The sequence below is a fragment of the Arthrobacter globiformis genome (genome assembly GCF_003261175.1).
Lineage (GTDB): Bacteria > Actinomycetota > Actinomycetes > Actinomycetales > Micrococcaceae > Arthrobacter > Arthrobacter globiformis_A.
Genome location: NZ_QLNP01000064.1, coordinates 57672 through 113468 on the forward strand (window position 1 = coordinate 57672; position 55797 = coordinate 113468).

Below are 55797 nucleotides of genomic sequence, written 5' to 3' on the forward strand. Positions count from 1 at the left end.
ACGGGTGCCGGCGCAACTGTGGCAGACCCTCATCGCACCGGTGCTCGCATCGTTGCTGCTGGCATGGGTCCTCTACGTGGTGGTCAGCAACTTCACCTCCCTCATCGGCGGCAGCGCCGAAACAGCCCTCGGGCTGCTGGTTGCCGTCCCCGTGATGTTCGTGGCCGGGTTGCTGGCGGAAATCGTAGTGGAGAAGCGGGCGGGGACCTTAGCGCCGGAGCTCGCCGGGTAAGGGGCGTCCGACGGCGGCAGCACCCGTTCCGCTGCGGCGGACTCGCCTCGCGAGGCCGCCCGCCAGCAGCAGAAGTGCGGCGAGGCTGGCCCCTGCGGCCGCGGCCGCCGCTATGGCGGCCGGCCACTGCCCGGTAATCCCCAGGAACGCGGGCACCGTTGCCGAGGCCTGGCTGGTGAGCACAAGGGACCAGCCGATCAGTGGTGCCATCCGCTGAAAGCCCAACGCCATATTAAGGAAGAACAGCAGCCACAGGTAGGTCCAGCAGAGCCACAGGACGGCAAGCAGCGGATCCTCCCCGGACCACGCCGCCGCGAGCAGGATGCCGCAGACGGCCACCATCCCGCAGAACCAGCCGAGCCCTTTGGAGCCGAGCCCCAGCAGGAAGTCCAGCCCCACGTAGACATACGTCAGCCCGAACAGGAACATCCCGGCGGCCCCCAGCAAGGACTGCGTCCCGCCTCCCGCGGTGACAGCCAGGTGGGCAACACCCAGTATCAGCTGGGCGTTCCCGATGACCAGACTGAAGACGGCAGCATCCCGACGGGGGACCCGGTCCAAGGCGGCCAGCCCGTTGATCAACAGTGCGGCTCCGGAGAGGAGCAGGCAAACATACGTCATCAGAAGCCTTTTCCGGCCCGCGGCGTTGTGGATTCAGTTCTCGTTTCGTGGAATTTTTCTGTCACAATATGGAGAATAAGCGATTCCAGTGCAGCCGCCTACCAAGCTGCGGTCTTAATCGGTAAGGTTGAAAGGTCAACCATAGGCGGCTGAAAATATCCTTTTCGCCGTTGCCCGCGGAATTAAGGACAAATTCATGGATGCACGGCTGGAAGCCGTCAGGGATACGGTACTGGCGCGGAACCCCGGTGAGTCCGAGTTCCACCAGGCGGTGGTCGAGGTGTTCGAAAGCCTGGGCCCCGTCCATGACCGGCACCCCGAGTTCCTGGAAGCCGCCATCCTGGAACGACTCTGCGAGCCCGAGCGGCAGATCATCTTCCGGGTGCCGTGGACCGACGATTCCGGCCGGGTGCAGATCAACCGCGGCTTCCGTGTGGAGTTCAATTCCGCGCTCGGCCCCTACAAGGGCGGGCTTCGGTTCCACCCCTCCGTTTACCTCGGGATCGTGAAATTCCTCGGCTTCGAGCAGATCTTCAAGAACGCGCTGACCGGCATGCCCATCGGCGGCGGCAAAGGCGGTTCCGACTTCGATCCCCGCGGCCGCAGCGACGCCGAAGTCATGCGCTTCTGCCAGTCGTTCATGACCGAGCTCTACCGCCACATTGGCGAGTACACCGACGTCCCGGCCGGCGACATCGGCGTGGGCGGCCGCGAAATCGGCTACCTGTTCGGCCAGTACAAACGAATCACCAACCGCTACGAGTCAGGCGTCCTGACCGGCAAGGGCATCTCCTGGGGAGGTTCCCTGGTCCGGCCCGAAGCCACCGGTTTCGGCACGGTTATCTTTACCGAGGAGATGCTCAAGACGCGGGGCTCATCTTTCGACGGGCAGCGCGTGGTGGTTTCCGGCTCCGGCAACGTGGCCATCAATGCCATCGCCAAGGCCCAGGCGCTCGGCGCCAGCGTGGTGGCCTGTTCCGACTCCTCCGGGTACGTCGTGGACGAGGCGGGGATCGACGTCGGGCTGCTCCGCCAGGTCAAGGAAGTGGAACGCGGACGCCTCAAGGACTACGTTCTGCGCCGTTCCGGCGTTTCCTACGTGGAGGCCGGCTCCGTCTGGGACGTCGACGCCACTGTCGCCCTGCCGTGCGCCACGCAGAACGAGCTCGACGGCGGTGCTGCCGCCCGGCTGGTCCGCAACGGACTGCTGGCCGTCGGTGAAGGCGCCAACATGCCGTGCACCCCGGACGCCGTAGCAGTCTTCCAGGAGGCGGGCGTGCTGTTCGGGCCCGGCAAGGCCGCCAACGCAGGCGGCGTGGCCACCTCGGCGCTGGAGATGCAGCAGAACGCGAGCCGCGATTCCTGGTCCTTCGAGCACACGGAACAGCGCCTGACGGACATCATGGTGGGAATCCACCACCGCTGCGCCTCCACCGCGGACGAGTACGGTGACCCCGGCAACTACGTGCTGGGCGCGAACATTGGCGGCTTCGTCAAAGTGGCGGACGCGATGCTCGCCCAGGGTCTGATTTAGGCACGGTCTGATTTGGGCGCCGGCTACCTAGGCGCCGGCTACTTAAGCGCCGCGCCGCCAGTCGCTGGGGGACTCGCCAAAGGCCTCGCGGAACGTACGGCTGAAATGCGCCGCGTCCAGGAAGCCCCACCGCGCTGCCACGGCTCCGACGGAGGTGCCCGAGTGCAGCGGATCCCTGAGGTCCCGGCGGACCCGTTCCAGCCGGCGGCTGCGGATCCAGCTGGCAACAGTGCTGCCGGACTCGTGGAAGACGTTGTGCAGATGGCGGGTCGAAATGAAATGCGCTGCGGCAATGCTGGCCGGCGAAAGCTGCGGATCGGCGAGGTTTGCCTCAATGTATTCACGGACCGACGTCGCCAGCACCACCTGGGGCTTCATGCGGTCCGCAGCCAGATCCAGTTCCGAATGAAGCATGGTGGAGACGAGGTCCAGGGTGTTGGCCGCGAGCCGGGAGCCGCTGGGCCCGCTGAGTGCCTCCAGGTTGCCGGCGAGCTGCGTGATGAATGGCCCCACAATGCCCGCCAGGCTGGACTCGCCGGCCAGCCGGACGGCTGACAGCTGCCCCACATAGTCCGGCGGCAGCGACAGGGAGTCGTGCGGGAACATGACCACGACCACGCGGGCCTGCTCTTCGAACGCCAGTGTGTACGGGCGGTTGGTGTCATAGATGGCAAGGTCGCCGGGGCGGAGCACGGCCTCGCGGCTGTCCTGGATGAGGAGCCCGGTGCCCTCGAGTTGGAGGTTGAGCTTGAAATAACGCTGGTCGGACTGCGCCAGGAGTGCCGGTGTGCGGTGGACACTGTGGCCCGAAGCCGACACTTCCACGATGCACGTGCGGTCCAGCACCCTCGAGCGCATGCGGCCGCGGAACTGATCGGGCCGGGCCGTTTCGGCGGCCAGCGGAACAAAGGACTGCGCTACGAGGTGCCTCCAGTGGTCAAAGGAGGTGGCCTCGCTGGAGGTGAGGGTCTGCTCCGCGGGGCGGGCCGTGGTTGCTGGCATGAACGTTCCTGACGCCGGTTTGGGCTGTCTGTTTGGGGTCCCCAACACTGTGTCCTGGGACACAGTCATTTCAGGTTAGCGGCGAAATCCTGCCCTGTCATCTTTTTTCAACACATGGCGAAAAAAGATGTTGTGAACAGGAGCGGCCGGATCCTTACTTGTTTTTGCCCCGGGCTGCCACGGCCCAGCGGTCCAGGAGTTCGCCGCCGCGCACTACTGCGACGTCGTCCACCAGGTTCATCGCGAGGCATACGTGGTTGGGGATAATGCGCAACCTATCGCCGATGGCCGGCAGGGTCCTGCGCTCGGGCCATTCGACGGTTGCGTGGTGCTCCGACAGTGCGGTGATCCGGGCGTCCGGATAGTCCATCAGCCGTCCAAAGCCGCTTGCCCATGCGGGCCGGTCGCTGCCGAGGACCTTGCTGCCGGCGTCGATGATGAAACGTCCAGGCCCGTCCGCCTGGGTCGCATGGTGGCTGACGACAGTGGCCGCCACTGTCAGCGCGATGTCCTCGGCGGCGCACCGTCCCAGCTCCAGCTGCTGGGCATCGCCAAAGACGTAAACGCCAGGGCGAACCTCGGTGGCAGCCGAATTCCCGGTCAGCATCGCCGTCGGGGTGGAGCCGCCGCTGCGGCAGGTGACGTCGAATCCTGCCGCAGCCAGAACCTCGGACGCCCGGGTCAGGGCCCGCTCCTCCTGCCTGGCTGCTTCGACCGGCATGCCCGGTGCGTAGCTGTGTCCCGGGAAGGTGAACACACCCGCGATCGTCAGCCCGGCCCGCGCCGCTGCTTCGGCGATGGATGCGACGGATTCCGGGTGGACGCCGCTCCGGTGGTGGCCGCTGTCGACTTCCACGAGGGCGCTGATGCTCCCTGCGGCATTGCCCAGGCCGGATCCCAGCGCCGCCGCTCCCTCCGCGGAGTCGACGCCGACCGCGATCTGCGCGGTTTGCGACAGGCGCCGAAGCCGCTCGGCCTTCTGCGGTGAAATCCAGAGGGGGTAGGCGATGAAGAGGTTGTCGACTCCCGCAGCCGCGAACACTTCGGCTTCGCCGATGGTGGCGACTGTCAGCCCGGAGGCTCCGGCTGCGATCTGGCGGGCGGCGATTTCGGGAATCTTGTGGGTTTTGGCATGCGGGCGCAGGTTCAGGCCCCGAGCCCGGACGGCTGATGCCATCCGCTCGATGTTCCGGTCGAGGATGTCGACGTCGATCATGATTTCCGGAGTATCGATTTCGTGCGGGATGGTCACTGCCGGCGTCTCCTGGTAGTTGTTCTGGCTCAATGCTGGCCCGTCAGCAGGGCAAGAAAGCCCTCAAGCTGCCCCTCCAGGCCGAGTTCCGTCTCGCCCTCCGGAAGCAGCGCGGCCGCGATCTGGGCGCCCAGCAGCATGTTGAGCAGCTGCCCGGCCAGGCTGTCGTCGTCGACGGCGGTACTCACATCGCCGCTGTCCCGGGCCTCACCTAGATAGCGCCGGATGGCATCCCGCCACTGCTGCATCGATTCCCGGTGGATCTGCGCCTTGCCGGGGTCGTTGATGGCCTTCTGCCAGAAGGGGATGACGATCCGGGCTTCGTTGATCCGTTCCTCGTCCAACGGGAGCACTTCGACACAGAAGGCCCGCAGGGCCGCCAGCCCCGAAAGCCCCGCGGTCACCTCGGCGATGCGTTCGTTGGTCCGGTTGAAGACGTGGCCGAAGGCGAAGGTCAGCAGCGTGTCCTTGGTGGGAAAGTATGGTTTGAGGGCGCCGTTGGCGAAACCTGCCTCGGTGGCGATTTCCCGCATCGTGGCGCTCTCAATGCCCATCCGGGCGATGATCCGCCAGGTCGCATCCACCAGTTCCAGGCGGCGCTCGTCGTGGTCAACAATCTTTGGCACGCGGCCGCTCCCCAGAAAACATTTTCGTCCAAACTCTTGTGAGCCATCTTACGTTCGCTTATTCTCTACAACTATAGAAAATAAACCATCCGACCCGTCAGGGTCATGGACAAAGGCCGCTATGACGCTCTCCACCACAGAAACAGCCAGCCCGTTCCGCCTTGCCTCAGCCGCGGAAATCAGCGAGGTGCAGGGCATTCTTCGCTCTGGGGGCCTCCTTGGTCCGGAGAAGCGCATCGCCTACCTGGGCCTCCTTGACCCTGCCCGCGGAACCGGAACCGGAACCGGAACCGGAACCGGAACCGGTTCCGGAACGGACACGGATCGCCGTTTCCGGGTCTTCATCCACGATGTTTCGGGCGGCCGGCCCCAGGACATTACTGTCTCGGTCACCAGCGGCACGGTGACCTCCGCCGTCGAACTCGACACCGCTGCCACCGGCGAACTGCCGGTCCTCGAAGAGGAGTTCGAGGTGGTGGAGCAGCTGCTGGCCACGGACGGGCGGTGGCTGAAGGCCCTTGCCGCACGGAACCTGGACGTCAGCAGGGTGCGGGTCGCCCCGCTGTCCGCCGGCGTCTTCGAGTACGCGGAGGAGAAGGGCCGCCGGATCCTGCGCGGGCTCGCCTTCGTGCAGGAGTTTCCGGAGGACAGCGCCTGGGCCCACCCGGTTGACGGGCTCGTGGCCTACGTGGATGTGGTCAGCAAGGAAGTCACCCAGGTGATCGACACCGGCATCTTCCCCATCCCGGCAGAGCATGGCAACTACACCGATCCCGAGCTCACGGGACCGCTCCGCACTACCCAGAAGCCCATCAGCATCACCCAGCCCGAGGGTCCCAGCTTCACGCTGACCGGCGGTAACCACATCGAGTGGGAGAAATGGAGCCTGGATGTTGGATTCGACGTCCGCGAGGGCGTGGTGCTGCACAACATCGGCTTCCGGGACGGGGACCGGCTCCGGCCCATCATCAACCGCGCGTCGATCGCCGAGATGGTGGTCCCGTACGGTGATCCGTCCCCGATCAGGTCCTGGCAGAACTACTTCGACACGGGGGAGTACCTCGTGGGCCAGTTCGCCAACTCCCTCGAACTGGGCTGCGACTGCCTCGGCGACATCACCTACCTCAGCCCCGTCATCAGCGACGCCTTCGGCAACCCCCGCGAAATCCGCAACGGCATCTGCATGCACGAGGAGGACTGGGGCATCCTGGCCAAGCACAGCGACCTCTGGTCAGGCATCAACTACACCCGCCGGAACCGCCGCCTGGTGATCTCCTTCTTCACCACCATCGGCAACTACGACTACGGCTTTTACTGGTACCTCTACCTCGACGGCACCATCGAATTCGAAGCCAAGGCCACCGGCATCGTCTTCACGTCCGCATTCCCGGAAGGCGGCTCGGACAACATCTCGCAGCTCGCACCGGGGCTCGGGGCCCCGTTCCACCAGCACATCTTCAGCGCCCGTCTGGACATGGCCATCGACGGCTTCACGAACCGCGTGGAGGAAGAGGACGTGGTCCGGCAGGCCATGGGCCCGGGCAACGAGCGCGGCAACGCCTTCTCCCGGAAGCGCACCCTGCTGACCCGCGAGTCCGAGGCAGTCCGGGAGGGCGATGCCCGGACCGGCCGGACGTGGATCATCTCCAACCCCGGATCGCGGAACCGCCTGGGCGAGCCGGTGGGCTACAAGCTGCACTCCTCCAACCAGCCCACGCTGATGGCCGACCCAGAATCCTCCATTGCCCGGCGGGCCGCGTTTGCCACCAAGGACCTGTGGGTCACCCGCTACGCCGAGGACGAGCGCTACCCGACCGGAGACTTCGTCAACCAGCACTCCGGCGGCGCGGGCCTGCCCGCCTACATCGCCCAGGACCGCGACCTCGACGGCCAGGACATCGTAGTGTGGCACACCTTCGGCCTGACCCACTTCCCGCGCGTGGAGGACTGGCCCATCATGCCGGTGGACACCGTCGGCTTCAAGCTCCGCCCCGAAGGCTTCTTCGACCGCAGCCCGGTCCTGGCCGTCCCGGCCAACGCCAGCCAGTCCGGCCCCCACTGCCACGGCTAGTTCCCGCCGTGGCCGCTGTGCAGCTCCACTCCCGCACGGTCTCTGCGGTGACCGCCGCGTCCTGCGTGGTCCACCTGTGGCTTGTGGCCGGAAACCACCACGGCCCGTGGCTAAACATCATGATGCTCGCGATGGTCGGGGTTTGCCTGCCGTGCGCCGTGCACCTGTGGCGCGGTGGCCGGGGGCGTGCCCTGCGCCAGGTGATGGGCTGCGCCCTGGCCATGACTGCCCTGCATGCCGTCTTGTTGCTGGCCGTCCCGGCCTTCGCCGGGGGCGGCGTGTCCGGCCATTCGCATGCAGGAGCGGCAGCGGCGCCTGGCGCGGGTCCGTTTGGACCGGACGCTGCAGGCCTGCTGGCCATCGTCGTCCTGGAAATTACGACGGCGTTCCTGGCCGCGACGCTGCTTGCCCGCCTTCGCACCGTCCCCCGGACGGCCGGGCTGGCGGCTCGCTGAACCGGCAGAATTAAAACAAAAGCAAAGAAAACCCAAGTGAGTAGCAGCACAGGGCGTTCCCAGCGCTGGGAACGCCCTGTGCTGCTACTGAGTTGGGGGCGGAGGCTTAAGGCGCCAGCCGGCGGAACTCCGAGCCAAAATGCACCAGCGGGTCCGCAGACTCGGACGGTTCCGCCCCACTCCCCATCGCCAGCACCTCGCCCACGATTAGCAGGTGGGTGGCCGCAGGGTGGACCGAGACGGTGCGCAGCTCGAAATAGGCGAGGCAGCCGTCAATGATCGCTGATCCCGTGGCCGGGCCGCGCCGGAACGGCACCTGGGCGAGCAGCCCGTGCAGCGGCGTCCCCGGACTCGCCAGCCATGTCGCCGTGCCCTGGTGCTTGCCGGACAGCACACTGAGGGCCCAGGTGCCGGCTTCCTCCACGGCTTCGCCAATGCGGGACTCCGCGTACAGGCTGACCAGCATGGTGGGCGGGTCGTAGGACACCGAGAGGAAGCCGCTGACCGTGGCAGCGTAGTCCCTGTTCCGCAGTCGGGTGGAAACCACTCCGACGCCGGCGGTGATGTCCGAACTCAGCCTGCGGTACAGGTCCACGTCGGAATCCGACGGCGGCCGCTCGCCCAACTGCCGTGCGTCCAGCGGCCCTGAAATTTCCATGACGCCATCGTGCCACGTGGGGCCGATGTTAACCCTGTTGACAATGTGGCGCATCCACTACGACTGTGGCGCAGCTAACGCAATGGCAACCCAGCATCTGTAAGCCAATGGCCCGCCGTCGTTAACCCTCCGTTCACCTCCGACCCCAAAACTTGTTACCTGCGGCCCATACCTTCAGTGAAGGTACAAAAAGTACGAATCTCACGTACGGACGTCTCCGGTCCGCACCGCATCAGAAACCCTGGAAGGGGTACACCCAGTGAAGGCACTCCGCTTCGGCCGCCACGCGGCAATCGCTGTTATCGCCGCTGGCGCACTCGCGCTCACCGCCTGTGGTTCAGACAACGCCACGGGCACCGCCCCGGCAGGCAGCGCCTCCGCCGCCGGCACCAAGGTCACCGGCACGCTCACCGGCATCGGCTCCTCCGCGCAGGGCGCGGCCATGGACGTGTGGAAGACCAACTTCGCCTCCGCGAACCAGGGCGCCACCGTGCAGTACTCCCCGGACGGCTCCGGCGCCGGGCGCAAGGCCATCGTGGACGGTTCGGCTCAGTTCGCCGGTTCCGACGCCTACCTGAAGGACGAGGAACTCGCCGCGGCCAAGAAGGTGTGCGGCCCCGAGGGTGCCATCGAGATCCCCGTCTACATCTCGCCGATCGCCATTGCCTTCAACCTGCCGGACATCACCGAGCTGAAGCTGGACGCCCCCACCGCGGCCAAGATTTTCCGCGGCGAGATCGCGAAGTGGAACGACCCCGCCATCGCAGCACTGAACCCGGACGCCAAGCTCCCGGACCTCGCCGTCACCCCGGTGAGCCGCTCTGACGACTCCGGCACCACCAAGAACTTCACCGAGTACCTCTCCGCCGCGGCTCCCGATATCTGGAAGGACAAGGCCGACGGCATCTGGCCGGCATCCCTCAAGGGAGAGAACGCCAAGGGCACGTCCGGCGTCGTCAAGACCGTCACCGACACCCCGGGCGCCGTGGCCTACGCCGACGACTCCGCCGTTGGCGGAAAGCTGGGCATCGCCCAGATCAAGGTCGGTTCCGAGTTCGTCAAGATCTCCCCGGAAGCTGCTTCCAAGGCAGTCGACGCCGGCAAGCCTGTTGAAGGCCGCGCAGACACCAGCGGCGCCATCAAGCTCGACCGCACCACCACCGAGGCCGGCGCCTACCCCGTAGTCCTGGTTTCCTACCACATCGTCTGCTCCACCTACGACAAGCAGGAAACCGTGGACCTGGTCAAGGCTTTCGAGACCTACGTAGTGTCCGAAGAGGGCCAGAAGGCTGCCGCCGAGTCCGCCAAGTCGGCTCCGATCTCCGCCGCCCTGGCCGAGAAGGCTGTCAAGGCCATTGAAACCATCAAGGTCAAGTCGTAACGACTTATCTGTTCGCCGAGGTTCCCCGCCCAGCCGCCAGGCAGGGCGGGGAACTTAGCCGTGTAAAGCGCGGTTTCAGCACGATCCACATTTCTGCACCACCAACACCGAAGGGCCGGGTATGACCACCACCTCCCTGACCAGTTCCCGAGGCGCCGGCCGCGCCGGGGACAAAGTCTTCTCCGGAGCGGCCTTGACGGCAGGCTGCCTGATCCTTGCCGTTCTTTTCGGCGTGGCGCTCTTCCTTGTCATCCAGGCGATTCCCGCCTTCACCGCCCCCGCCGCGGACATCCAGGGTGGCGAAGGCTTCTTCGCCTACATCTGGCCGATCGTCATCGGCACCCTCATTGCAGCCATCATCGCCCTGGCCATCGCCACGCCGGTGTCCATCGGAGTTGCCCTCTTCATCTCGCACTTCGCCCCCCGCGGCCTCGCGTCCGGCCTCGGCTACGTCATTGACCTGCTCGCCGCGATCCCCTCCGTGGTTTACGGCGCCTGGGGCGCGGCCTTCCTGGCCCCCCAAATTTCGCCCGCGTACGGCTGGCTCGCCGCGAACATGGGCTGGCTGCCCATCTTCCAGGGACCTGCCTCCGCCACCGGCAAAACCATCCTGACCGCCGGCATCGTGCTGTCAGTCATGGTCATCCCCATCATCACGTCGCTGTCCCGCGAGATCTTCCTCCAGACCCCCAAGCTGCACGAGGAAGCAGCCCTCGCACTGGGCGCCACGCGCTGGGAAATGATCAAGATGTCGGTGCTGCCCTTCGCCCGACCGGGCATCATCAGCGCCGTCATGCTGGGTCTCGGCCGCGCCCTCGGCGAAACCATGGCCGTGGCGCTCGTGCTGTCCTCCGGCGCACTCACCGCCAGCCTGATCCAGTCCGGCAACCAGACCATCGCCGCCGAGATCGCCCTGAACTTCCCCGAGGCCAGCGGCCTCAAGGTGAGCACCCTGATCGCCGCGGGCCTGGTCCTGTTCGTGATCACCCTCGCCGTCAACATGATTGCCCGCTGGATCATCAGCCGGCACAAAGAATTCTCGGGAGCCAACTAAATGACCTCCACCCTGACCCCGGTCCGTAAGCGGTCAGCCCTGACCAAGGGCCAGCTGCCCAAGTACGCCCCTTACGTGGTCCTGGGCGTCGCGCTGGTCCTCGGTGCTGCCATCCTTGCCCTGATCGGCTTCAACGCCTTCGGCTGGGGAGTGGTCTCAGCCATCCTGTTCGCCGCAGGACTCGTCGGCTGGAGCGCCGCCGTTGAGGGATCACGCAAGGCCAAGGACAAGCTCGCCACCTGCCTCGTGGTGGGCGCCTTCCTGGTGGCACTGCTCCCGCTGATCTCCGTCATCTGGACCGTCATGGTCAACGGCATCCCGGGCCTGCTCAACCCCGGCTTCCTGGGGACCTCGATGAACGGCGTCACCGGCGTGTTCGACAACCGGGCGGCAGAAGGCACCGGGCCGGTCATCGGCGGTATCTACCACGCCCTCATCGGCACCCTGCAGATCACCCTGCTGGCCACCGTCATCTCCGTTCCGGTGGGCCTCCTGACGGCGATCTACCTAGTGGAATACGGCAACGACCGCCCGCTGGCCCGCGCCATCACGTTCTTCGTGGACGTCATGACCGGCATCCCGTCCATCGTGGCCGGCCTCTTCGCCGCCGCGTTCTTCTTCGCGGTGGTGGGGCCCGGCACCAAGACCGGCGCCGTCGCCGCCGTCGCGCTGTCCGTGCTGATGATCCCGGTGGTGGTCCGCTCCAGCGAGGAAATGCTGAAGATCGTGCCCAACGAGCTCCGGGAGGCCGCCTACGCCCTGGGCGTCCGCAAGTGGCGGACCATCCTCAAGGTAGTCATCCCGACGGCGATCTCCGGCATTGCGTCCGGCGTCACCCTGGCGATCGCCCGGGTCATCGGCGAGACCGCCCCCATCCTGGTGACCGCCGGGTTTGCGACGAGCATCAACAACAACGTGTTCGGCGGGTGGATGGCGTCCCTGCCAACGTTCATCTACACGCAGATCCTGAACCCCACCTCGCCGTCCAATCCGGATCCGTCGTCGCAGCGGGCGTGGGGTGCGGCCCTGGTCCTCATCATCCTGGTGATGCTGCTCAACCTCGGCGCCCGCCTGATTGCCCGGGTCTTCGCCCCGAAGACAGGCCGCCGCTAGGCCGGACGCACCTACCAGGCAGCCCATACCGGCTAGTGCGGCCGGGATCTAGACTTCATTTCATACCAGCAAGTTAAGGAACATCATGTCCAAGCGCATCGACGTCAAAGACCTGAACGTGTACTACGGCAATTTCCTGGCCGTGGAAGACGTCAGCATCAACATCGAGGCCAAGTCCGTCACGGCTTTCATCGGCCCCTCGGGCTGCGGCAAGTCCACCTTCCTGCGCACTCTCAACCGCATGCACGAGGTGCTGCCCGGCGCCCGCGTCGAAGGTGAGGTCCTGCTCGACGGCGACAACCTGTACGGACCCGGCGTGGACCCGGTCACGGTGCGGTCCCAGATCGGCATGGTGTTCCAGCGGCCCAACCCGTTCCCCACCATGTCCATCCGGGACAACGTCCTGGCCGGCGTGAAACTCAACAACCAGAAGATCTCCAAGGGCGAGGCCGATGCCCTGGTGGAACGCTCGCTCCGCGGCGCCAACCTCTGGAACGAGGTCAAGGACCGCCTGGAGAAGCCGGGCTCGGGACTGTCAGGCGGCCAGCAGCAGCGCCTCTGCATCGCCCGCGCAATTGCCGTGGAGCCGCAGGTAATCCTCATGGATGAACCGTGCTCCGCCCTGGACCCGATTTCCACCCTGGCCGTTGAGGACCTCATCAACGAGCTCAAGGACCAGTACACCGTGGTGATCGTGACCCACAACATGCAGCAGGCGGCCCGGGTCTCGGACAGGACGGCGTTCTTCAACATCGCCGGCACCGGCAAGCCGGGCAAGCTCATCGAGTTCGCCGAGACCAGCACCATCTTCAACAACCCGAGCCAGAAAGCCACCGAGGACTACGTCTCCGGCCGCTTCGGGTAGAACCCATACAGCAACGCGGGGTCACTTATCGTCCAATATCCCCTGAGGAATGGGCGCTAAGTGTCCCCACCCGCTCCCTAGCCTCGCAAGCTCGGCCAGGGAACCCTGCGGGCGTGGGCCCCCCGCGTTGCTGTATTAAGCGTTGCTGTATCAGACGCCGATCAGCGGGGAGAGCGCCAGCTCCAGGACGAAGGCGCCCGCGGCGGTGGCTGCCGGCGTCAGGACCCACAGGGACAGGATCCGGGTCACCAGCTTGCGGTGGCTGGTGGCAAACTGCTGGTTTTCCCCCGCGCCGAGCACGGCCGACGTGACCGTGTGCGTGGTGGACAGGGGCCAGTGCAGCCCGATGGCGCCAATAAACAGCAGGAGCGCACTGAAGCCTTGGGCCACCACGCCGCGTAGCGGATCGATCCGGGTGAGCCGGTAGCCGATGGTGTGCGAGATGCGCCAGCCGCCGAACAGCGTGCCCACCGTGATCATCACTGCGGACAGCATCGCCACCCACATTGGAAGCGAGCCGCCGTCGGAATAGCCTGCGGCCAGCAGTGCCAGGATGAGCACTGCGCTGATCCGCTGACCGTCCTGCAGCCCGTGGCCAAAGGCTACGGCACCGGCGGCGATCGACTGTGCCGCCCGGAACCGCTTGTTGACGACGCTCGGCTGGGCGTAGCGCGCAGCCCAGGTGACGGGAAAGACCAGCAGGTAGGCGGCAATGAACGCGACAACAGGCGAGAGGGCCAAGGGGAGGACCACCTGGAAGAGGAGTGACTGGTCCACGCCGCTCACCGAGTTGCCGCCCACCACCGCGCTGGCGGTCCCGGCGCCCGCCAGTCCGCCCACCAAGGCATGCGTGGAGGAGGAGGGAATGCCCCGCCACCACAGGAAAATGCCCCAGGCGCACGCACTGGCGAGGCCGGCGGCAATGATGGTCAGACCGCTGTTCCCGGGAGGGAGGGCCACCCAGTTCTGGCTGATGGCCACCGCCAGTCCGGCACTGAGAAAGGCACCGATGAGGTTGAAAAGGGCGGCCAGCAGGACGGCGATGGTGGGGGTCAAAGCTCGCGTGCGCACAGCCAGGGCTACGGACGTCGACACATCCCGGAAGCCGTTGATGAAGGCGAATGCCGCGCTGAGGAGCACCACCAGGGCGAAGATGAACAGCGTCACTCTCAGGATTCCTTGACGATGATGCTGCCCACCTGGGTGGCGATCCGGCGCATGTCCTTGGTGACCTCGACCAGCTGGTTGGCGATGTCCCGGTTGCGGGCATACTGGGCTGATTTCATTTCCTTGAGCATGTCCGCCACCCAGACACGGTGCGTGCGTTCAGCCCGCTTGGCCAGACGCAGGACCTCGATCCAGTAGTCCTCAAGGTCGTCCAGATTGTTCAGGCGGCGCATTGCATCAGCCGTCAGCTCAGCCTGGCGGCTGATGATTTCCAGCTGGTCGGCCGCGCGCTTCGGCAGCCGGTCCAAATTGTAGAGCGCCACCAGCTCGGCGGCGGCGTCCAGCTTTTCAATGGCTTCGTTCAGGCTCTGCGAGAGAAAATACATGTCCTCCCGGGGGAGCGGATTCACAAAACTGGTGCGCATGTGCGTCAGGAGGGCGAAGTGCAGCTCGGCCGACTTTGCCTCGTGGTTGTGCATGTCCTCCACCAGCCTGTGGTGCTCGGAGGACGGTGCGCCCAGGATTTCCGCCATGGTGGCACTGGCAAAAACGATCTGCCGGGCCAGCTGCGAAAGAAGGTTCAGGCCTGCGGGCTCCTGGGGAAAAAGGCGCAGCTTCATGAGTACCGGTCTCCGGAGGATCGTCAGGGCGGGACGCCGCGGGAGTTCTTGACTTGACGTCCGAGCCGCAGCTAGACAGTACTTTACCGGCACCTGCGTTGGGGCATAAAAATGGTGCCGAACCGGATACGCCTCTCGGCGGTAGGCCGCTCTAGGCGGCTAAATGTTGAAGCCCGGGGGTTTCGCGGTTCGGCACCGATTTCAGTCTTCTACTTTGGCTGGGTCAAGTCAACATTGACAGATTTCGTCTGATGGGTCAGTCAAGCTCACCCAGCCGCCAGGCGTTGGCGGCGTGTTCCAGGTCCTCTGCGGTCTTGACGAGCAGGTGGGAGTTGCGCGTCAGTTTGCGCGCGTGGCTCTCGTTGGAATGCTCCGCGCCGTCCGCTAGCGTGGCCTGGCCGAGTGCCACCACGCGGCAAAAAGCGGCGGAGCGCTCCAGCGCAACGTCGAACTCGCCGTCGAAGGCCCCGGACAGGATCGCGTCCGCCATGGTCTTCATTTCATCGGCGCCCGGCGGCTCAGCCGCGCCGGCCACCACATGGGAGACCTGGGCGGTGTCCTTGCCGGCCTTGAAATAAACGGAGATGCGCTCGGGATCCTGCACCGTTGCCGCACGGAGGGCGTACAGCCGCCACAGCGCGCCGGGCAGTGAGCGGGCCGGGCTTTCCGCCCACATCTCCGCTATCGCCTCAAGGCCCTGCTCGTCGGCCAGCTTGACCAGCCGTTTGGTGATGACGGGATCATCGCTGTCCCGCCCGTGGCGCACCAGAGCCTGGGCGGCCAGATGCGCAGCTTCCGAGACGCGCGCCGGGTCGGCGCCGCCTGCGAAAGGTTCGAAATCAATGGGCGCAAAAGGCTTCGGTTTGTGGTGCCGCTCCGCCCCGCCCGGGCCGCTGGTTCCTGCGTTCTGGCTCATGGTCCCACGCTACTCCTGCAGGGAACCGGAATCGAGCGTCCTTTCAGCGCCTGCATTTCCTGGGAACGGCATCCATCGGGCACCTGCACTCCTTGCTGCCTCCCGGCAAAGACACGTTCGACGACGGCGGCGGGCCGCCGTGCTGAAGTCGCCACCGTCTGGGGTACAGTATTAAACGTTCAGAAATGGACTGGAACTGTTTCGCGTTTGCAGGCTTTTGTGTCCGCATTCCAGCAGGCAGTTTGGGCCTTTAGCTCAGTTGGTAGAGCATCGGACTTTTAATCCGTGGGTCGTGGGTTCGATCCCCACAGGGCCCACTCTTTTAGCGAAGAGTGGAAAATCCCCGGATTCCTGGCAACAGGAATCCGGGGATTTTTTATTGGCGCAGGGTTATCGCAAAAAACGGCGGCTAGCTCGCTGCCGGCAGGGCGTCCTCCGTGGCCACAATGCCTTGACGCTCCCGCGCCGGGCAGCCCTGCGGGCCCCTTTCCGCTTCCGGGTAGGCGCCGTTCACGGCCGTCTGCGCTTCCACACCGGCCGTCACGTCCAACCCGAACAGTGTTTCAAGGGCAGCGGTGTATTCGTCCTGCCGGCCGGCTGCCGCCAGTTCACGCCCCCGCGAGGTTGGCACATGCAGGAGCTGCCGCACTACCCGCCGCAGGGCGAATTCCACCGCTTCCGCCGTGGCCGTGCAGCCGTGCTGGTTCTTCACCCGTGCCACTTCATCAGCCAGTACCGACTGCATGTGTCCGCGCAGCGCTACGATTGCCGGATCCAGAAGCCGCGCCTGCCGGTCCTCCTCGAACCTCAGGGCGGCCCGCCGGACAAGCTCACCGGCCTGGCGGACGACGTCGGTTTGTTCACGCGGCGAAGCCAGCCGCACATGCTCCAGCGTGATGAGGTCAAGCCCCGGCAGTTCGCCTACTTCCGGCTCGAAGTCACGGCTCAGGGCGAGGTCGACGACGACGAGCGGGGCGGCAGCGCCCTGCCGGAAGCTCCGAAAGTCCTCGGAGCCGAGCCTGGGGCCGCGGCCGCTGCAGCCGATCACCACATCCGCTCCGCGGACGGCGGCGGGCAGATCCTCGGCGGTGAGGCCGGTGGCGCCCCGGGCTGCCGCGAAGGCCTCGGCCCGTCCGGACCAGGAAAACACGGACACCGCAGAACACGCCCTTGCTGCGAGGAGCGCCAGGGTAGAGCCGGCGTAGGCGCCGGTGCCGATGACCACCACGGACAGTCCGGCAAGGTCTTGGGGTCCAAGCTTGGATAGGACCAGGTCCAGCGCAACGGACACCATAGAGCGGCCGGCCTCACCCAGGGCCGTCAGCGAGCCGACTTCGCGGGCGGCACGGGAGGCCGCCTGGAAGAGACGGACCAGGGCGCCGCTGGCCGTTCCGTCCTCCTGTGCGGAGGCCAGCGACCGGCGCAGTTGGCCAGCGATTTCGCGTTCGCCCACCACTGCCGAGTCAAGGCCGGCGCCCACCGAGAAGAGATGCTCAGTCATGGCGGTGCCGGTCAGGCAGTCAAGGGCCCGGTCGAGTTCGTAAGGGGAAACGCCTGAACATGTGCTGATGACACGCAGCACGCGCTGCCTGGTGATGTCCGGATCCGCGGCCGGAGCGACATCGCAATAGATTTCGAACCGGTTGCACGTGGCGAGCACGACTGCTCCCGCAACGCCGTCCACGTCCGCAATAATGCCCGAAGTAATACGGACGGGTCCCGAACCGAGCCGGGCCAAGAACTCCAGGCCGGATCCCCGGCCCTCCTCGCCGCCAACCGGTTCGGGACCCCCGTCACCGGACCGGAGAAATGAACCCCGGTCCGGTGTGCGGGCACGATGGGAAACCACAAGAGCAAACTGCCGTTCTGACGGGGGTAATCCTTTTATGGACCCCCCTGCACCCTGCAACAATTCGGCCCCCTTCTGCCGCAACGTTCCCCACCCTGTCCTGCCGCGCCGCTTGGTTGCCGCCCCGGGTGGTGGCCACCGCGAGGTCACCGTTTGCCGGACCGGTCCCGCCAGTGGCCGCCGCTTAGAGGACACTGCCGGTTTGTCGCTGGGGCCAGGCGCCGTTGCCTGGCCCCAGAGCCAAGAGACCTTGCAGAAAGGGTGGAGTACCCACCTTGGGAAATTCTTGGCGGGCGGGGCGGCCTGCATTCTGCAACGATGTAGCAGAGAGGAATACAGCTGAGAGATATACCCCGGGAAAGTGTGCCGTGAAAGGGGGACTTGCATGGCGGTGACAATGAACGATGTTGCCCGCGCGGCCGGGGTTTCCCTGAAAACCGTGTCGAACGTGCTCAACAACTATGAGTTCATCAGGCCGGCCACCCGGCAGAAAGTGCTGGACGCCATCGCCGAGCTCGGGTATGAGGCCAACCTGACGGCGCGGAGCCTGAGGTCCGGAAAGTCCCGCATGCTGGGCCTGGTGGTGTCCGACCTTTCCGTGCCCTACTACGCAGAGCTCGCTTCCAAGCTCATGAGTGCGGCAGCAGCCCGGGACTACCGCGTCCTGGTTGAGCAGTCGGCCGCGACTCGGGCCAACGAACTTGCTGCCCTGCAGGGATCGCTGAGCCAGCTGACGGACGGGCTCCTGTTCATTCCGCTGGTGCTCGACGCGGACGCTGTGGCCGCTGCCCGGCGCGGTACCAAGCCCCTCGTGATGCTCGGCGAACACATCGACGACCCCCGGTTCGACCAGGTCACCATGAAGAATGTGGGCGCGGCCAGGGCCGTGACAGCCCACCTGCTGGCGGGAGGCCGGCGTCGTATCGCAGTGATCGGTGCTTCCCCCGGGGACCGTGTGGGTTCGTCCGGCCTTCGGCTGGCCGGATACCGGGAGGCGCTTGCCGAGGAGGGAATCGACTTTGACCCGGCCCTGACGGTGCCGGCCGAATGGCGCCGTGACGGGGGCGCGTCCGCGGTGGCCAGGCTGCTCGAGGGCGGCCAGCCATTCGACGCTGTCTTCGGACTCAATGACGCCCTGGCCCTGGGTGCCATGCACGAACTGCTGCTCCGCGGGATAAGGGTGCCCGGGGACGCAGCCGTGGCCGGGTTCGACGACATCGATGAGGCGCGGTTCTCGTCCCCATCCCTGACCACCGTGGCGCCCGGCATGAACGAGATCGCAGAGCGGTCCGTGCAGCTGCTGATCGACCGGATCGAGGGAACCGAGAAGGCCGCCGGGGGCGTGCACGCGGAAGCGGAATTCGAATTGCGAATCCGGGCCTCGGCCCCCTAGGGCGCGGTGGGGTTTCGCAATCCGGGTTTCACAGGGTCCGCGAACGGGTACGTCACCGTCACCGGCACAGTGAAGGAAAGGTGGATCCATGATTGCCCTGCTCGTCATCGACATGCAGAACGCATACTTCGAAGCGCCGGAACTGTCAGCCCAGCGGGAGCGGCTGGTCACCTCCTGCAACAGGCTGCTGGAGGGCTTCACCTCCAGCGGACACAAGGCGCTGCTGGTTGGCACAGAGCATGAGCGCGACAAATCAACGTGGACGCTGAGCATGCTCGACGACGACCAGGGCTTCATTTTCCGCGGCAGCGAGCAGGCGGAGGCCGTGCCCGGCCTCGCCACCGACGGCCTGCCGCAGCTGAGCAAGACGCGGGACAGCGCCTTTATTGGCACCAACCTGCTGTCCCGGCTGCGGAACTGGGGCGCCGACGAGGTGGTGCTGGCCGGGGTCTCCACGCACAACTGCATCGCGCAGACCGGAGCGGACGCTTTCGCCCACAACATCCGGGTTACGTACGCCGAGGACGCCATGGCTTCGGAGGACAGCCAGGATGCCGCGGACATGCTGCGCATCCTGTCCACCACTTACCGCCAGCCGGTCCAGCCGAGCGAGGAGATCCTGGCCCGGCTCAGCGGCGCACACTGAGGGCCGGACCTGACACGTCCGAAACGTGGTGGAAACGAATGGGGCCTAGTCTGGGTCCCACGCCGACCCGCCGGCCGTCGAAGGGATCCCCATGCATCTGCTGCCCCGTGAGCAGGAAAAGCTCATGATCGTGGTCGCCGCCGACCTCGCCCGCAGGCGCCAGGGGCGCGGGCTCAAACTGAACTACCCGGAAGCCGTGGCCATCATCAGCTACGAGCTGATCGAGGGTGCCCGGGACGGCCGCACCGTGGCCGAGCTCATGAGCTACGGCACCTCGCTGCTCACCCGCGCCGACGTCATGGATGGTGTGCCGGAGATGATCCACGATGTCCAGATCGAGGCCACTTTTCCTGATGGCACCAAGCTCGTCACCGTCCACGATCCCATCCGATAGGGGCGCCATGATTCCCGGAGAGTACGTCCTGCGTCCCGAACCGCTGGTGATTAACCCGGGACGGGAGGCTGTCGACGTCGTTGTTCTCAACACCGGTGACCGTCCCGTGCAGGTGGGCTCGCACTACCACTTTGCGGAGGCGAACCCGGCGCTGGAATTCGACCGCGGCGCCGCCTATGGGCGGCGCCTGGACATTCCCGCCGGCACCGCAGCACGGTTCGAACCGGGCGACGGGAAGACTGTCCGGCTGATCAGGCTGGCCGGAAGCCGGGAGGTTTACGGCCTGAGCAATGCGGTGAACGGCAGCCTCGGCGACGGCGCGGGCCGGGGCAGCACTGACAAGGACGGGGGCGTCCGATGAGTTTCGAGTTGTCCCGCAGGCAGTACGCGGACCTCTACGGCCCGACGACGGGAGACGCGATCCGTCTCGCTGACACCGATCTGTTCCTCGAGATCGAAAAGGACCTCACGAACTACGGCGAGGAAGTGGTCTTCGGCGGCGGCAAGGTCATCCGTGACGGAATGGGCCAGAACGGCCAGGCCACCCGGGACGGAGGCCCTGACGGCGGCGTGCCGGACACCGTCATCACCAACGTTGTGGTGCTGGACTACACCGGCATCTACAAGGCCGACGTGGCACTGAAGGACGGCCACATCTTTCGGATCGGCAAGGCGGGAAACCCGCAGATTGCCGACGGCGTGGACATCGTCATCGGCGCCAGCACAGAGATCATCGCGGGGGAGCGCAAGATCCTCACCTCCGGGGGAGTGGACACGCACATCCACTTCATCTCCGCAGACCAGGTCGCCACAGCCCTCTGCAGTGGGGTGACCACCATGGTGGGCGGCGGCACCGGACCGGCCGAAGGCACCAAGGCCACCACAGTCACCCCGGGAAAATGGCACATCCACCGCATGCTGCAGGCCGCCGAGGGGTTTCCCGTCAACATCGGCCTGTTCGGCAAGGGGCATGCTTCCGCCGTCGAGCCGTTGGCCGAGCAGATCCGCGCGGGCGCGGTGGGCCTGAAGGTCCACGAGGACTGGGGTTCCACCACGTCCTCGATCGACACCTCACTGAAGGTGGCGGACGAGTATGACGTCCAGGTGGCCATCCACACGGACACGCTGAACGAGTGTGGCTTCGTGGAGGACACCATCCGGGCCATCGACGGGCGGGTCATCCACACGTTCCACACCGAAGGCGCCGGGGGAGGGCACGCGCCGGACATCATCAGGATCGCCGGCCTGCCGAACGTGCTTCCCGCCTCCACGAACCCCACGCTGCCCTACACACAAAACACCATCGAAGAGCACCTGGACATGCTCATGGTGTGCCACCACCTCAACCCGGACATTCCGGAGGATGTGGCTTTCGCCGATTCCCGTATCCGGGCGGAGACCATCGCGGCGGAGGACGTCCTGCAGGATCTCGGCATCTTCGCCATCACGTCGTCGGATTCCCAGGCCATGGGGCGCGTGGGCGAGGTGATCACCCGAACCTGGCAGGTGGCGGACAAGATGAAGAAGCAGCGCGGCGTCCTGAAGGACCCTGCCGGCGCCGCCCACGGTGCAGCATCTGGCTCCGGTACGGAGAGCGACAACTTCCGGCTGAAGCGCTACGTGGCGAAGTACACCATCAACCCGGCCATCGCCCAGGGCATGGCTGATTCCATCGGCTCCGTCGAGGAGGGCAAGTTCGCCGACCTGGTGCTCTGGGATCCGGCGTTCTTCGGCGTGAAGCCCGAACTGGTTATCAAAGGCGGCCAGATCGCCTACGCCCTGATGGGCGACGCCAACGCTTCCATCCCCACACCCCAGCCGCGCACCCTGCGGCCCATGTTCGCCACCCACGGCAAGGCATTGCAGCAGTCTTCCATCACCTTTCTGTCCCAGGCGGCCATCGACGCAGGCGTGCCCGAGGAGCTGGGCCTGGAGAAGGTCATCCGACCGGTCTCCGGCATCCGGGCCCTGACCAAGGCGGACCTCAAATACAACGACGCCACGCCTGACATCCAGGTGGACCCGGAAACGTACACGGTGACCGTGGACGGGGAAAAGGTCACCTGCGAGCCATCGGACGTACTGCCCATGGCGCAGCGCTACTTCCTCTTCTAGGAGTTCAGATGATCATCGAGAAAGTCCTCGGCAACCTGCACGACCAACCTGCCGAGTCCTATTCCGGCCTGCACCGGGAGAAGGTGGTGCTGCCGAGCACCCAGCTGGTCAAACGGATCCAGCGCGTCACCACCGACCACGGCAACGAGATCGGCATCCGGCTTCCTACCGGATCGGCTGATCTCCGCGACGGCGACGTGCTGCACATCGCCGAAACCAACATGATCGTGGTCTCTGTGCTGCCCACCGACGTCCTGGTGATCGCACCACGGACCATCCACGAGATGGGCGTCGTGGCCCACTCCCTCGGCAACCGGCACCTGCAGGCGCAGTTTTTCGATGCAACGTCCGAGTACGGCGCCGAAGTCATGGTGTGCCAGTACGACCACACCGTCGAGGACTACCTCAAACACGTCGGCGCGCCCTACGACCGCCAGGAACGCGTCATGCCAGAGCCTTTCCGCCATGCTGAACACTCGCACTAGCATCCATCAGCTGGCGCTTAGGCAGCTTACTGATTCCGCCTTGCCTACTGGGGCGTTTGCTCATTCGTTAGGGTTTGAGACCTATATCGAGCGGGGGGTCGTTCATGATGAGGAGTCCTTTGGGGTGTGGCTGGCTGCCTTCGTCTCTCAGCAGCTGACTTATTCGGATGCCTTGGCTATCCGCTTTTTGTACGAAGGGGTTTCCGTCCTTGAGCTGGATGAGTTGCTTACTGCGCAGCTTTTGCCGCGGCAGGTGCGGGAGGCGAGCGTCAAGATGGGTGGGCGGTTGATTGAGATCGGTACCGAGGTGTTTCCGTCGGAGGAGCTGGACGCGTACCGGGCGCTGGTGAGCGGGGGCCGGGCCGCGGGCCATCAGCCGCTGGCGTTCGCCGTCGTCGCCCGCTCACTGGGGGTGCCGCAGGCGGAGGCGATTGCCGCGTACCTTTTTGCAACTGTCACGTCGCTGACGCAGAACGCCGTCCGGGCCATCCCGCTCGGGCAGAACGCCGGCCAGCGGGTGCTGCGGAAGATGCACGACGCCGTTGCTGCCGCCGTCGAGCGGACCGCCCGCCTCACGCCGGACGACTTCGGGGCCGTCAGCCCCGGACTGGAGATTTCGCAGATGAGGCATGAGCGCCAGCGTGCCCGCATGTTCATGAGCTAACTGTGCTTTTTGACTTAGGAGGACAACATGGCTGAACCCATCAAGATCGGCGTCGGCGGCCCCGTCGGCGCCGGAAAGACCCAGCTCGTGGAACGGATCACGCGCCATATGAGCACGGAGATCTCCATGGCCGCCATTACCAACGACATCTACACGATCGAGGACGCGAAGATCCTGGCCGCCAACGGCATCCTGCCGGAGGACCGCATCATCGGCGTCGAAACCGGCGGCTGCCCGCACACCGCCATCCGCGAAGACACGTCCATGAACACGGCCGCCATCGAGGAGCTTAAGCAGCGGCACCCCGACCTGCAGGTGATCTTCGTGGAATCCGGCGGCGACAACCTTTCCGCCACCTTCAGCCCCGAGCTGGTGGACTTCTCGATCTACATCATCGACGTCGCTCAGGGTGAGAAGATCCCCCGGAAGGCCGGACAGGGCATGATCAAGTCCGACCTCTTCATCATCAACAAGACAGACCTCGCCCCGCACGTCGGCGCAGACCTCGCCGTCATGGAACGCGACTCCAAGGAATTCCGCGGCGACAGGCCATTTTGCTTCACGAACCTCAAAACGGACGAAGGCCTTGAGCACGTCACCGAATGGATCCGCCGCGAAGTGCTGATGCTCGACTTGGCCTTATGAGGACGACGGAAGGTCCGCTGGTTGAGCTTGTCGAGACCGTTCAATCACCGGCACCGATGGGGGAGCTTGAGCTGCAAGTCGTCGCGCGTGCGGGGAAGTCCTTTGCGGCGCACCAATTTCACCGGGGCGCCTTGCGCGTACTGCGACCTCATTACCTCGATGACTCTGGCCAGGTTTGCTACGTCGTCGTCAATCCTGGCGGGGCGTATTTGGGGGCCGACCTTTACGTCCTGGACGTGGAGGTGGGGGACGGGGCTGACCTGCTGCTCACTACCCAGTCCGCGACGAAGATCTACCGGACCCCGGAATCCTTTGCCGAGCAGCGGATGACCGTCCGGCTGGGGGAGGGTTCGCGGCTGGAGCTGGCGCCGGACCAGGTCATCGCCTACCGGGAGGCCAGCTACCGGCAGAAAACGCACATCACGATGCGGCCGACGTCGAGCCTGGTGATGGCCGAGGTGATCACGCCGGGGTGGTCACCGGACGGGGCCTCCTTCCGGTACGAGGAGCTGCGGCTCCGCAATGAGATCCACGTGCAGACGGACGGGGGCACCCGGCTGCTCGCATTGGACAACCTGCTGGTCCGCCCGCCGCTCGACGACGTTACCGGCACGGGCTTCATGGAGGGCTACAGCCACTTGGGTTCGCTGGTGGTGGCGGACGCGCGCGTGGACCAGGCGCTCGCCGACGAGCTGCACCAGCTTGCGGAAAAGTTCGACGCCTACACAGGGATCTCGCTCAGTGCCACAATGGACGGAATCACGGCACTGGTGCTCCGGTCCCTGTCGAACAGCACGGAAAAACTCAATACGCTACTGGGTGGCTGCAGTGGCCTTCTCCGTCAACGCTGGTACGGCCAGGCGCCCCTGAACCTGAGGAAGTACTGATGACTACCTTGACCCAGTTCGCCGCCATGTACCGCGAGCGGGAGCAGCTGCCGCTCCGGACGCGCCTGCTGGCCACCTTTTCCGCGGTGGGCATCCTTCACCTTGCCGCCGTCGTTCTTCTGGTCGCCGGCACTGCAGCGTCGGGGCAGCCGCTGGCGTTCGGACTGGTGCTCACGGCATACCTGGCCGGCATCAAGCACAGCTACGACTGGGACCACATCGCCGCCATTGACAACTCCACCCGGAAGTTCGTGGCGCAGCGGCAGGATCCCACCAGTGTGGGATTCGCCTTCAGCCTGGGGCACAGTTCGGTGGTGATCCTGGCCGGGGCCCTGGTGGTCTCCGGGGTGACGCTGATAGGCAGGTTCATGACCGAGGGCAGCACCGGAAACCTGGTCCTTGGGCTGATCGGCAGCGGGGTGTCCGGTCTCTTCCTGCTGGCCATGGGGCTCTTCAACGGGTCTGCGTTTCTCGGCGCCGCCAGGTCCTACCGGAGGGTTCGGGGCGGTGGAACAGTGCTGCCGGAGGAGCTCGAAGCCAAGGGCTTTGTGGCCCGCCTTCTGGCCCGGCCGCTGTCAAAGGTGCGGCGGCCCAGGAACGTCTACGTGATCGGCTTCCTGTTCGGGCTCGGTTTTGATACCGCCACCACCATTGGGCTCCTGGTGATGACGACGGCGGCCTCCTTGGCGGGCGTTTCGCCCGTCGCGCTGCTGGCACTTCCGCTCGCGTTCACCGCCGCCATGACCCTGTGCGACACCACGAACGGCATTGCCATGATGCGGATGTACAGGTCGGCCATCCACGATCCCCTGCGAAAACTTGGCTTCAACGCCGTCATCACTGGGCTCTCGGCCCTCTCCGCGCTATTCGTTGCCGTGATAACCCTCGGCGGATTCTTCAACGCGGCCTTCGGGCTGAAGGACCCTCTCACCGCCTGGCTGGGCGCCATCGATCTGGGCGATGCCGGGCTGCTGCTGGTGGCGGCATTCCTGGCTCTGTGGGGTGCGGCATCGTTGCGCGGGCGCCGGCGGGCCGTTTCCCAGGCCCGCGCCTAGCCGCGCGAGTCTCGCTCGGCAGCTAGGCGTACGCCCCAGCTGTCTTAGCTGCGATCTCTCAAGCGACCGCGTTAGCCGCCACGTCGTCGGGCGTCGCCGCGTCCTCCGGCAGGTCCGCGAGGAGTTCAGCCGCCGTGGGCGGGTTGGCTCCCGGGCGGCGCACGGTGATCGCGGCGGCCTTCGAGGCAGTGCGTCCCAAGGTTTCCAGCACTGCCGGCGCCAGGCCATCCGCTCCCCGCGCCAGGAGCCCGTAGATCAGCGCCGCCATATACGAATCCCCGGCCCCGATGGTATCGGCCACTGCGGACCTGACGGCCGGCACCACCAGCTGCACGTCCGGAGTGGCCAGCAGCGACCCCTCGGAACCGCGGGTGACCACCGCGAGCCCCGCACCCAGCTCGAGGATGCGCGCCGCTGCGTCCTCCAGCTGCAGGCCAGGATAGAGCCAGCGGGCATCCTCGTCGCTCAGCTTGACCACGTCGGTGAGCGATACCAGCTCCTCGAAGATAGTCCGGGCCTCGGCATGGCTGCCGAGGAGTGCCGGGCGGATGTTGGGATCGTAGGTGACCACGCATTCACGGTGCGACTGCTCCAGGAGGGTCCTGACGGCTGCTGCGCCCGGGGCCAGGAAGGTCGCGATGGAGCCGGTGTGGAGCACCTTGGGAAGGGATGCCGGTGCCACGGGTGGCAGTTCCCAGCGGATGTCGAAGTCGTAGCTGGCCGATCCGTCGGCGGCCAGCGTCGCCGTGGCTGTGGCCGTCCTGCCCGGTGTCCTCGAACCGGGCAGGAGTGCGACGCCGGCACGCTGCAGGTGCGCCTCGATGGCCCGCCCGCGGTGGTCGTCGCCGATCGAGGTGAGGAGTGCGGTCCGGATGCCGAGCCGGCCCAGCCCGTAGGCAACGTTCGCCGGCGATCCACCGGGGTGCTCGACTGTTCCGTCTGCGGACGCGACGACGTCCACCAGGGCTTCACCGATGACGATGACTTCCGGGCTTGCCGCGCGGGCTTCTGAGTAAGCAGTGCCGGTGCCGGGGGTGGAGGTTGGATTCACGGTGAGGCCTTTCATGGAGCCGTCCGCGGGCCGGCTTCGGCCCGCGGACGGAGGTGGAGAGTGCTGTGTTGCTGGGTGCCGCTGGTGTTGCTGGTTTTGGATGGAGCGCCCGGTCAGGCCGTGGCGGCGCCCGTCATGATCGCCACGGCGTCGGTCATGCTGTGCGACTGAGGCGTGATGGTCGCCGCGCACTTTCCGAGCCGCTGGACGTGGATCCGGTCCGCCACGTCGAACACATGGGGCATGTTGTGGCTGATCAGAATCACCGGCAGGCCCCTGTCCCGGAGGTCGCGGACCAGTTGCAGGACCTGGTTCGATTCCCGGACGCCGAGTGCCGCCGTCGGCTCATCGAGGACAACCACCTTGGAGCCGAACGCCGCGGCGCGGGCCACGGCCACAGCCTGGCGCTGGCCGCCGGACAGGTTCTCCACCGGCACTGTCACGTCCTGGAGTGTCGAGATGCCCAGCCGGGTCAGTTCCTCCTTGGCCTTGCGGCGCATTCCCTTCGTGTCCAGGACACGGAAGAGCTTGCCCAGCGGGCCGGCAAGCCGTTCTTCGCGGCCCAGGAACAGGTTGGAAGCAACGTCCAGCGCGGGTGAGACCGCAAGGTTCTGGTAGACGGTTTCGATGCCGTGGGCGCGGGCGTCCTGCGGCCGCTTGAAGTGCACTGCCTGCCCGGACACCTTCAGCTCGCCGGAGTCCGGCACCTCGGCGCCGGTGAGGCACTTGATCAGGGTGGACTTGCCAGCCCCGTTGTCGCCGATGACGGCGAGCACTTCACCCGGGTAGAGGTCCAGGCTGACGCCGTCCAGGCCCACAACGCGTCCGAAGGTCTTGACGAGGTTCCTGGCCTGCAGGATCGGCTGCCGCACCGCGGTGCCGGACGGCTGCATTTCAGTGGCGGTCATGATTTCACCTTTCGGATCCACTGGTCGATGGACACAGCGAGGATGATGAGGACGCCCACGGCGAGGGTCTGGTACAGCACGTCCAGTCCCGCCAGGGACAGGCCGTTGCGGAACACGCCCACGATCAGCGCGCCGAGGAGGGAACCCCAGACGGAGCCGCGGCCGCCGAAGAGGCTGGTTCCGCCAATCACGACGGCGGTGATGGAGTCGAGGTTGAGGTCAACTCCGGCGTTGGGGCTGGCTGCGTTGGTGCGGCCGATCTGGAGCCAGGCACCCATGGCCAGGACGGCCCCGGCGGCGAGGTAGACGCTCATCAGGACGCGGTTGACTGGAATGCCGGCCAGTCGGGCGGCTTCCTTGTCATCCCCGACGGCGTAGACGTGCCGGCCCCACGCGGTCTTGCCCAGGATGAATGCCACGGCGCCATAGAGCAGGAGCATCATGATCACGCCGGTGGAGATGCGCACGGGGCCCAGCGGGAACGTGCTTCCGGTCCAGGTGAGCAGGCCCGGCATGCTGGAACCGCGGACGGTGGAACCGCCGGAGTACAGCAGCGTGACGGCGATGAAGATGTTCAGGGTTCCGAGCGTGACGATGAACGGCGGGAGTTTGAACCTGGTGACGAGGAAGCCGTTGAGGGCGCCTGCCCCAAGGCCCACCACGAGGCCGGCCAGCAAGGCCAGCGGGCCGGGAATGCCGCTGCCCACGGCCAGCTGCGCCACCACCATGGACGAGAGGATCATGACGGCGCCGACGGAGAGGTCGATGCCCGCGGTGAGGATGATGAGTGTCTGCGCGATCGCCAGGGTTCCCACCACGGAGACCTGCTGGGTGATCAGCGAGAGGTTTTCGAACCGCAGGAACCGGTCGTTGAGGAGCCCGAAGACCACCACGGCCACGAGCAGCACAATCGCCGGGCTGAGCGCCGGGTACCGGTGCAGGATGTTGCGGATGCGGCTGAGCGGGGTCTGGCGGTCGAGGAATTCCCCGGCCAGGTCGGCGTGCCCGGTGGCGGGCGGGCCGGCTGTCTGTTGCTGGGCCATGTTTGCTCCTGTCATGTCCGGTTACTTGCCCCAGCAGATCTGGGAGGCGTCCGACGTCGTGATGCTCTTGACGCCGTCGGCGGCCTTGTCCGTGACGAGTTCCACGCCGGTGTTGAAGAAGTCCAGGCCCTCGGAGTTGGACGGCTTCTGGCCGGTCTTGGCGAGGTCGACGATCGCCTTGACTCCGAGCTCGGCCATCTTCACCGGGTACTGCTGGGCGGTGGCGCCGATGATGCCGGACTTGACGTTGTCAACGCCGGTGCAGCCGCCGTCCACCGATACCACCAGGACGTCCTTCTCCTTGCCGGCGGACTTCAGGGCTTCGAAGGCACCGGCCGCGGCGGGCTCGTTGATGGTGTAGACGACGTTGATGTTCGGGTTCTTGGCGAGCAGGGTCTCCATGGCCGTGCGTCCGCCGTCCTCGGCGCCCTGCGAAGCCTGGCTGCCGACGATTTCGTAGTCGCCGCCCTTGCCGCCCGTGTACTTGCCGGTCTTGGCTTCGTCGCCGTTCTTCTTCTTGTCCGCGGTGTCGATGCCGAGGCCGGTGAGGAAGCCCTGGTCGCGGTTGTAGTCCACCGAGACCACCTTGTCGTCGAACAGGTCCACGAGGGCAATGGTGGCCTTTTTGCCGTTCAGCTGGGCGGCCGTCCACTTGCCGATCAGCTCACCGGCCGCGAAGTTGTCCGTGGCGAACGTGATGTCCGCGGCGTCTGCAGGGTCCGGCGGGGTGTCGAGCGCGATGACGAACAGCCCGGCGTCCTTGGCCTTCTTCAGTGCGTCGACCACTGACGGGCCGTTGGGGGTGATCAGGATGCCCTTGTCGCCCTTGGAGATGGCATTTTCGATGGCCTGGATCTGGGTGTCCTCATCGCCGTCGGCTTTGCCGGCCGCGAGCTTCAGGTCGACGCCGTCGGCCTCGGCAGCTTTCTTGGCTCCGTCCTGCATGGAAACGAAGAACGGGTTGGACGTGGTCTTCACGATCAGGGAGACGCCGACCTTTTCGGACGAGGAGCCGCCGGTGGTGGAGGTGGCGGTGGAACTTCCGCCGCAGGCGGTGAGGCTGAGCGTGCCGAGGGTCAGGACTGCGCCGATGGCGAGCAGGCGGTGGGTGACTGTCCGCGGGGCTTTGGAACTCAACATTGAATCTCCTGGGTTTCAGGGCATCTGGTGTGCCTGACAACGATGTCAGGCATCATGTAATCAGCGTCACAGGGTAGAGTCAAGGCAAATGCAAAGATGAAGGACGGATTAATGACAACGATGTCTAATCGTTACCAGGCCGAGGGGGCCAAGAGCCGGCCCACCATGCGCCATGTGGCGGCGCTGGCCGGCGTGGGGATCAAGACGGTGTCGCGCGTCATGAACGACGAGCCCGGTGTCTCGGAAGCCACACGGCAGCGTGTACTTGGTGCCTCACAGCAGCTGAACTACCAGTTGGACATGGCGGCGGGAAGCCTTAGGCGCGCCGGCCGGCAGACACTCTCGGTTGGGCTCCTGCTGCCGAGCGTTGCCAACCCGTTCAGCAGCGAGATCCACCGCGCCATGGAGGATGCACTGGCTGCCCGCGGAATCGCGGTCTTCGCAGCCAGCCTGGACGACGACGCCGAGCGCGAGAAGGCCCTGGTGACTGCCTTCCTCGGCAGGCGCGTGGACGGACTGGTGCTCACTCCCATCGCCAAGAGCCAGGCATACGTCATTCCCGAACATTCCCGCGACCTGCCCATCGTGTTCATCGACCGCGAGCCCGTGGGCATCGAAGCGGACGCGGTGGTGACGGACAACGCCGTCGGCGCCGCAAAGGCGGCGACACACCTGATTTCGCACGGCCACACCCGGATCGCGTACATGGGCGACCGCACCGACATCCAGACGGCCCGGGAACGGCGCCGCGGGTTTACCGAGGAACTTGGCCGGGCGGGCATAGCGACCTCCACGGTTCCGGTCCGCGAGGGGCTCCATGATGAGGAGTCGGCGCGTCTGGCCACCCTGGAGCTGCTCCGGGCTGAAGAGCCGCCCACAGCTATTTTTTCCAGCCAAAACCTGGTGACCTTCGGCGTCATGCGGGCCCTGAAGGAGCTGGGCCTGAACAAGCGCGTCGCCCTCGTGGGCTTCGACGACTTCACCCTGGCGGACATGATGGAACCGGGTGTGACCGTCATCGCGCAGCACCCGGACCGGATTGGAAAACTGGCCGCCGAGCGCCTGCTGGCCCGGATCGACGGCGACCACGGCGCGGCGCAGACCTACGTTGTCCCCTCCGAGCTCATCACCCGCGGCTCCGGCGAGCTCCGCCCGCCTGAATAATCCCCCAACTACCGACCCCTCACAACCCACCCCGACAGGAGAACCATGACCAAGACGCTTTACGCCGAATTCACCGTTAAGCCCGGCAGTGAAGCCCGCGTTGCCGAAATGATGCGTGAACTCACCGAGCAGGTGCGCAGCGAGCCCGGCAACCAGCTGTTCCTGCCGTACACCCGGGAAAATAATCCCCGCGAGTACTTCGTGTTCGAGGTGTACCGGGACGCGGAGGCCTTCCAGGAACACATCACGGCGGACTACGGCGCCGTGTTCAACGGGGAACTCGTGGACCACATCGAGGAGGACGGCTCGGTGCTGACCTGGCTGCAGCCGGTCCACTAGGCCAGATCCAGCGCCGCATCCAGTACACAAGAAGGCCGGTGGCCGCAGCATCTGCGGCCACCGGCCTTTCCATTCGACTGCCTTATCCCGACGCCGGTCCTTACTTCCTGTTCTTGGCCGGCACCTGCGCGGCCTGGAACATGGACTGGCTGAGCGGCGTGACGGTCAGCGACTTCAGTCGGGCGGTGCCGCCTTCGGCGAAGAGCGCCACCTGGTTGGCGCCCTGTTCAGGGAAGACCTGGTCCGTGATAGTCCGCAGGCCGTTCTGCGCGAATACCTCCACCGAGGACCTGTCGACGTAGATGCGCAGTGTCACGTTGCCGCTGGCATCCACGGCCACGGGTGCGGAGTCAACCGAGGTGAAGAGCGGGTGGAAGTCAGTCATGCCGGAATTGCTCCGGTCCACATACACCTCGCCCGAGGCCTTGTCGTACCCGATGACTGTCGACTTGCTGCCGTTCCCCAGCACGGTGATTCCGGCCTTGGCTGCTGAACCGGGGGCGAAGGTCACGTCGATCCGCTGCACATCGCCCGAAGCCGCAGGTGGCAGCACGTGGGTGCCGGCCGGAATGTTCCGCGCCCGCTTTTCGGCGTAGCTTTCCTTCCCGGCGAGGCCATCCACCTGCTGGACTGCCTTTTGCGTCAGGCGCGGACCGCTGGCCGTCTGCGTCAGCGCCACTTCGCGCGGCAGGGACATTGCGCTGCGCCAGGGCGACGTTGGAATGTTATTGGCGTAGTCCCAGTTGTTCATCCAGCCGAGCATGATCCGCTTGTTCTGCGGCATGTTGCTGAAGGATACGGACGCGTAGTAGTCCCGGCCGTAGTCCAGCCAGTCGTAGGTCTGCACCCGCGGCGTGGCCGGCCGCGGTGAGGCGACGAACTCGTCCGCCAGGATGTGGCCCCAGCCGAAGCGGTTGTTGTCCACGACGCGGATGCTGGCCTGCTGCCCCTTGAATTCGGAGACGTTCCACGACGCCCAGTCCAGGACCTCGCTGTTGGCGCCGGTGGCCGTCCTGACCACCTTGCCGTCCACCACGAGGTTGACGGTGGTCTCGTCGGACCGGGGCACAGCGGCCTGGTCCGTCAGCATGACGTGGTCCAGGGTGAGGTGCCCCCAGCCGCCGGTGGCCTGGTCCACCACCCGCAGCTGTGCCTGCTGTCCCGCGAATTCGGCCACGTCCCAGCCCTTCCAGTTCAGGGCGCCCGCGTCGTCGCCGGCGAGGCTGCGCACCACGTTCCCGTTCACCAGTAGCTGGACTTCCAGCGTCTGGCCGGAGCCCGCCGCGCGGTGTCCGCCGCCCACCAGCATGCTCATGAAGTTCCGGTTCAATGTGAACGACGGCGACGTCAGGGTTCCCTGCCTGTCGTCGCCGGGCGCTCCTCCCGTATCGAACGTGTTGATCCGCTTGGCGCCGATATAGAAGTCGCCGCCGGAGGTTGACGGCTGGAAAGCCGGTGCCAGATCCCCGGTTCCTGTCCACCCGGCGTCGGCCAGTGTGGAGGCGTCCGGTACCTCGAAGCCGTTGAACAGCAGGTCCCCGGGCGGCGGGGTGTTGTCCAGCTTGTCCGAGACCCGCGGGTGCTGTCCGCCACCCACGAGGAAGTTGAGGTAGTCGCTGGCTACGGTGAATTGCGGCGAGTTCATCGAGCCCACCGGCCAGTCGCCGTCGTTGAATGAATTGATCAGGCCGGCGCCGGCAAAGCCGGTAACGCCGTTCTGCCCGGGGAGCGTGCCGGCCGCGGGTGCTCCGGCGAACGGGCCGCCCTTCGAGTTGCCGGGTCCGTTGTTCACCGTCCAGCCGCTGTACGTGCCGTCATTGAAGCCTGCCAGGGGAGTGCCCGCGGGCAGTGCGTCACTGGCCTTCGTGGTTTCCGACCTGAAGGTGGTGCCGTCGAAGTTGCCCACGAAGTACTGCCCGGCCGAGCCTCCCGCCACGCCTCCCGGGTTGATGTTGACCACCATCACCCACTTGACGTTCGCGGGGTCGCCGTCGACAGCAAGCGGGAACAGGTCGGGGCATTCCCAGAGCCCGCCCGTGGCATTCGCCGGGCCGAATTCGCTGAGCTGCGTCCAGTCCTTGAGGTTGCCCGACTTGTACAGCACCACCTTGTGCTCGGTGGCCTCCACGGCGGTCATCACCCAGTAGCCGCCGCCGGGGGAGTCGTACCAAAACACCTTCGGGTCGCGGAAGTTCGCCGAGTTGCGGTTGAGCACCGGGTTGCCGCTGTACTTGGTCCAGGTTTTGCCCTCGTCCAGGCTGTACGCGAGGGATTGGGCCTGCAGCCCCTTATAGGGAGAGGCGTCCTTGTAGGCACTGGTGAAGATGGCCACCAGGGGAGGGTTCTCCGCCGTGCCGAGGCCGGAGCTGTTGTTCTTGTCCACCACGACGCTGCCGGAGAAGATGTCCTGCTGGTCGTCAGTGGCGATGGCCAGCGGTTGCTCCTTCCAGTGCACCAGGTCTGTCGAGGTGGCATGGCCCCAGGACATGTTGCCCCACTGGTTGCCGGACGGATTGTGCTGGTAGTAGAGGTGGTAGACGCCCTTGTAGAACACCATTCCGTTGGGATCGTTCATCCAGTTCTGCTGTGGCGTGTAATGGTAGGCCGGCCGGAACTGCTCGTCGCCGGAGGTCCCGGCCGCCGCCGCTGTTCCTGTTCCGGCCAGTACCCCGGCCAGGCTGAGACCTGCCACGGTCAGCGCGGTACATAGCTGTAATCTGCCGAATTTTCTCTGGTGCATAGTGCTGGTATCGCCCTTCATCGCGCGTGCCTTCTGCCCTCCCCCTAACCGGCGGGCAGGTAGACAACGTTGTCAGTGACTGGAACGCTAGGGGATGTCCACAAGACAAGTCAACGGATTCGGCGGCCGTAAGCCGGCGTTGTGTCCTAGGCTCTCATGCCCCATTGCGCCAGTGGTCGCGGCGCCGCCCTCGGTCCGGTTGAGGCGGGTTGGCCGGGTGCGGCTTGGAGCCAGCCGTTGTGCCAGGCGAACCAGACACCGTTGTCACCGTATTACGAAGGCTGAGCCTGGCAGGCGCCGAGGGCAGCCTTCGGCGTCGGACTTCTCCAACCCACCGTTGCTAGGGTGGGATCATGAAACGCAGCTTCCTCGCCCTGTCCATGCTTCCAGTCTTTGTCCTGCTGGCGGGCTGCGCCCAGGCCGAGGAGGCAGCCCAGAACGCGGCGAGCTCGGCGGTCTCCCAGGTTGCCAACGCCGCGGCCGAGCAGGTGAAGGGCCAGATCTGCAACCTGATCGAAGACGGCCTGGTCAGCGCCTCGGACAAGGCGGCACTCGCGGGCCTTGTGGCCGGCGCCGAGACTGCTGGGGTCCCCGCCGAAATCACCGGGCCCCTGCACGCGATAGCCCAGGCCGGCGACCAGGTCCCCAGCGATTCTGTCCGCGAACTTCAGAAAGCCTGCACAGCTGCCTGAGGCCTGGAACCCACGACACCCACCAGGCTCTCTGCCCGGCGCAGTCAACGTAGCCTGCAATAATCGGAACCAGCAGTTGCGGGGGCGCTGAAAGCGGCCGGCCGCGACGGGCAGCAGCGTTAGTTTCGGGCCGATTACAGCAGACGAGGCGGATACATGAAGGCTCCCAGCCAGCAGCACGCGACTTCCCCTGAAACACCTTCGCCGGAAACCTCCTCCCGTGAGCCCTCTCCCTCTGAAGCGCCGGCGGGCAACGGAACGCCGGGAACCAGCGCATCGGTCAATCCCGAGTTGCTGCGCTGGCTGGCAGAGGCGTACGGCGTTGGCACGTCATACCAGGGGTGGGACGGACAGCCGCATGACGTAGCGGCTGGCACCCTGATCCGCGTCCTTGCGGCGCTGGGAGTCGACGCCCACACGGACCAGCTCATCGAGCACGAACTGGCCGAGGCAGAACTGGCGCCCTGGCGCCGTATGCTGCCGCCCGCCGTCGTAATTCAGGAAGGGACGCCGGGGCAGGTGAGCGTCCATGTTCCGCACGGTGCGCCAGTCCGGATGTGGGCCGTCACCGAGGACGGGCGAGAGCTGGGGGCCGTCCAGGAGGACGTTTGGGTGGAACCCCGCGAGGTGGACGGCACCCTGACCGGCCGGGCCACATTCGCCGTGCCCCAAAACACCGGCCTGGGATGGCATACCCTGCGCGCCGAGGCAGCCGGAGTGGTTGCGGAGGCCACGCTGGTGGTGACTCCTGCCAGGCTATCCACAGCGGCCGACCTTGAGCAGCGCCGGGGCTGGGGACTGGCGACGCAGCTTTACTCCGTCCGTTCCAAGCGGTCCTGGGGCGTGGGCGATTTTGCCGATCTGGCCGAGCTCGCGGCGGTGGCCGGAGCGCGCGGGGCCGACTACGTGCTGGTCAATCCGCTGCATGCGGCCGATCCCGTGTCGCCTCTGGAGCCGTCCCCGTATTCGCCGTCGACCCGCCGGTTCTTCAACCCGCTCTACCTGCGGATCGAGGCCATTCCGGAGCTGGCGTACCTGAAGCCGAAGAAGCAGTCCCTGGTCCACAGCCTCATGAAGCAGGCGCGGAAGCTGAACAAGGACGCCATCAGGCTTGACCGGGACAAGGTCTACTCCGCCAAGCTGGCCGCGCTGGAGCTGATCTTTGCTGTCCGCCGTTCGCCGTCGCGGCAGCTCGCGTTTGAGGACTACTGCCGCCGGGCCGGCGCGGGCCTGGATGATTTTGCCCTTTGGTGCGCGATCCGCGAGGATCTCGACGCCGATGACCCGTTCTGGGCCGACCCAACGGCTGCGCTCGGCTCGCCTTTGGCGGAGAAGCTCAGGGCGGAGCTGGCGGAACGGATTGAGTTCCACCGCTGGCTGCAGTGGCTTTGCGATGAGCAGCTCGAATCCGCCCAGCAGGCGGCGCGCAACGCCGGCATGCGCCTGGGCGTGGTGAACGACCTTGCCGTCGGCGTGGACCTTCAGAGTTCCGATGCCTGGACGCTGCAGGGCGTCCTCGCACCCGGCGTCAGCGTCGGAGCGCCGCCGGACATGTACAACCAGCTGGGGCAGGACTGGCACCAGCCGCCATGGCACCCCACCCGTCTCGCCGAGGCCGGCTACAAGCCGTTCCGGGAGATGCTTGCAACGGTGCTCCGGCATTCGGGCGGCATCCGGGTGGACCACATCCTCGGCTTCTTCCGGCTCTGGTGGGTGCCGGAAGGGAACTCGCCGGTGGACGGCGCCTACGTCCGTTTCGACCACGACGCCATGATCGGCATCCTCGCCCTGGAAGCGCACCGTGCCGGCGCCGTGGTGATCGGCGAGGACCTGGGCACGTTCGAGCCGTGGGTCCGGGACTACCTCGCCGCGCGGGGCATCCTGGGCACCTCGATCCTGTGGTTTGAGAACGACGGCGACGCCCCGCTGCCGCCCGAACGGTACCGGCTGCAGGCCCTCTCAAGCGTGAACACCCACGACCTGCCGCCCACCGCCGGGTACCTTGCCGGCGACCACGTGACACTGCGCAACGCGCTGGGGCTGCTGGAGCGTTCTGCCGAGGAGGAGCGCCTGGAGCACAATGCCAAGCTGGAGAAAATGCTGGACCTGCTCCGGCAGCGCGGCCTCCTTTCGGCCAACGATGCCGGCTCCGAACAGGAACGCATCGAGGCGCTGCACCGACTGCTCGCGCAGACCCCGTCCGTTCTTCTCGGGGTGGCCCTTGTGGACGCGGTCGGCGAACGGAGGGTCCAGAACCAGCCCGGAACCACCTCGGCCCAGTACCCCAACTGGCAGGTGCCGCTTGCGAACTCCGACGGCGACTCCGTACTGATCGACAGCCTGGAGGCCGACGACAGGTTCAACTCCCTGCTCGCTGCGGTCGAGGAGGCCGTGCGGGCTAGCCGGCCGTGATCACGTGCGTGGTGTGGTTGTACCGGAAGGTGACCGGGCCGCCGTCGTGGTTCAGCACGATGTTGGAGCCGTTGGGCGCGCCGTCCTGGCCGTAGTTTTCATCCCAGGAGCCGTTGATGGCCGCCTTGGATTCGTACGTCCCGGCCGGAAGGTCGGCCGTCAGTTTCCACTGGCGGTCGGCCGGATCAAAGGCCATGAACGCCGACGGGCAGGCCGGCTGCCAGTCATCCGGGCAGCCCATCTCGCTGTTCAGGCTTCCCGCAACGGTGACCGAGTCGGGCTGCGGTGCGGCGCCTACCACCACCGTCCGGACATTGCTCACCACGTTCGATCCGTCGAGCTTCGCCCGGTACTTCACCTCGGCTCCGTCGGGGAGGCCCAGGGCGGCCAGGTCGTCCATCACGGTGTAAGCCGGCGAGGAATCATCGCTGGAGCCGATGGCTGTCCACGTCCCGCCAGCGACGCTGCGCTCAAACCGCACGGCATGGCTGGCCTTCCCTGGGTCCGCCGTGGCAACCACTTCCAGGTTCCCCTGGACGGTGCTGCCCTCGGCCGGCTGCTGGATGGTCAGCAGCGGGTCCGGCACCACGGCGGACCGGGAAGCGCTGACAGACGTGCGGCCGGCGTTGTTCAGGACGACCGCCCGGTACTCCACGGCAGTGCCGGGATTCAGTCCCGAAACGTCGTGGAAGACCCGGTAGGGTGCGGTGTCATCGGTGCCCACGCGCCCCCACTTGCCGCCCGGCGTCCGGGCCTCAAAGGTGACCTCGTAGAACGAGCCGCCGTCGACGTCGGCCGTCACCTGGATGCGGCCGTTGTCCCCGGTCGACGCGCCGGTAGCCGCAGCCGAAACGGGAGCCTGCAGCGCGACGGCGGGCACCGCTTTCTCGCGGGGTATCCGGCCGGAGGACTGGTAGACGACGGCGGACAGCGGCGGCACCGTGACGGTCAACTTGCCGCCGGCTGAGGTCTTGGAGTTTTGGGCAGCTTCGCCATAGATCAGGCTGTAATTGCGTTTGGCGATGTAGGTGGGAACAGCGGCGGTCTGCGGCTTCTCGCTGTTGTTCAGCGCCACCACGTACTCACGCTGGTCCTTGGCGTCGGTGCGGGAGAAAGCGTAGATGCCCGGTCCATCCGAGGCGTACCGGTGCTGGTGGGCGCCGTCGCGCAGGGCGGGGTGCTCCTTGGTCAGCTGCGCGAGTTCGCGGATCTTGGCGTAGAGGGGATGCCCGGTGTTGAAGTTGTCGGCGGCGTGGGTGGCGTCCGTGCCGAGCAGGTCGTCGTCGAGATAGTCGGGCACTTTGCTGGCGAACAGGGTCTGGCGGGCGTCCTGGTCCCCGCCCGGACCCGTGAAGCCCTGCTCGTCACCGTAGTAGACCACGGGGTTTCCGCGGGAAAAGTACATGAGCGCGTGGGCGAGTTCGTCGCGGGCCACGCGTTCGGCGTCGTCCGCGTCCGGGTTGTCGGTGCTGATGAAGCTGCCGATCCGGCCCATGTCGTGGTTCCCCAGGAACGTGGGCAACTGGTAGACGTTGGAATCCGCGTCGGTGTACCAGTCGTCGGCGCCAAAGAAGGTCTCCAGCGCTTTGGCGTTCTGGCTTTTCGAGGCGAAATTGCGCGCTACATCCTGGAACGGGAAGTCGAGGACCGCCTGCATCCTGTTGCGGGTGGTGAACTGGGAGGTGAAGCTCTTGGAGGTGTCGAAGACCTCGCCGAACATGAAGAACTCGTCCTTGCCGTGCTCCTTGGCGTAGGCGAGGACGTCCGGCCCGAACTGCTGCCAGAATTCGTCATTGACGTGCTTCATCGTGTCGATGCGGAACCCGTCCACGCCGAAGTCCCGGATCCACGTCTCGTAGATGTCCGTCATGCCGGCCACGACCGTCGGGTGTTCGGTGAACAGGTCGTCAAGGCCGAAGAAGTCGCCATAGAAGGAGTTTTCGCCGGCAAAGGTGGTGTCGCCGCGGTTGTGGTAGAGCGTCGGGTCATTGAGCCAGGCCGGAACCTTGAGGTTCTGTTCCGCCGGATCAAGCACCGGCGTGTACGGGAAAGAGGTCCCGGCGTCGAGCTTGGGGAAGTCCGCACGGCCGGCGAAGTCCCGGTCATCGAAGGCTTTGCCGGTGGCGGTGCGGTACGGCTCCTTGTCCTTGGAGACGTAGCCGGTGCGGGCGCCCTCCTTGTAGCCGATGACGTCCGCGGTGTGGTTGGTGATGATGTCGAAGTACACCTTCATGCCGTGCGAGTGGGCCTCGTCGATCAGCGCTTTCAGTTCGGCGTTGGTGCCCAGGTGCGGATCGATCTGGGTGAAGTCCGTGACCCAGTAGCCGTGGTAGCCGGCAGAGTTGTCCTCGGGCTGGACCGCCTTGTTCTTGAAGCTCGGCGTCAGCCAGATCGCCGTGGTTCCGAGTCCCTGGATGTAGTCGATCTTGTCCAGCAGTCCGTCCAGGTCTCCGCCGTTGTAGAAGCCCTTGCGGGTGGGGTCGAAGCCGGAGACCATCGGGTCCGGTCCCAGGCCGCCCTGGTCGTTACCGGCGTTGCCGTTGCTGAATCTGTCCGCCATAACGAAGTAGAAGTTTTCGCCGGTGACGGGAGTGCGGAGCGAATGGGCACCTGTTCCGGGTTTAGCGTCCGACGGCGGGCCAGGGGTTTTGGTGGGGGCTGCGGCTTGGGCGGGTGCCTTGGGTGGCAGGGCCGCTGTGGTTGGCGAAGCGGCCGTGGTTGGCGTCGCCTGCCCGGGTACGGCCGACGCAGCCAGCAGGACGGCTGCGCCCGCTGCCGCCAGAGTTGCCCGGGCGGACTTGGTGGGCGCGCCCGTGCGGCGCGGGGGATTCAGGCGCAGGAAATTCAGGCGAGGGACGGTGAGCAAGTTGGACCTTCCGCGAAGCAACGCTGCTTGTCCGGGCGGGGATGCCCGGAATCCGTTGGGTGCCGACTCGGCCAAGACAAGTCCATTAACCAGCCACAGCTCTTGTGATGAAGCGGTATTGGCAATGACTAATCCTGTATTGGCTATGTCGATTGCGGTTTAGCTTGCCACAATCAGGGCCGTGGGGGAACCCGCCACGAGGCGGTCAATGGGGCCCTGCGGAAGGCCGGTCTGGGGGTCCAGCCGGAAGGTGGTGATGTCGTGGGAGCGCTCGTGGGCTACACGCAGCCATTCGCCGTGGACCAGATGGTGGCGGGGCCAGTCGCCGCCGCTGGAGAAGTCGCCGAGCGGGCGAAGCGGACTGCCTTCTGCCGCCGGTGTCACCTCCAGTACGCTGATGCGGTTGGATCCCCGCACGCCTACATAGGCGAACCGTCCGTCCGCCGACAAGGCAATTTCGGCTGCAGAGTCCCCGTCCTTCGCGCCGTCGGAGGTAGCGGGACCCTGGCCGACCAGTTCGAACTTCCCTGATGACGGGGCCGCCCGGGCCGCAAAGACCTCGATGGAATACTCCGAGACCACCAACACCGTTCCATCGGAGTGCTGCACCAGGTGGCGGGGACCGGTGTCCTTCGGGAGCACCACCTCGTGGTCCAGCGCCAGGCCCGTCGCGGGGACGCGGTTCCACACGCGGAGGAGGTCATGGCCGAGGTCGGTGGTCATGATGCGGCCGTCTGCGAGTACCAGGCTGGCGTGGGCCCGGCTCGGGCGATCGTCCCGGTGCGGATCACTGGATGGTGCCGCGGGAAGGCGGCGGGCGATGCCGCCGTCGTCCGCCAGGTCGTACAGCAACACCTGGCCGTCGCCCCAGCAGGCAACGATCAGGAACTTGCCCAGCGGATCGACGGTGACGTGGCAGGCGGCTTCGCCTGCCGGCCAGGGGTCGCCGGCGGCTTCGAGGCCGAACTCTCCCCGCCGCCGGTACGCCTGGACGGTTTTGGCGTTCTCCCCGACGGCGTAAACCATCGGGAGTTGCCGGTGCACAGCGACGAACGACGGCGAGTCCGCCTTTGCCGCCGTGCCGCGCCAGGTGAGCGTCCCATCAGCGTTGGCCGATACGGCCCCGATCCCTGCACCGTGGCCGCCGCCGTCCGCAGTGTAGGAGCCTGTCCAGATGAGCGTATGGGCTTCGCTGTGGGTCATGGTCCCATCCTGCCAATAATTGCTGGATTGGGTGTCGGATAACATGGATTTTTGCAGAGCCAGTCTAGGACTGGGAACGTTTGAAATTACGGGAGGTGAGAATAATTCACGCAATTCCAGCTTGGGTTCTTCCTGCCCGCCGCCTTACGGACCGCCAAAGCTAGTCGGACGTATGCACGGAGCGCCCATCATTCGACCGAAGGACGCATCCATGCCTGTTGAATCATTGCTCTCCCGCTCCACCGTCATCGGCAGGCTGCGCGCCGCCGGCTGTGTCTTTGCCGAAGATGAAGCGGACCTCCTTCTTTCCGCTGGCCTCGCCCCCAAGGAGCTGACCAACGCCGTACAGCGGCGAGTCGACGGGTTTCCGCTCGAGCATATTCTCGGCTGGGCGGAGTTTTGCGGCCTGCGGATCAGGGTGGGGGCCGGAGTATTTGTGCCGCGACGCAGGACTGAACTGCTGGTCCGCGAGGCAGCCGGGCTCCTTGCTGCATCGAGGGCAGGGCCCGCGGAGAGAGCGCCATCGACCCGGCCGGTTGTTGTTGACCTGTGCTGCGGCTCCGGTGCCGCAGGCACCGCGTTGGCGGCATTGGTCCCGGGGATTGAGGTGCACGCTTCCGACGTCGACCCGGCCGCAGTGCGCTGTGCCCGCCTCAACGTCCTGCCCGCTGGCGGTGTGGTCCATGAGGGTGACCTGTACGCCGCGCTGCCCGCCCGGCTGCAAGGCAACGTTGACATGCTGGTAGTCAATGCGCCGTATGTACCCACGGCTTCCATCAGCAGCATGCCCCACGAGGCCCGGGTTCATGAGCCACGGGTGTCGCTCGACGGAGGGCCCGACGGCCTCGACATCCAGCGTCGGGTGATCGCGGGAGCGGGTGCCTGGCTCAGGCAAGGCGGGCATCTACTCATCGAAACGAGCCGGCGGCAGGCTCCGCATGCAGCCGCGGCCATGGTCAGTGCGGGCTTGAGCCCTCGGATCGCCACGTCGACTGAGTTGGACGCCACAGCGGTGATTGGGAAGCTGCTCTAAGTCTGGAACCTGCTGTCACTTTGGCGCGGACCGACGCCCATGAAGCTGCTGCCCCTTCAAGTTTTGTGGTGGTGGTTTTGTCGGGGTTGTTGGCGGGGGTCGATGTGGGGTGGCGGGATGAACCAGGGGATTCCGTTTTTGACGCGGATTTTCCACTGTTCTTTGTGGATTAGATGGTGGTGGTGGGCGCAGAGGAGGACGCCGTTGTCGGTGCTGGTGGGTCCGCCGCGGGACCAGTAGGTGATGTGGTGGGCTTCGCACCAGGATGCGGGGATGGTGCAGTTGGGGAAGGCGCAGCCCTGGTCTCGGGCGTTGAGGGCTTTGCGAATGTGGGACGGGAAGACCCGCGTGGTGCGGCCGATGTCGAGGATGCGTCCTTCGGAGCCGAGGAGGACGGGGATGATGTCGGCGTCGCAGGCGATTTTGCGGATGGTGGAGGCGGTGACCGGGCCGGTGTAGGTGAAGGTCCCGCTGCCGGTGGATGTGCTCGCGGGTGCGGTGCCGGGCTGCGCGCGGAACAGGGGTGTGCCGGCCCGGTTGATGCCCGGCAGGGTGGTGACGGGCCGGCTGCCTGTTAGGTGCTCTGGTGCGCTTGTCTGCCGAGTTTCTGTACCGGGATCCGGCTCCTGCCCGGGTTCGCTGGTTTGCCAGGCGTCTGCACTTGTTGGCCGTGTGTTGGGTTGGTTTCTGGTGTAGAGGGGGTCGTGGCTGGCGGTGGTTCCGATGCTGTTGAGGAGGTCCCGGTAGCCGATGGTGACCATGACTTGCGGGCGGAGCCCTCCGGTGGTGGGCAGGGTGCCGGCGGCGAGGGCTGCCTTGGACGCGCCGACGAGGCCGTCGAGGCGTTGCTGGGCGAGGGTGCGGCGGTCCAGGTCCGGTTCCGGGGCGGGGGCATTGAAGACCGCGTCGGGGTCGACGGGGCCGCTACCCTTGCCGTCACTGTCCGTGCCGCTGGTGTCCGGTGTGGTGGTGCGGGGGTTCGTGGCGGTGTTCATGACGGTGGTGAGGACTTCGTATTGGTCGGTGGTGGCGCGGATTTCGAGGTGGTGGAGGCCGCCGCGTTTGTGGTGGAAGAAGACGCCTTGGCGGTGCCGGAGGTTTTCCTCGGAGGGTTCGGTGCCGTCCTGGTCGAGGGCGTCGATGCAGCGGTGGGCGATGCGGGTGAGGAAGTCGTGGTCGTTTTCGATCGCGGTTTGGGTAAGGGTGTGTTCCATGTGCGCGATCGCGTCGGGGTCGGGGATGTGGCGGACCTTGTCCAGGGCGGTGGTGATGGTGGTTGCGACGCGGGAGGAGATGATTCCGGCGGTGAGGGCGGCGGCGGTTTCTTCGCAGGCGGGCGGCATGGGGCGGCCGGCGAGTCCGGTGCGGGGGAGTGTGGCGTTGGCGAGGGCGAGGCGGCGGCGTGCTTCGGAGGATCTGATCCGTAGCCGGGTGCGGAGGAAGTCGGCGGTGTTCCGGGATCCGTCATCGGCCGGGGACCAGGTGGTCGCCGCGCGGGCTGGAACCGACTGGGCCGTAACGGAAGCCGAAGCCGGGGTTTCAGCGCGGGCGGCGATGGCGGCAGTTGTGGTGCTGCCGGAGGTGGCGGCTCCAGCCGTGGCGGTGGCAGCGTTGGAGGGCTGAGCCCCGTGCGCCGTGGCAGGTTCGGCTTCGGGTGGAGCGCCCCAGCCCGTGGTCCAGCCGGCCGCGCGGCCGGCCGTCTCTGCGGCGTTGATCGCCTCGGTGCGCGTCCGCTCCACAGCCGCGGCAGCCTGCAGCTGAAGGTACTCGACGCGACGGGAGAGCTCCTCGGTGAGCTCCGCGAAATCAGCCGCGTCCTGGAAGCTCGCCGCGGCGAGTTCCTCCGGCGCCGAACTGGTCGCCCTGTCCAGCAGCGCTAGGGATGCCTTCAAATCAGCAGTTGCTGGCGACGACACCGGCGCCTCGGCGGTGAGGCCGGCGGCAGCACCGCCGCCGGACGTGTCTCTTTTTGGGGCGTCAGAAAGTATAGGAGCGCCGGAAACGGAACCGGCGGAGGGAATGCTGCGAAGCCCGCGGCCGCGCATTAGAGCAGCGGCCCTGAAGCCGGAGACGTTCGTCCCGGCTGCGGTTTCCGCTCGCTCTTCCCCAATGGCTTCCATAGGAAAACTATCTCAACAGGGTCTGACATTTTTGTGACTGGGGACACTGCCCGCCGCGAAGCGGGCGGCGGCACCGCCGTCGGACGATGATGTGTCCGCAACGGCGGTGCCGGACCCGGCAGAAGCCGGTCGCCCTAAAGCGGGCACGCAAGGCAGCAGCGCAGCAGCCAGGCCGGGCACTGCTGCCCGGCCTGGCTGACCGTCCGTGCTCTCCCCGGTGGCTTCTATAGGAAAACATTGTCAGGGGGCTCTGACATTTTTAGTTCTTACCCGCACCGCCCAGGATGCAGGCTCAAGCGGGCTGACAATCGCGGCCGCCCCGGCGGGAGCCGCTCTGCCCTCGTCGGACCGTCCTAACCCTTGCTTTCGTTTAGTGCCGAATCGGATTCAACATCGGAGGTTCCGAGGTTGACGGTCTCCGGATGCGTGCTGTGGGCGGGCACCTGCCCGCTGTCTGCCGATGTGCCCGCTGCAGACGCAGTGCCGGCAGAAGCGGTGCCAGCGTCACCGGGCTTTGGTGCATCGCGGTGCATGGCCGAGCCAAGCACGGTTCCTGCCCGGCGCGCGGCTTCAGCCAGTTGGTCAGTGACCTCAGGGGCCTTTTCCTTGACGGCTTCGGTTGCTGCCGTCACCTTGTCCTGGACCGGCTTGCTGTCCCAGATGCCTGCGGCGCGCGCTTTGAGCTTGTCGTAGGCTGCCCGGCCGGACCTGGATCCGAGCACGTAGCCTGCAGCGATTCCGGCGCCGAAGAGAAGTTTGGATTTCATGACGATCTCCTACTCTTGAGGGGGATCTGTACGATTGGTTCGGCCCGGTAGGGCCTGGGGTAGGAAACCGGCCCCGGGAGTTTTCCCGGAGCCGGTTCCGGCACTGCCCTGTCTAGCGGGCCGAGCGCTTGGTAATCATGCCGTAAACGAGCAGCACGATAAGTGCGCCGCCGATCGCCAGCAGCCAGGTGGACAGCGAGAAGAACTCGTTGATACCGACATTAAAGAGCGCGCTGCCGATGAAGCCGCCGAGAATTGCGCCAACCACACCAAGCAGAAGCGTGATGAAAATGCCGCCGCCCTGCCGGCCCGGGAGGATGGCCTTAGCAATGGCTCCAGCAATGAGGCCAAGAATCAGAAATGCGAAAAAACCCATCTTTTATCGTTCCTTCTTCATCTAGAGGAGTTACCCGGATTGCCGGGTACGCTTCGTCCTTCTGCTCAATACTAATCATGCTTACTATTTATTTGCCAGTCGCTATCCGGTGAGGGGCGCCTGCTGCGCAAGCCGGGGGCCTGCCGCTAGTGGCCCTGAACGTCCGAATTTACCCCTGCCTCGGGGCCTTCATCGAGGGTGCTAATGGCAGTCAGGTCCTCCTCGTCCAGAGCGAAGTCGAAGACGTCGATGTTCTCCTTCATCCGCTGAGGATCGGAGGATTTGGGGATGGCCACCAACCCCTGCTGTACGTGCCAGCGCAGTACCACCTGGCTGACTGTTTTGCGGTGTTTACCGGCGATTCGTGTCAGAACTGGCGCGGACAGCAGCCCCGACCCCGCACCCAGCGGGCTGTACGATTCTGTGGCGATCCCGTGCCGCTCGTTGTAGGCGCAGTCCGCGGAGCGGTTTACCGAGGGGTTGAGCTGGATCTGGTTGACGGCCGGCACTACGTCGGCCTGCCACATCAGCTGTTCAAGATGAGCGGGCTTGAAGTTCGATACGCCGATCGACCGGACCTTCCCTTCGCCCTGCAGCCGTTCAAAGGTCTTCCAAGTGGAGATGAATTCTCCGCGGCGGGGGAGCGGCCAGTGGATCAGCAGCAAGTCCACGTAGTCCAGGTTGAGCCGCCTCAGCGAGCCCTCAAGGCCTGCCACAGCCAGATCCCCACCCTGGAACTCGCCGTCCAGCTTGGTGGTGATGAAAAACTCCGTCCGGTCGAGGCCGCTGTTCCGAATCCCGGATCCGACGCCGGCCTCGTTCCCGTATCGCACGGCGGTATCAATATGCCGGTACCCGGCTTCCGCAGCCCGTACGACGGCGTCACTCACCTCCCGGTCGTTCAGCGGACAGGTGCCAAGGCCGATCTGAGGTATCCGGTTGCCGTCATTCAGCGTGATGACTGGTGCTTGTGCCATGCGGAAGAGTCTTTCCTATCGGGGGCAGTTTGCCCAGACCCCGTTTGCTACCTCGCGTGTCCTGGTCTGGCTATCTTCCGAGGTCAAGGCAGGAATGCTCGTGGCCTCCTGTTGTTACGATGAGCGCAAGGAGGCATATGCAGGTCTTGCTCGCTAGGCGTGCTCTGGTGGACGTAGCCGTTGCCATGGCTGGTTTCCTTGTGTCCGGCAGCTGGATCCTGAACGTGGCTGGTGCTGAAGTAACGTACTTCCTTGCCGCCATGGGTGCCGGACTGGCGGTGCTGGGAAATGCCGCAGCCTCTGTCCTCAGCCGCAAGCCCCTGCTGACGACGGCCGCGGACCGCATTACCCTGATTCGCGCTGTGTTGGTTTCCTGTTGCGCGGCAATAGTGATTCCAGCGTTGTTCGGCGGAACCGGGCCCGGCGTGCCGGTGGTAGTGCTGGGTGCGGCGGCATTCCTTCTTGACGCGGTGGACGGGGCCGTTGCGCGGCGATTTGCCTGCGAGAGCCCGGCCGGAGGCCGGCTGGATGTCCAGACCGACGCGGCGCTGGTCCTCGTACTGTCGTGCGCGGCAGTACCAATCGTCGGTCCCTGGGTCCTGGCCGTCGGACTCATGTGGTACGCCTTCGTAGCAGCCGGATGGTTCCGGCCTGAACTGAAACGAACTCTGCCCGTTAAGAGGCTGCGCAAGGTTATTGGTGCGTACCAGCCCTGCGCCTTGCTGCTGGCACTCACGCCGGGGGTGCCAGGTGGAATCACCACTGCTGCCGTTGTCCTGGCGCTTGTGGCGCTGCTGGCTTCGTTTGGCCGGGACGTCGTCGAACTGGAGCAAGGCCACCGGAAGTGGACCGGCCGGCACTCCGGCACCGAACTGGTGAACTGATGGCAGCCGGCTAACCTGAACGGCCTTTGCGCTCGGCGCCGGGCTGGTGCTCTGGACTAACCATGGCTGCGCTGGTAATCCTTGGAGTGGCCCGGCAGGAGAAAATCCTGGCCCTTCCGACAGCTAAGGATCCAGACCATGAGCGAAATGCCCGCCGATCCGGAGCAGAACCCGACGGACCAGCCTGAGAGCGGTTCACCCCAGGGCTTCCCCTTTGACCCCAACCAGGACCCGCCCCAGGAGGAACCCGCAGTTCCCCACCAGGACAACCCTGGGCCACCCACCGGCCCGGACGGCGAGCCTGACGAGCCGGCCCTGGAGGATCCCCAGCGGGCGCCCGCCAAGTAAGCGGGTGCCCGCCCGAGGGTACCCGAAGCACGCTCGAGGGGGAGCTTCCCTGCTAGAAGGGCCGCCGGACCCAGTCGACGAGCCTGTCGCTCATGTCCATGAACCCGTCGTCCACCACCTGCAGTTCCGGCCGGGAGTCGTACCACTGCACCACTTCCCGCGCACCGAAGGAAAACGGGATGGTTGCCGAGAACTCCGGAACCAGGGCCTTGATCTTGGAATTGTCGAACACCACGGAGTGTGACCGGTCGCCGAGCAGCCAAGGCCCGCGGACCGGATCCATGGCCGCGATGGTTTCAGAGGCCACGTGGACCAGTTCCGGCCCGGCAACCCCCGCCGCCTGCGCGAACTGGCGGTAAATCACGTCCCACGTCAGGAACTCCTCCGAGGTGATGGTGTAGCTTTCACCCACCGCTTGATAGCGGCCGATGAGCCCCACGAAAGCTTTGGCGAAATCACTGCTGTGCGTGACGGTCCACAGCGAGGCCCCGTCGCCATGCACAACAACAGGCAGACCCGCCCGCATCCGGTGGATGTCGGTCCAGCCTCCCAGCAGCGCGATTTTGGTCCGGTCGTAGGTATGAGACGGCCGCACCACCGTGACCGGAAAGTCCTCCTCCCGGTACGCCTGCAGCAGGACATCCTCGCAGGCAATCTTGTCCCGGGAATACTGCCAGTAAGGATTCCGCAGGGGAGTCGACTCCAGGATGGGGAGCCGGGCCGGCGGCTTTTGGTACGCCGAGGCTGAGCTGATGAACACGAACTGCCCGGTGCGGCCGCGGAACTGCTCCACAGCGGCGCCGGCGTGCTCTGGAGTGAAGGAGATAAAGTCCGCGACGGCGTCGAACTCGCGTCCGCCCAGAACGTTCCGGACCGCTGCGGGATCGCGGACGTCTGCCTGCAAGATCTCCGTGCCGGCGGGTGCAGGACGGTCTACCGATCTTCCCCTATTAAGCACGGTGACCCGGTGGCCAAGCTCCGCCGCGCGCGCCACCGCCGCGGCGCTGATCACGCCGGTTCCCCCGATGAACAGCAGCTTCAGCCGCGCGGCGTCCGGAAACTGCCGCTGCGGGAGCGAAGCATTGGCTGGGCCGCTCACCAGGCGTAGTCCTCCGGGGCGGTGCGATGTCCCGGGAAGATGGCATCGAGGCGCTTGAGCGCATCCTCATTCAGCGGGACGTCCAAGGCCCGGACGGCTGCATCGAGCTGTTCCTGCGTGCGCGGGCCGATGATCGGGGCGGTGACAGCGGGCTGGTGAAGCAGCCACGCGAGGGCGACGTCTCCGGGCTCATGGCCCAGTTCCTCCGCGAAGTCCTCATATTCCCGGATCTGGTCGTGGTGGTTCCTCAGCGTTTCTGCCGCCCGCCCCTCAAGGCGCCGGACGCCGTCGCGCTCCTTTTTCAGCACCCCGCCCAGCAGTCCGCCGTGCAGCGGCGACCACGGGATGATGCCCAGGCCGTACTGCTGGGCGGCGGGGATGACCTCCAGCTCTACGTTCCGGGTCAGCAGGTTGTAGATGGACTGCTCGCTTATCAGGCCCGTGTAGTTCCGGCGGGTGGCGGCTTCCTGTGCCTGCGCGATGTGCCAGCCGGCCAAGTTGCTGCTGCCCGAGTAGAGGATCTTGCCCTGCTGGACAGCCACTTCGATGGCCTGCCAAATCTCGTCCCACGGCGTGTTCCGGTCCACGTGATGGAACTGGTAGATGTCGATGTAATCAGTCTGGAGCCGCTTGAGGCTGGCATCGAGTGCCCGCCGGATGTTCAGGGCGGAAAGCTTGGACTCGTTGGGTCGGTCCGTCATAGTGCCATAAAGCTTGGTGGCCAGCACAGTGCGTTCGCGGCGCTCGCCGCCCTTCGCGAACCAGCGGCCGATGATTTCCTCGGTCCAGCCGCGGTGCTCGGTTCCGCCATAGACGTTGGCAGTGTCAAAGAAATTGATGCCTGCCCCGTGGGCGGAGTCCATGATGGCCTGCGCGGCGGATTCCTCGGTTTGCGGGCCGAAGTTCATGGTACCGAGGCAAAGCCGGGAAACCTGCAGGCCCGAACGGCCCAGATGCGTGTACTGCATTGGTTGGTTGTCCTTTCGCTCAGAGCTGGGAAAAAGCGGCGACGGCGGGATCCGCGCCGATGCGCGACCCGGCCTCCAGCGCCGTGATTGATTCCACGTCCGCAGCGGTCAGTCGGATCGCCGCTGCCGCGAGGTTCTCCCGCATGCGGGCGGAGTCCGCTGACTTGGGGATGACGATGTTACCGGCGGCCAGGTGCCAGGCGAGGACAATCTGCGCCGGAGTAGCCCCGCGGGCCTCGGCAAGGCCGGTGACGGCAGACGTGTCCAGGTCCGCGCCCTGCCCCAGCGGGCTGTAGGCTTCCACCGCGATTCCGTGCGAGCGGCTCTTGGCAGCGAGCGGGGCCTGCTGGAATGTGGGGTGCAGTTCGAACTGGTTAACCGCCGGAACCACCTCGGCGCCTGCCAGGACCGTGTCCAAGTGCTCCTCCAGGAAATTCGAAACGCCAATGGCGCGTGCCTCGCCGTTGGCGTAAATCTTTTCCAGTTCTTTCCACGCCTCCGTGTAGAGGCCCTGTGACGGCACCGGCCAGTGGATCAGGTAGAGGTCAAGGAAGTCCAGCCCGAGGTCCTTCCGGCTGTTCTGGAATGCCTCGTGTGCGTTGCCCTGCTCGCCGTTGCGCAACTTGGTGGTGATAAAGAGTTCCTGGCGGGGGATCCCGGTGGCGGCAATGGCTGCGCCCACTCCCGCCTCGTTCCGGTACGCCGCTGCGGTGTCGATGTGGCGATATCCGGCTTCGAGGGCATCCTCGACAATGCGCTGTGTCTCCTCGGGCGGCACCTGGAACACGCCGAATCCCAACTGGGGGATGGAAACACCGTTGTTGAGGACGAGCTGCGGGATCTCCAGCTCCTGCGGGGCGGGGCCCTGCCCGGACGCTCGGGGGGTGGAATCTGGGCTCTGAGACATGCGAATTCTCCTTGCTGCATCACGGCTGGTTCCTTACGAGCCTATGCATCCGGGGCTCATGAGTCAGTAGCTGTGGCTGTCCCTGTTTTTCCTAGGATTCCCAGTCCTACCTTCGTTGTAGAAAGCAAGCCCAGGCGACGTGCACAATGGAGTCCATGGGTCAGAGCGTCGAGTTCGGCAAGTTCCTCAAGGCAATGCGGTCCCGACTGAAACCGGAAGAAGCCGGCATCACGGACGGCGCCGGTGCCAGGCGCGTCCCCGGCCTGCGGCGGGAGGAAATCGCCCGCCTTGCAGGTGTCAGCACGGACTACTACACCCGGCTGGAGCAGGGCCGGAATATCCACCCGTCGCGGGCAGTGCTGGATTCGGTGGCGAGGGCCCTCAGGCTCGACGCCGGAGAGCAGGCCCACATGATGAACCTCATGGAACACTGCGCAGAATCGGCGCGCTCGGCGTTGCCGGTCCAGGCAGTCCGGCCGGCGCTGCGCCAGCTGCTGGAGGCGGTGGGCGACGTGCCCGCGCTGGTCCTGGGGCGGCGCACAGATGTTCTGGCGGGCAACCGAATGGCCTTCCTGCTGTTCGCGGACTTTCCGGAGCTGCCGGCAAGCGAGCGGAACCTGACCCGCTGGCTCATCCTCGATCCGCGGGCCCGTGAGCTTTTCCGGGACTGGAAAACCGTGGCGGCAGAGGCTGCCGGGGCCTTGCGGGTGGATGTGGGGAGGCATCCGAACGACGCCCGGGCCAACCAGCTGGTGGGGGAACTTGCCGTGCACAGCGAGCATTTCCGCCAGTGGTGGGCGGGCCACCGGGTGGCCACGCGTTCGGCGGGCAGCGTCCGGCTCCATCATCCCGCCGTGGGCGATTTGGAACTGCACTTTGAGAACCTGGTCCTTCCGAATGACGCCGACCAGGTGCTTCGGGTCTATTCGGCCCCGCAAGGCTCCCCGTCCGCGGATGCGCTCACACTGCTGGGCAGTCTCGGCGCGGGCGCCGCTGCAGAAAGCACTGTTGAAAGCACGACGCCGAAGGAGGCGGCCGCTTCCATCGCACCGGAGGCGGCGGCCCAGGCCGCAAGTAGGCCGAAGCCCGCCGTGCCCTGAGCGGCCGCCCGGCACGCCAGCCCCGGGCCAGGCAACGCCGGATACCTGTACTGATGCCCAGCCGAAGGGCGGGATTCTATTCATTCGCCCATTGGGCGGGTGTGGCCCGTTTCATAGCCTTGGAGGAGGAACTTCTACCAGCCCTCCGACCCAAGGATGACATTCAACGATGAAACGCATCGCACTGCTTCGGGAACGCCAGACACCTTCTGCTTCGACCGGAGCCCACTGCCCGGCGTCGGGAATGTGGGCCCCTGCCGACTCGCCGGACGAGGCCCATGCCTTCTTTGAAGGGCAGGTATTTCCCGCGTTCCGTGGGATTCCGACAGTGTGGCGCCGGAGAGCAAGCGGCCAGGATTAGGCAAGTACTGCGGCGCCGGCTGAACCTCAGCCGGCGCCGCAGTACTGGTTCCGCTACGCCCGGTGAAACCGGGTATTGCTATGTCAGTCCCGCTCCAGGCGGAACCCGAGCTTGAGGGTGACCTGCCAGTCCGCCACTTGACCGTTCTCCAGGTGGCCGCGGACCTCCTTGACTTCGAACCAGTCCAGGTTGCGCAACGTCTTCGCGGCGTCGGAAATGCCGTTACGGACGGCCGCGTCGATGCCTTCGGTCGAGGTTCCGACAATTTCAGAAATGCTGTAGGTGTTATTAGACAACTTCGCTCCTCGTGATCGCCATCGATACCCGGCTGCGGGCCGTTCCTGCAGAGTATCGGACGCGGCGCCCGGGGACTAGGCTTCGCGTTGACTCATGGAAGATGCCCGCGTAGGGGTATTCGAAGAATCATTTGAGAATGCCCGCGAAGCGGCGTGTCCGCCGGGGTGGTGTTTGCCGCTTCGGCATTGTGAGCCATGGAGCTTTCGATGAGTGAACGCAGGGCTGTCACGAAGGTCATCGCCACCCGCTATGCCCGGGCCGACCGGGCCGGGAAGAAGCAGATTCTCGATGAGCTGTGCGCGACGACGGGATGGCACCGCGATCACGCCCGCAAGGCGCTGCGGCAGGCGCTGGTACTGAAACCGGTGCGGGCCAGGGAGCCACGGCCGCCGCTGTACGGGGACGCAGTGGTCGAGGCCTTGCGGTTCTGTTGGGCGGTCCAGGGAACGCCCTGCGGCCGGCTCCTGGCGGCGGCGCTGCCGGACCTGGTACCGCGCCTGCGACGGTTCAACGAACTCCGCATCGATGCCGCCACGGCCGCGCAACTGCTGAAAATTTCGCCGGCGACCATCGACCGCAGACTCAAAGCCGACCGGGCGAAACTCGAGCCCCGCGGCCGGTCCCACACCAAGCCCGGAACGCTGCTGAAGGACTCCATTCCGGTCCGGACCTGGGCCGAGTGGGACGACGCGGTGCCCGGATTCGTCGAGATCGATCTGGTTGGGCACGAGGGCGGCAACAACCAGGGCGAGTTCTGCTTCACCCTTGATATCACTGACATCGCGACCGGCTGGACCGAAACCCGGTCGGTGCGGAACAAGGCCCAGAAATGGGTTTTCGCGGCCATCAAGGACGCCACGGCCGCGTTCCCGTTCCCGATCCGGGGGATCGATTCGGACAACGGCTCGGAGTTCATCAACTGGGAGCTCTACCGCTGGTGCGAGCACGAAAAACTGACCTTCACCCGGTCCCGGTCCGGGAACAAGAACGACGGCGCGCACGTCGAGCAGAAGAACTGGCACGTCGTCCGGCAGACCGCCGGTTACCACCGCTACGACACACCCGGTGAGCTGGAACTGCTGAACCGGATCTGGGAGCTCCAGCGGCTGCTGACCAACCACTTCGGACCCCAGCAAAAACTCCTCACCAAAACCCGGACCGGCGCGAAGATCACCAAGACCTACGACGCGCCCGCCACCCCGTACCAGCGGGTTCTGGCCGACACCGGCACGGTCACTAAAGCCACCAAGGCTCGTCTGAAACGCGAAAACCGGCCACTGAACCCGGCCGCCATCCAACGCCAGATCCAGGCCCTCTGCAGAGAGCTCCTGACCCTGACCACCGCAAAACAAGGCGCCAGGAAGCAGCCCGTCATCCGGGCAAAATCAGATGATTCCACGAATCAACCCAGGCGGGCATCTTGACATGATTCCTCGGGGGCTTCCAGCACGTAGCTTCTGAGGTCGCTGAGGGTCTGCTGCATGTGGGCGTCCATGGCATCGCGTGCCTGCTGTGGATCACGGGCGGCCAGAGCCTCGTAGATGTTCTGGTGGTGCCCGATCGCATGCTCCTGAATATCCTGCACCTTCGAGGTTTCGGTCCGTCCCTTTTCGAGAACGCGGTGCAGGGGTTCGAAGACGACGGCCACAAAGACGTTTTCAGACGCCTGCAGTATCTGGTCATGGAAAGCCAGGTCGGCGGCAACAAAACGCGCCACGTCATTGTTCTGGTGGGCCTTCCGCATGTCCGCCACGCAGCCCCGAAGGCCTTCAAGCTCGGCATCGGTAATGCGCTGTGCCGCGAGCTCGCAGGCACCCGTTTCCAGCATCCGGCGCAACTCGATCAGCTGGACCGCCGCGGCCGGGCCGTTCTGCCCCTCGGAAGTGGCTCGCAGCACTGCCTCGAGAGACGACCACCGGTTCAGGGGGTTCACGAACGTGCCGCGGCCCCGTTCCACGCTCAGGATGCGTTGCGCCTCGAGGGTCTTCATCGCCTCCCGCACTGTCATGCGGCTGACGTCGTGCCGCGCGCTGAGTTCCAGTTCCCCCGGCACGCTGCTGCCCGGTGGAAACTCGCCGGAGATGATGCGGTCAAGGAGTTCGTCGGCGACGACGCCCACCAATGATTTGCGTGCCATTTCTTCCGTTCAGCGTCTATGGCCTTCCAGCCGGGGTACCTGCAAAGTGTACTTGCACACGAGCTGTGCGTTATGCCACACTAGCACCAAACACCAGATGTCTGACATCTGACAATGATCACAAGACAGTTTCGACACAACGGAGTGCACAGTGCCCCTCGAATCCGACGTTCTGGCCGCCTTTCCCGCCGAACTCCAGATCCCTTCCCGGCAGGTGGCCAACGCTGTGGCGGCCACGGCTGCCACGTCCCCGCGCGTCCTCGTCGTGCTCGACGACGATCCCACCGGCACGCAGTCGGTGGCGGATCTTCCTGTGCTCACCAGCTGGGAAGTGGAGGACTTCCGGTGGGCTCTCCATCAGGGTAAGCCAGCCGTTTACGTGCTGACGAACACCCGCAGCCTTGACCCGGCAGAAGCGGCTGAACGCAATGAAGAAGTGGTGCGCAACGCCCTCGCCGCTGCCCGGAACGGCGAAGGCGAGGTAAAGCTCGGTTTCGTGAGCCGCAGCGACTCGACCCTCCGCGGACACTTCCCCCTGGAACCTGACGTCATTGCCGCGACGGTGGCAGCCGAAAGCGGTGACTCAACGGACGGCGTCGTGATGGTTCCGGCATTTCCCGACGCCGGCCGCATCACCATTGGCGGCGTGCACTACACACGTGGCCCGGAGGCCGGCGAGCTGGTCCCCGTTGCCGAGACCGAATTCGCCAAGGACGCCACCTTCGGCTTTGCCAATTCCGAGATGGCCAAGTACGTGGAAGAGAAGTCGCAGGGGCGGTTTGCCGCGGACTCCGTGATCGTGCTGGACCTGAACATCATCCGCGCCGGTTCCGCCACCGGGCAGGCTGAGGTGTCGGCCAAGGCAATCGCAGACGCGATCGAACCCGCCACGCAGTCCACGCCCATCGTGGTGGACATCGTCACGGAAAACGACATGCGTGCCCTGGCGCTGGGCCTGGAGGAGGCTGAACGCCGCGGCAAGAAGCTGCTGTACCGGGTTGGCCCGCCGTTCATGCGCGCCCGGATCGGCCAGGACATCAGGCCTGAACTCAGCGGCGAGGAAGCGTACGCGGGCAACACCCCGTCCGAAGCCGGCGGCCTGGTCGTCGTCGGCTCCCACGTGGGCGTGACCACCCGGCAGCTCAAGGTGCTCACGGACCGGCAC

At 65.9% G+C, this 55797-nt stretch carries 53 protein-coding genes and 1 tRNA gene (2 of these 54 running past the window's edge); 29 read left to right on the plus strand and 25 right to left on the minus strand.

The window, feature by feature from the left end:
* Nucleotides 1–232, plus strand: partial view of an APC family permease gene (locus tag DBZ45_RS07205; RefSeq protein ID WP_111903245.1) — the 3' portion only. The gene continues 1244 nt to the left of window position 1, outside the view; 232 of the gene's 1476 nt are visible here — the last part of the coding sequence; its start codon lies beyond the left edge, outside the window; it ends in the stop codon at nt 230–232.
* Here the strand turns inward: DBZ45_RS07205 and DBZ45_RS07210 are convergent.
* On the minus strand, nt 209–853 hold the full coding sequence (locus tag DBZ45_RS07210) for an AmiS/UreI family transporter (protein ID WP_111903246.1): 645 nt from the start codon (nt 851–853) through the stop codon (nt 209–211). The two genes, DBZ45_RS07205 and DBZ45_RS07210, sit on opposite strands and share 24 nt — an antisense overlap.
* Before the next feature lie 196 nt (nt 854–1049).
* On the opposite strand from DBZ45_RS07210, the gene gdhA reads away from it, so the two are divergent.
* Entirely contained in the window at nt 1050–2387 is a 1338-nt protein-coding gene (gene gdhA, locus DBZ45_RS07215; protein ID WP_111903247.1) for an NADP-specific glutamate dehydrogenase, read from the plus strand.
* A 42-nt stretch (nt 2388–2429) separates the two neighbouring features.
* Here the strand turns inward: gdhA and DBZ45_RS07220 are convergent, their stop codons facing one another.
* From DBZ45_RS07220 to DBZ45_RS07230, 3 genes are all read right to left on the minus strand, one after another.
* Nucleotides 2430–3389, minus strand: a complete 960-nt coding sequence (locus tag DBZ45_RS07220) for a helix-turn-helix domain-containing protein (protein WP_111903248.1) — start codon at nt 3387–3389, stop codon at nt 2430–2432.
* Nucleotides 3390–3543: 154 nt separating this feature from the next.
* Nucleotides 3544–4605, minus strand: coding sequence for a D-TA family PLP-dependent enzyme (locus DBZ45_RS07225; RefSeq protein ID WP_111903350.1), 1062 nt, complete (start codon nt 4603–4605; stop codon nt 3544–3546).
* A 65-nt stretch (nt 4606–4670) separates the two neighbouring features.
* A complete protein-coding gene (locus DBZ45_RS07230) occupies nt 4671–5267 on the minus strand; it encodes a TetR/AcrR family transcriptional regulator (protein WP_111903249.1) in 597 nt (198 codons plus the stop codon).
* A 121-nt stretch (nt 5268–5388) separates the two neighbouring features.
* Between DBZ45_RS07230 and DBZ45_RS07235 the strand changes: the two genes are divergently transcribed.
* Nucleotides 5389–7338, plus strand: a complete 1950-nt coding sequence (locus DBZ45_RS07235) for a primary-amine oxidase (protein WP_111903250.1) — start codon at nt 5389–5391, stop codon at nt 7336–7338.
* Between the two features lie 8 nt (nt 7339–7346).
* Nucleotides 7347–7793, plus strand: a complete 447-nt coding sequence (locus DBZ45_RS07240) for a hypothetical protein (RefSeq protein WP_223256967.1) — start codon at nt 7347–7349, stop codon at nt 7791–7793.
* Nucleotides 7794–7899: 106 nt separating this feature from the next.
* On the opposite strand, the gene DBZ45_RS07245 is transcribed toward DBZ45_RS07240, so the two are convergent.
* Entirely contained in the window at nt 7900–8451 is a 552-nt protein-coding gene (locus tag DBZ45_RS07245; protein ID WP_111903352.1) for a flavin reductase family protein, read from the minus strand.
* 259 nt (nt 8452–8710) lie between these two features.
* On the opposite strand from DBZ45_RS07245, the gene pstS reads away from it, so the two are divergent.
* The 4 genes from pstS (at nt 8711) to pstB (ending at nt 12864) form a co-directional block, all read left to right on the plus strand.
* Nucleotides 8711–9832 (plus strand): phosphate ABC transporter substrate-binding protein PstS, encoded by a 1122-nt coding sequence (gene pstS, locus DBZ45_RS07250; RefSeq protein WP_111903251.1) that lies wholly within the window; start codon nt 8711–8713, stop codon nt 9830–9832.
* A 121-nt stretch (nt 9833–9953) separates the two neighbouring features.
* Nucleotides 9954–10886, plus strand: a complete 933-nt coding sequence (gene pstC / locus DBZ45_RS07255; RefSeq protein ID WP_111903252.1) for a phosphate ABC transporter permease subunit PstC — start codon at nt 9954–9956, stop codon at nt 10884–10886.
* Nucleotides 10887–11999, plus strand: coding sequence for a phosphate ABC transporter permease PstA (gene pstA, locus DBZ45_RS07260; RefSeq protein ID WP_111903253.1), 1113 nt, complete (start codon nt 10887–10889; stop codon nt 11997–11999). It abuts the gene before it with no gap.
* Between the two features lie 85 nt (nt 12000–12084).
* A complete protein-coding gene (gene pstB, locus DBZ45_RS07265) occupies nt 12085–12864 on the plus strand; it encodes a phosphate ABC transporter ATP-binding protein PstB (protein WP_111903254.1) in 780 nt (259 codons plus the stop codon).
* Nucleotides 12865–13014: 150 nt separating this feature from the next.
* Here pstB and DBZ45_RS07270 read toward each other — a convergent pair whose 3' ends face one another.
* The 3 genes from DBZ45_RS07270 to DBZ45_RS07280 form a co-directional block, all read right to left on the minus strand.
* On the minus strand, nt 13015–14031 hold the full coding sequence (locus DBZ45_RS07270; RefSeq protein ID WP_111903255.1) for an inorganic phosphate transporter: 1017 nt from the start codon (nt 14029–14031) through the stop codon (nt 13015–13017).
* A gap of 2 nt (nt 14032–14033) precedes the next feature.
* Entirely contained in the window at nt 14034–14651 is a 618-nt protein-coding gene (locus tag DBZ45_RS07275; protein ID WP_111903256.1) for a DUF47 domain-containing protein, read from the minus strand.
* A 256-nt stretch (nt 14652–14907) separates the two neighbouring features.
* On the minus strand, nt 14908–15567 hold the full coding sequence (locus DBZ45_RS07280) for a hypothetical protein (protein WP_102972823.1): 660 nt from the start codon (nt 15565–15567) through the stop codon (nt 14908–14910).
* A gap of 244 nt (nt 15568–15811) precedes the next feature.
* Here DBZ45_RS07280 and DBZ45_RS07285 point away from each other — a divergent pair.
* Nucleotides 15812–15884, plus strand: a tRNA-Lys gene (locus DBZ45_RS07285).
* Nucleotides 15885–15976: 92 nt separating this feature from the next.
* On the opposite strand, the gene DBZ45_RS07290 is transcribed toward DBZ45_RS07285, so the two are convergent.
* The gene (locus DBZ45_RS07290; RefSeq protein ID WP_440130507.1) at nt 15977–17314 is read right to left on the minus strand and encodes a glutamyl-tRNA reductase; all 1338 of its coding nucleotides are present in this window, start codon (nt 17312–17314) and stop codon (nt 15977–15979) included.
* A gap of 487 nt (nt 17315–17801) precedes the next feature.
* On the opposite strand from DBZ45_RS07290, the gene DBZ45_RS07295 reads away from it, so the two are divergent.
* From DBZ45_RS07295 to DBZ45_RS07340, 10 genes are all read left to right on the plus strand, one after another.
* Complete coding sequence (locus DBZ45_RS07295) at nt 17802–18809, plus strand: LacI family DNA-binding transcriptional regulator (RefSeq protein WP_111903258.1); 1008 nt, start codon at nt 17802–17804, stop codon at nt 18807–18809.
* Nucleotides 18810–18897: 88 nt separating this feature from the next.
* Nucleotides 18898–19455, plus strand: coding sequence for a cysteine hydrolase family protein (locus DBZ45_RS07300; RefSeq protein WP_111903259.1), 558 nt, complete (start codon nt 18898–18900; stop codon nt 19453–19455).
* A 91-nt stretch (nt 19456–19546) separates the two neighbouring features.
* Nucleotides 19547–19849 (plus strand): urease subunit gamma, encoded by a 303-nt coding sequence (locus DBZ45_RS07305; protein ID WP_111903260.1) that lies wholly within the window; start codon nt 19547–19549, stop codon nt 19847–19849.
* A gap of 7 nt (nt 19850–19856) precedes the next feature.
* The gene (locus tag DBZ45_RS07310) at nt 19857–20210 is read left to right on the plus strand and encodes an urease subunit beta (RefSeq protein WP_111903261.1); all 354 of its coding nucleotides are present in this window, start codon (nt 19857–19859) and stop codon (nt 20208–20210) included.
* The gene (gene ureC / locus DBZ45_RS07315; protein WP_111903262.1) at nt 20207–21964 is read left to right on the plus strand and encodes an urease subunit alpha; all 1758 of its coding nucleotides are present in this window, start codon (nt 20207–20209) and stop codon (nt 21962–21964) included. Before DBZ45_RS07310 ends, ureC begins: the two co-directional genes overlap by 4 nt.
* A gap of 8 nt (nt 21965–21972) precedes the next feature.
* Nucleotides 21973–22449 carry an urease accessory protein UreE gene (gene ureE, locus DBZ45_RS07320; protein ID WP_111903263.1) on the plus strand — a complete coding sequence of 159 codons (477 nt, stop codon included), beginning with the start codon at nt 21973–21975 and terminating at the stop codon, nt 22447–22449.
* A complete protein-coding gene (locus tag DBZ45_RS07325; RefSeq protein ID WP_111903353.1) occupies nt 22430–23113 on the plus strand; it encodes an urease accessory protein UreF in 684 nt (227 codons plus the stop codon). Before ureE ends, DBZ45_RS07325 begins: the two co-directional genes overlap by 20 nt.
* Nucleotides 23114–23140: 27 nt before the next feature.
* Complete coding sequence (ureG, locus tag DBZ45_RS07330) at nt 23141–23758, plus strand: urease accessory protein UreG (protein ID WP_111903264.1); 618 nt, start codon at nt 23141–23143, stop codon at nt 23756–23758.
* A 56-nt stretch (nt 23759–23814) separates the two neighbouring features.
* Entirely contained in the window at nt 23815–24645 is an 831-nt protein-coding gene (locus tag DBZ45_RS07335; protein WP_111903354.1) for an urease accessory protein UreD, read from the plus strand.
* On the plus strand, nt 24645–25700 hold the full coding sequence (locus tag DBZ45_RS07340; RefSeq protein ID WP_111903265.1) for a HoxN/HupN/NixA family nickel/cobalt transporter: 1056 nt from the start codon (nt 24645–24647) through the stop codon (nt 25698–25700). Before DBZ45_RS07335 ends, DBZ45_RS07340 begins: the two co-directional genes overlap by 1 nt.
* 58 nt (nt 25701–25758) lie before the next feature.
* Here the strand turns inward: DBZ45_RS07340 and DBZ45_RS07345 are convergent, their stop codons facing one another.
* The 4 genes from DBZ45_RS07345 to DBZ45_RS07360 all read right to left on the minus strand — a co-directional run bounded on the left by DBZ45_RS07345 (nt 25759) and on the right by DBZ45_RS07360 (nt 29842).
* A complete protein-coding gene (locus DBZ45_RS07345; protein WP_440130506.1) occupies nt 25759–26751 on the minus strand; it encodes a carbohydrate kinase family protein in 993 nt (330 codons plus the stop codon).
* A 113-nt stretch (nt 26752–26864) separates the two neighbouring features.
* Nucleotides 26865–27659, minus strand: coding sequence for an ATP-binding cassette domain-containing protein (locus DBZ45_RS07350; RefSeq protein ID WP_111903266.1), 795 nt, complete (start codon nt 27657–27659; stop codon nt 26865–26867).
* The gene (locus DBZ45_RS07355; protein ID WP_111903267.1) at nt 27656–28702 is read right to left on the minus strand and encodes an ABC transporter permease; all 1047 of its coding nucleotides are present in this window, start codon (nt 28700–28702) and stop codon (nt 27656–27658) included. Before DBZ45_RS07355 ends, DBZ45_RS07350 begins: the two co-directional genes overlap by 4 nt.
* 21 nt (nt 28703–28723) lie before the next feature.
* Complete coding sequence (locus DBZ45_RS07360; protein ID WP_111903268.1) at nt 28724–29842, minus strand: substrate-binding domain-containing protein; 1119 nt, start codon at nt 29840–29842, stop codon at nt 28724–28726.
* 165 nt (nt 29843–30007) lie between these two features.
* Here DBZ45_RS07360 and DBZ45_RS07365 point away from each other — a divergent pair, with 165 nt between their 5' ends.
* Both DBZ45_RS07365 and DBZ45_RS07370 read left to right on the plus strand, forming a co-directional pair.
* Complete coding sequence (locus DBZ45_RS07365) at nt 30008–31006, plus strand: LacI family DNA-binding transcriptional regulator (RefSeq protein ID WP_111903356.1); 999 nt, start codon at nt 30008–30010, stop codon at nt 31004–31006.
* 45 nt (nt 31007–31051) lie between these two features.
* Nucleotides 31052–31345, plus strand: a complete 294-nt coding sequence (locus DBZ45_RS07370) for a putative quinol monooxygenase (RefSeq protein ID WP_111903269.1) — start codon at nt 31052–31054, stop codon at nt 31343–31345.
* 100 nt (nt 31346–31445) lie between these two features.
* Here the strand turns inward: DBZ45_RS07370 and DBZ45_RS07375 are convergent, their stop codons facing one another.
* Nucleotides 31446–34106 carry a GH32 C-terminal domain-containing protein gene (locus DBZ45_RS07375; RefSeq protein WP_111903270.1) on the minus strand — a complete coding sequence of 887 codons (2661 nt, stop codon included), beginning with the start codon at nt 34104–34106 and terminating at the stop codon, nt 31446–31448.
* A gap of 332 nt (nt 34107–34438) precedes the next feature.
* Between DBZ45_RS07375 and DBZ45_RS07380 the strand changes: the two genes are divergently transcribed.
* A complete protein-coding gene (locus DBZ45_RS07380; RefSeq protein ID WP_111903271.1) occupies nt 34439–34777 on the plus strand; it encodes a hypothetical protein in 339 nt (112 codons plus the stop codon).
* A 156-nt stretch (nt 34778–34933) separates the two neighbouring features.
* Nucleotides 34934–37189: a 4-alpha-glucanotransferase gene (gene malQ, locus DBZ45_RS07385; protein ID WP_111903272.1), complete on the plus strand. Its 2256-nt coding sequence runs from the start codon at nt 34934–34936 to the stop codon at nt 37187–37189.
* On the opposite strand, the gene DBZ45_RS07390 is transcribed toward malQ, so the two are convergent.
* Both DBZ45_RS07390 and DBZ45_RS07395 read right to left on the minus strand, forming a co-directional pair.
* Nucleotides 37176–40055: an alpha-amylase family glycosyl hydrolase gene (locus DBZ45_RS07390; protein ID WP_223256968.1), complete on the minus strand. Its 2880-nt coding sequence runs from the start codon at nt 40053–40055 to the stop codon at nt 37176–37178. The two genes, malQ and DBZ45_RS07390, sit on opposite strands and share 14 nt — an antisense overlap.
* Nucleotides 40056–40214: 159 nt before the next feature.
* Nucleotides 40215–41258 carry a lactonase family protein gene (locus DBZ45_RS07395; RefSeq protein WP_111903273.1) on the minus strand — a complete coding sequence of 348 codons (1044 nt, stop codon included), beginning with the start codon at nt 41256–41258 and terminating at the stop codon, nt 40215–40217.
* A 211-nt stretch (nt 41259–41469) separates the two neighbouring features.
* Between DBZ45_RS07395 and DBZ45_RS07400 the strand changes: the two genes are divergently transcribed.
* Nucleotides 41470–42291, plus strand: coding sequence for a putative protein N(5)-glutamine methyltransferase (locus DBZ45_RS07400; RefSeq protein ID WP_111903274.1), 822 nt, complete (start codon nt 41470–41472; stop codon nt 42289–42291).
* Between the two features lie 56 nt (nt 42292–42347).
* Here the strand turns inward: DBZ45_RS07400 and DBZ45_RS07405 are convergent, their stop codons facing one another.
* The 4 genes from DBZ45_RS07405 to DBZ45_RS07420 all read right to left on the minus strand — a co-directional run bounded on the left by DBZ45_RS07405 (nt 42348) and on the right by DBZ45_RS07420 (nt 46531).
* On the minus strand, nt 42348–44411 hold the full coding sequence (locus DBZ45_RS07405) for an HNH endonuclease signature motif containing protein (protein ID WP_111903275.1): 2064 nt from the start codon (nt 44409–44411) through the stop codon (nt 42348–42350).
* Nucleotides 44412–44764: 353 nt separating this feature from the next.
* Nucleotides 44765–45178, minus strand: coding sequence for a hypothetical protein (locus DBZ45_RS07410; RefSeq protein ID WP_111903276.1), 414 nt, complete (start codon nt 45176–45178; stop codon nt 44765–44767).
* 112 nt (nt 45179–45290) lie between these two features.
* Nucleotides 45291–45554 carry a GlsB/YeaQ/YmgE family stress response membrane protein gene (locus DBZ45_RS07415; RefSeq protein ID WP_102972847.1) on the minus strand — a complete coding sequence of 88 codons (264 nt, stop codon included), beginning with the start codon at nt 45552–45554 and terminating at the stop codon, nt 45291–45293.
* A gap of 146 nt (nt 45555–45700) precedes the next feature.
* Nucleotides 45701–46531 carry an aldo/keto reductase gene (locus tag DBZ45_RS07420; RefSeq protein WP_111903277.1) on the minus strand — a complete coding sequence of 277 codons (831 nt, stop codon included), beginning with the start codon at nt 46529–46531 and terminating at the stop codon, nt 45701–45703.
* A gap of 167 nt (nt 46532–46698) precedes the next feature.
* Between DBZ45_RS07420 and DBZ45_RS07425 the strand changes: the two genes are divergently transcribed.
* Nucleotides 46699–47415, plus strand: coding sequence for a CDP-alcohol phosphatidyltransferase family protein (locus DBZ45_RS07425; protein ID WP_223256969.1), 717 nt, complete (start codon nt 46699–46701; stop codon nt 47413–47415).
* 138 nt (nt 47416–47553) lie between these two features.
* The gene (locus DBZ45_RS07430; RefSeq protein WP_111903279.1) at nt 47554–47763 is read left to right on the plus strand and encodes a hypothetical protein; all 210 of its coding nucleotides are present in this window, start codon (nt 47554–47556) and stop codon (nt 47761–47763) included.
* Between the two features lie 52 nt (nt 47764–47815).
* Here the strand turns inward: DBZ45_RS07430 and DBZ45_RS07435 are convergent, their stop codons facing one another.
* From DBZ45_RS07435 to DBZ45_RS07445, 3 genes are read right to left on the minus strand one after another with little or no spacing between them, the layout of a single operon-like run.
* Entirely contained in the window at nt 47816–48805 is a 990-nt protein-coding gene (locus tag DBZ45_RS07435) for an NAD-dependent epimerase/dehydratase family protein (RefSeq protein WP_111903358.1), read from the minus strand.
* Nucleotides 48806–48858: 53 nt separating this feature from the next.
* On the minus strand, nt 48859–49830 hold the full coding sequence (locus DBZ45_RS07440) for an aldo/keto reductase (RefSeq protein WP_111903280.1): 972 nt from the start codon (nt 49828–49830) through the stop codon (nt 48859–48861).
* A 19-nt stretch (nt 49831–49849) separates the two neighbouring features.
* Nucleotides 49850–50671, minus strand: coding sequence for an aldo/keto reductase (locus DBZ45_RS07445; protein WP_111903359.1), 822 nt, complete (start codon nt 50669–50671; stop codon nt 49850–49852).
* A 221-nt stretch (nt 50672–50892) separates the two neighbouring features.
* Between DBZ45_RS07445 and DBZ45_RS07450 the strand changes: the two genes are divergently transcribed.
* On the plus strand, nt 50893–51837 hold the full coding sequence (locus tag DBZ45_RS07450; RefSeq protein WP_111903360.1) for a helix-turn-helix domain-containing protein: 945 nt from the start codon (nt 50893–50895) through the stop codon (nt 51835–51837).
* 444 nt (nt 51838–52281) lie between these two features.
* Here the strand turns inward: DBZ45_RS07450 and DBZ45_RS07460 are convergent, their stop codons facing one another.
* Nucleotides 52282–52494, minus strand: coding sequence for a dodecin (locus DBZ45_RS07460; protein ID WP_111903282.1), 213 nt, complete (start codon nt 52492–52494; stop codon nt 52282–52284).
* A 207-nt stretch (nt 52495–52701) separates the two neighbouring features.
* Between DBZ45_RS07460 and DBZ45_RS07465 the strand changes: the two genes are divergently transcribed.
* Nucleotides 52702–53919, plus strand: coding sequence for an integrase catalytic domain-containing protein (locus DBZ45_RS07465; RefSeq protein WP_223256970.1), 1218 nt, complete (start codon nt 52702–52704; stop codon nt 53917–53919).
* On the opposite strand, the gene DBZ45_RS07470 is transcribed toward DBZ45_RS07465, so the two are convergent.
* The gene (locus tag DBZ45_RS07470) at nt 53898–54632 is read right to left on the minus strand and encodes a FadR/GntR family transcriptional regulator (RefSeq protein WP_111903284.1); all 735 of its coding nucleotides are present in this window, start codon (nt 54630–54632) and stop codon (nt 53898–53900) included. The two genes, DBZ45_RS07465 and DBZ45_RS07470, sit on opposite strands and share 22 nt — an antisense overlap.
* A 151-nt stretch (nt 54633–54783) precedes the next feature.
* On the opposite strand from DBZ45_RS07470, the gene DBZ45_RS07475 reads away from it, so the two are divergent.
* On the plus strand, nt 54784–55797 hold the 5' portion of the coding sequence (locus DBZ45_RS07475; RefSeq protein ID WP_111903285.1) for a four-carbon acid sugar kinase family protein. 462 nt of this gene lie beyond the right edge of the window; only the first 1014 of its 1476 coding nucleotides appear in the window; the start codon lies at nt 54784–54786; its stop codon lies off the right edge, out of view.

Excerpts from the sequence above, each read along its gene's own strand:
- DBZ45_RS07355 (WP_111903267.1), bottom strand. The coding sequence starts at position 28,702 with ATGGCCCAGCAACAGACAGCCGGCCCGCCCGCCACCGGGCACGCCGAC.
- DBZ45_RS07450 (WP_111903360.1), top strand. The coding sequence starts at position 50,893 with ATGGGTCAGAGCGTCGAGTTCGGCAAGTTCCTCAAGGCAATGCGGTCC.
- DBZ45_RS07295 (WP_111903258.1), top strand. The coding sequence starts at position 17,802 with ATGGCGGTGACAATGAACGATGTTGCCCGCGCGGCCGGGGTTTCCCTG.
- DBZ45_RS07280 (WP_102972823.1), bottom strand. The coding sequence starts at position 15,567 with ATGAGCCAGAACGCAGGAACCAGCGGCCCGGGCGGGGCGGAGCGGCAC.
- DBZ45_RS07405 (WP_111903275.1), bottom strand. The coding sequence starts at position 44,411 with ATGGAAGCCATTGGGGAAGAGCGAGCGGAAACCGCAGCCGGGACGAAC.
- DBZ45_RS07410 (WP_111903276.1), bottom strand. The coding sequence starts at position 45,178 with ATGAAATCCAAACTTCTCTTCGGCGCCGGAATCGCTGCAGGCTACGTG.
- DBZ45_RS07420 (WP_111903277.1), bottom strand. The coding sequence starts at position 46,531 with ATGGCACAAGCACCAGTCATCACGCTGAATGACGGCAACCGGATACCT.
- DBZ45_RS07380 (WP_111903271.1), top strand. The coding sequence starts at position 34,439 with ATGAAACGCAGCTTCCTCGCCCTGTCCATGCTTCCAGTCTTTGTCCTG.
- DBZ45_RS07465 (WP_223256970.1), top strand. The coding sequence starts at position 52,702 with ATGAGTGAACGCAGGGCTGTCACGAAGGTCATCGCCACCCGCTATGCC.
- DBZ45_RS07365 (WP_111903356.1), top strand. The coding sequence starts at position 30,008 with ATGCGCCATGTGGCGGCGCTGGCCGGCGTGGGGATCAAGACGGTGTCG.
- DBZ45_RS07375 (WP_111903270.1), bottom strand. The coding sequence starts at position 34,106 with ATGAAGGGCGATACCAGCACTATGCACCAGAGAAAATTCGGCAGATTA.
- DBZ45_RS07360 (WP_111903268.1), bottom strand. The coding sequence starts at position 29,842 with ATGTTGAGTTCCAAAGCCCCGCGGACAGTCACCCACCGCCTGCTCGCC.
- DBZ45_RS07245 (WP_111903352.1), bottom strand. The coding sequence starts at position 8,451 with ATGGAAATTTCAGGGCCGCTGGACGCACGGCAGTTGGGCGAGCGGCCG.
- gdhA (WP_111903247.1), top strand. The coding sequence starts at position 1,050 with ATGGATGCACGGCTGGAAGCCGTCAGGGATACGGTACTGGCGCGGAAC.
- DBZ45_RS07415 (WP_102972847.1), bottom strand. The coding sequence starts at position 45,554 with ATGGGTTTTTTCGCATTTCTGATTCTTGGCCTCATTGCTGGAGCCATT.
- DBZ45_RS07300 (WP_111903259.1), top strand. The coding sequence starts at position 18,898 with ATGATTGCCCTGCTCGTCATCGACATGCAGAACGCATACTTCGAAGCG.
- DBZ45_RS07440 (WP_111903280.1), bottom strand. The coding sequence starts at position 49,830 with ATGCAGTACACGCATCTGGGCCGTTCGGGCCTGCAGGTTTCCCGGCTT.
- DBZ45_RS07235 (WP_111903250.1), top strand. The coding sequence starts at position 5,389 with ATGACGCTCTCCACCACAGAAACAGCCAGCCCGTTCCGCCTTGCCTCA.
- ureC (WP_111903262.1), top strand. The coding sequence starts at position 20,207 with ATGAGTTTCGAGTTGTCCCGCAGGCAGTACGCGGACCTCTACGGCCCG.
- DBZ45_RS07400 (WP_111903274.1), top strand. The coding sequence starts at position 41,470 with ATGCCTGTTGAATCATTGCTCTCCCGCTCCACCGTCATCGGCAGGCTG.
- malQ (WP_111903272.1), top strand. The coding sequence starts at position 34,934 with ATGAAGGCTCCCAGCCAGCAGCACGCGACTTCCCCTGAAACACCTTCG.
- DBZ45_RS07335 (WP_111903354.1), top strand. The coding sequence starts at position 23,815 with ATGGGGGAGCTTGAGCTGCAAGTCGTCGCGCGTGCGGGGAAGTCCTTT.
- DBZ45_RS07310 (WP_111903261.1), top strand. The coding sequence starts at position 19,857 with ATGATTCCCGGAGAGTACGTCCTGCGTCCCGAACCGCTGGTGATTAAC.
- ureG (WP_111903264.1), top strand. The coding sequence starts at position 23,141 with ATGGCTGAACCCATCAAGATCGGCGTCGGCGGCCCCGTCGGCGCCGGA.
- DBZ45_RS07225 (WP_111903350.1), bottom strand. The coding sequence starts at position 4,605 with ATGATCGACGTCGACATCCTCGACCGGAACATCGAGCGGATGGCATCA.
- DBZ45_RS07275 (WP_111903256.1), bottom strand. The coding sequence starts at position 14,651 with ATGAAGCTGCGCCTTTTTCCCCAGGAGCCCGCAGGCCTGAACCTTCTT.
- DBZ45_RS07305 (WP_111903260.1), top strand. The coding sequence starts at position 19,547 with ATGCATCTGCTGCCCCGTGAGCAGGAAAAGCTCATGATCGTGGTCGCC.
- DBZ45_RS07220 (WP_111903248.1), bottom strand. The coding sequence starts at position 3,389 with ATGCCAGCAACCACGGCCCGCCCCGCGGAGCAGACCCTCACCTCCAGC.
- pstC (WP_111903252.1), top strand. The coding sequence starts at position 9,954 with ATGACCACCACCTCCCTGACCAGTTCCCGAGGCGCCGGCCGCGCCGGG.
- DBZ45_RS07430 (WP_111903279.1), top strand. The coding sequence starts at position 47,554 with ATGAGCGAAATGCCCGCCGATCCGGAGCAGAACCCGACGGACCAGCCT.
- DBZ45_RS07470 (WP_111903284.1), bottom strand. The coding sequence starts at position 54,632 with ATGGCACGCAAATCATTGGTGGGCGTCGTCGCCGACGAACTCCTTGAC.
- pstB (WP_111903254.1), top strand. The coding sequence starts at position 12,085 with ATGTCCAAGCGCATCGACGTCAAAGACCTGAACGTGTACTACGGCAAT.
- DBZ45_RS07370 (WP_111903269.1), top strand. The coding sequence starts at position 31,052 with ATGACCAAGACGCTTTACGCCGAATTCACCGTTAAGCCCGGCAGTGAA.
- DBZ45_RS07395 (WP_111903273.1), bottom strand. The coding sequence starts at position 41,258 with ATGACCCACAGCGAAGCCCATACGCTCATCTGGACAGGCTCCTACACT.
- DBZ45_RS07340 (WP_111903265.1), top strand. The coding sequence starts at position 24,645 with ATGACTACCTTGACCCAGTTCGCCGCCATGTACCGCGAGCGGGAGCAG.
- DBZ45_RS07350 (WP_111903266.1), bottom strand. The coding sequence starts at position 27,659 with ATGACCGCCACTGAAATGCAGCCGTCCGGCACCGCGGTGCGGCAGCCG.
- ureE (WP_111903263.1), top strand. The coding sequence starts at position 21,973 with ATGATCATCGAGAAAGTCCTCGGCAACCTGCACGACCAACCTGCCGAG.
- pstA (WP_111903253.1), top strand. The coding sequence starts at position 10,887 with ATGACCTCCACCCTGACCCCGGTCCGTAAGCGGTCAGCCCTGACCAAG.
- DBZ45_RS07325 (WP_111903353.1), top strand. The coding sequence starts at position 22,430 with ATGCTGAACACTCGCACTAGCATCCATCAGCTGGCGCTTAGGCAGCTT.
- DBZ45_RS07210 (WP_111903246.1), bottom strand. The coding sequence starts at position 853 with ATGACGTATGTTTGCCTGCTCCTCTCCGGAGCCGCACTGTTGATCAAC.